The 40808-nt window shown below is 73.0% G+C and carries 35 protein-coding genes (1 of these 35 running past the window's edge); 23 read left to right on the top strand and 12 right to left on the bottom strand.

Annotated features, from left to right (window positions below):
* Positions 1-160: 160 nt before the first annotated feature.
* Positions 161-820, bottom strand: a complete 660-nt coding sequence (locus tag AB0C27_RS47565; protein ID WP_357859908.1) for a hypothetical protein — start codon at positions 818-820, stop codon at positions 161-163.
* Between the two features lie 108 nt (positions 821-928).
* On the opposite strand from AB0C27_RS47565, the gene AB0C27_RS47560 reads away from it, so the two are divergent.
* The 3 genes from AB0C27_RS47560 to AB0C27_RS47550 all read left to right on the top strand — a co-directional run bounded on the left by AB0C27_RS47560 (position 929) and on the right by AB0C27_RS47550 (position 4666).
* On the top strand, positions 929-1420 hold the full coding sequence (locus AB0C27_RS47560) for a MarR family winged helix-turn-helix transcriptional regulator (protein WP_346112990.1): 492 nt from the start codon (positions 929-931) through the stop codon (positions 1418-1420).
* 142 nt (positions 1421-1562) lie between these two features.
* Positions 1563-2489, top strand: coding sequence for an LLM class flavin-dependent oxidoreductase (locus AB0C27_RS47555; protein ID WP_357859905.1), 927 nt, complete (start codon positions 1563-1565; stop codon positions 2487-2489).
* Positions 2486-4666 carry an LLM class flavin-dependent oxidoreductase gene (locus tag AB0C27_RS47550; protein ID WP_357859902.1) on the top strand — a complete coding sequence of 727 codons (2181 nt, stop codon included), beginning with the start codon at positions 2486-2488 and terminating at the stop codon, positions 4664-4666. Before AB0C27_RS47555 ends, AB0C27_RS47550 begins: the two co-directional genes overlap by 4 nt.
* Here the strand turns inward: AB0C27_RS47550 and AB0C27_RS47545 are convergent.
* Positions 4639-5451: an aminoglycoside 3'-phosphotransferase gene (locus AB0C27_RS47545; protein ID WP_357859899.1), complete on the bottom strand. Its 813-nt coding sequence runs from the start codon at positions 5449-5451 to the stop codon at positions 4639-4641. The genes AB0C27_RS47550 and AB0C27_RS47545 overlap by 28 nt on opposite strands.
* Before the next feature lie 217 nt (positions 5452-5668).
* Positions 5669-6424: a class I SAM-dependent methyltransferase gene (locus tag AB0C27_RS47540; RefSeq protein ID WP_357859896.1), complete on the bottom strand. Its 756-nt coding sequence runs from the start codon at positions 6422-6424 to the stop codon at positions 5669-5671.
* A gap of 143 nt (positions 6425-6567) precedes the next feature.
* Here AB0C27_RS47540 and AB0C27_RS47535 point away from each other — a divergent pair, with 143 nt between their 5' ends.
* On the top strand, positions 6568-7881 hold the full coding sequence (locus AB0C27_RS47535; RefSeq protein ID WP_357859893.1) for an FAD-binding oxidoreductase: 1314 nt from the start codon (positions 6568-6570) through the stop codon (positions 7879-7881).
* Positions 7882-7951: 70 nt separating this feature from the next.
* On the opposite strand, the gene AB0C27_RS47530 is transcribed toward AB0C27_RS47535, so the two are convergent.
* Positions 7952-8518: a TetR/AcrR family transcriptional regulator gene (locus AB0C27_RS47530; RefSeq protein ID WP_357859890.1), complete on the bottom strand. Its 567-nt coding sequence runs from the start codon at positions 8516-8518 to the stop codon at positions 7952-7954.
* Positions 8519-8602: 84 nt separating this feature from the next.
* Between AB0C27_RS47530 and AB0C27_RS47525 the strand changes: the two genes are divergently transcribed.
* From AB0C27_RS47525 to AB0C27_RS47510, 4 genes are all read left to right on the top strand, one after another.
* Complete coding sequence (locus AB0C27_RS47525) at positions 8603-9421, top strand: NAD(P)H-binding protein (protein ID WP_357859887.1); 819 nt, start codon at positions 8603-8605, stop codon at positions 9419-9421.
* Between the two features lie 23 nt (positions 9422-9444).
* Complete coding sequence (locus AB0C27_RS47520; protein ID WP_357859884.1) at positions 9445-10350, top strand: haloalkane dehalogenase; 906 nt, start codon at positions 9445-9447, stop codon at positions 10348-10350.
* Between the two features lie 43 nt (positions 10351-10393).
* Complete coding sequence (locus AB0C27_RS47515) at positions 10394-10978, top strand: TetR family transcriptional regulator (RefSeq protein WP_357859881.1); 585 nt, start codon at positions 10394-10396, stop codon at positions 10976-10978.
* Positions 10979-11233: 255 nt separating this feature from the next.
* A complete protein-coding gene (locus AB0C27_RS47510) occupies positions 11234-12001 on the top strand; it encodes a hypothetical protein (protein ID WP_357859878.1) in 768 nt (255 codons plus the stop codon).
* Positions 12002-12152: 151 nt separating this feature from the next.
* On the opposite strand, the gene AB0C27_RS47505 is transcribed toward AB0C27_RS47510, so the two are convergent.
* The 4 genes from AB0C27_RS47505 to AB0C27_RS47490 all read right to left on the bottom strand — a co-directional run bounded on the left by AB0C27_RS47505 (position 12153) and on the right by AB0C27_RS47490 (position 17656).
* On the bottom strand, positions 12153-12371 hold the full coding sequence (locus AB0C27_RS47505) for a hypothetical protein (protein ID WP_357859875.1): 219 nt from the start codon (positions 12369-12371) through the stop codon (positions 12153-12155).
* A 324-nt stretch (positions 12372-12695) separates the two neighbouring features.
* A complete protein-coding gene (locus AB0C27_RS47500) occupies positions 12696-13709 on the bottom strand; it encodes an aminotransferase class V-fold PLP-dependent enzyme (protein WP_357859872.1) in 1014 nt (337 codons plus the stop codon).
* Between the two features lie 85 nt (positions 13710-13794).
* Positions 13795-16845 (bottom strand): hypothetical protein, encoded by a 3051-nt coding sequence (locus AB0C27_RS47495; RefSeq protein WP_357859869.1) that lies wholly within the window; start codon positions 16843-16845, stop codon positions 13795-13797.
* 52 nt (positions 16846-16897) lie between these two features.
* The gene (locus AB0C27_RS47490; protein ID WP_357859866.1) at positions 16898-17656 is read right to left on the bottom strand and encodes an ABC transporter ATP-binding protein; all 759 of its coding nucleotides are present in this window, start codon (positions 17654-17656) and stop codon (positions 16898-16900) included.
* 164 nt (positions 17657-17820) lie between these two features.
* On the opposite strand from AB0C27_RS47490, the gene AB0C27_RS47485 reads away from it, so the two are divergent.
* From AB0C27_RS47485 to AB0C27_RS47445, 9 genes are all read left to right on the top strand, one after another.
* Entirely contained in the window at positions 17821-18840 is a 1020-nt protein-coding gene (locus tag AB0C27_RS47485) for an ABC transporter substrate-binding protein (protein WP_357859863.1), read from the top strand.
* Between the two features lie 52 nt (positions 18841-18892).
* A complete protein-coding gene (locus AB0C27_RS47480; RefSeq protein ID WP_357859860.1) occupies positions 18893-19681 on the top strand; it encodes an ABC transporter permease in 789 nt (262 codons plus the stop codon).
* 87 nt (positions 19682-19768) lie between these two features.
* Positions 19769-20506 (top strand): GntR family transcriptional regulator, encoded by a 738-nt coding sequence (locus AB0C27_RS47475; RefSeq protein ID WP_357859858.1) that lies wholly within the window; start codon positions 19769-19771, stop codon positions 20504-20506.
* Positions 20507-20639: 133 nt separating this feature from the next.
* Positions 20640-21755, top strand: coding sequence for an N-methyl-L-tryptophan oxidase (solA, locus tag AB0C27_RS47470; RefSeq protein WP_357859855.1), 1116 nt, complete (start codon positions 20640-20642; stop codon positions 21753-21755).
* Complete coding sequence (locus AB0C27_RS47465; protein WP_357859853.1) at positions 21752-22801, top strand: ABC transporter substrate-binding protein; 1050 nt, start codon at positions 21752-21754, stop codon at positions 22799-22801. The genes solA and AB0C27_RS47465 overlap by 4 nt, the downstream gene beginning before the upstream one ends.
* Positions 22798-23892, top strand: a complete 1095-nt coding sequence (locus AB0C27_RS47460; RefSeq protein WP_357859850.1) for an ABC transporter ATP-binding protein — start codon at positions 22798-22800, stop codon at positions 23890-23892. The genes AB0C27_RS47465 and AB0C27_RS47460 overlap by 4 nt, the downstream gene beginning before the upstream one ends.
* Positions 23856-24740 (top strand): ABC transporter permease, encoded by an 885-nt coding sequence (locus AB0C27_RS47455; protein WP_357859847.1) that lies wholly within the window; start codon positions 23856-23858, stop codon positions 24738-24740. The genes AB0C27_RS47460 and AB0C27_RS47455 overlap by 37 nt, the downstream gene beginning before the upstream one ends.
* A complete protein-coding gene (locus AB0C27_RS47450) occupies positions 24737-25543 on the top strand; it encodes an ABC transporter permease (RefSeq protein WP_357859843.1) in 807 nt (268 codons plus the stop codon). Before AB0C27_RS47455 ends, AB0C27_RS47450 begins: the two co-directional genes overlap by 4 nt.
* A gap of 2 nt (positions 25544-25545) precedes the next feature.
* Positions 25546-26688, top strand: coding sequence for an FAD-binding oxidoreductase (locus AB0C27_RS47445; protein ID WP_357859840.1), 1143 nt, complete (start codon positions 25546-25548; stop codon positions 26686-26688).
* A 19-nt stretch (positions 26689-26707) separates the two neighbouring features.
* Here AB0C27_RS47445 and AB0C27_RS47440 read toward each other — a convergent pair whose 3' ends face one another.
* Positions 26708-27904 (bottom strand): cytochrome P450, encoded by a 1197-nt coding sequence (locus AB0C27_RS47440; protein ID WP_357859837.1) that lies wholly within the window; start codon positions 27902-27904, stop codon positions 26708-26710.
* A 64-nt stretch (positions 27905-27968) separates the two neighbouring features.
* Positions 27969-28895, bottom strand: a complete 927-nt coding sequence (locus AB0C27_RS47435) for an RNA polymerase sigma-70 factor (protein WP_357859834.1) — start codon at positions 28893-28895, stop codon at positions 27969-27971.
* A 195-nt stretch (positions 28896-29090) separates the two neighbouring features.
* Here AB0C27_RS47435 and AB0C27_RS47430 point away from each other — a divergent pair, with 195 nt between their 5' ends.
* The 4 genes from AB0C27_RS47430 to AB0C27_RS47415 all read left to right on the top strand — a co-directional run bounded on the left by AB0C27_RS47430 (position 29091) and on the right by AB0C27_RS47415 (position 34365).
* Positions 29091-30338, top strand: coding sequence for an FAD-dependent oxidoreductase (locus AB0C27_RS47430; protein WP_357859831.1), 1248 nt, complete (start codon positions 29091-29093; stop codon positions 30336-30338).
* A 124-nt stretch (positions 30339-30462) separates the two neighbouring features.
* Entirely contained in the window at positions 30463-30657 is a 195-nt protein-coding gene (locus AB0C27_RS47425; protein ID WP_346101828.1) for an MbtH family protein, read from the top strand.
* A gap of 43 nt (positions 30658-30700) precedes the next feature.
* Complete coding sequence (locus AB0C27_RS47420) at positions 30701-31525, top strand: siderophore-interacting protein (protein WP_357859828.1); 825 nt, start codon at positions 30701-30703, stop codon at positions 31523-31525.
* 284 nt (positions 31526-31809) lie between these two features.
* Positions 31810-34365 (top strand): DUF6493 family protein, encoded by a 2556-nt coding sequence (locus AB0C27_RS47415; RefSeq protein WP_357859825.1) that lies wholly within the window; start codon positions 31810-31812, stop codon positions 34363-34365.
* 262 nt (positions 34366-34627) lie between these two features.
* On the opposite strand, the gene AB0C27_RS47410 is transcribed toward AB0C27_RS47415, so the two are convergent.
* Both AB0C27_RS47410 and AB0C27_RS47405 read right to left on the bottom strand, forming a co-directional pair.
* Positions 34628-35467 (bottom strand): class I SAM-dependent methyltransferase, encoded by an 840-nt coding sequence (locus AB0C27_RS47410; RefSeq protein ID WP_357859822.1) that lies wholly within the window; start codon positions 35465-35467, stop codon positions 34628-34630.
* A 184-nt stretch (positions 35468-35651) separates the two neighbouring features.
* Complete coding sequence (locus AB0C27_RS47405) at positions 35652-37208, bottom strand: AlkA N-terminal domain-containing protein (protein WP_357859819.1); 1557 nt, start codon at positions 37206-37208, stop codon at positions 35652-35654.
* On the opposite strand from AB0C27_RS47405, the gene AB0C27_RS47400 reads away from it, so the two are divergent.
* Together AB0C27_RS47400 and dnaE are read left to right on the top strand one after the other, a co-directional pair.
* On the top strand, positions 37207-38562 hold the full coding sequence (locus AB0C27_RS47400) for an MFS transporter (RefSeq protein WP_357859816.1): 1356 nt from the start codon (positions 37207-37209) through the stop codon (positions 38560-38562). The two genes, AB0C27_RS47405 and AB0C27_RS47400, sit on opposite strands and share 2 nt — an antisense overlap.
* Positions 38563-38742: 180 nt before the next feature.
* On the top strand, positions 38743-40808 hold the 5' portion of the coding sequence (gene dnaE, locus AB0C27_RS47395) for a DNA polymerase III subunit alpha (RefSeq protein ID WP_357859813.1). 1480 nt of this gene lie beyond the right edge of the window; the window shows 2066 of its 3546 coding nt (coding positions 1-2066); it begins with the start codon at positions 38743-38745; its stop codon lies beyond the right edge, outside the window.

The raw sequence follows: 40808 nt of genomic DNA, 5'->3' as shown, positions 1-40808 counted from the left end.
GCCGTGCCCCCACCCCTCCCCCCAGCCCCTGCCCCCCACCCTCCCCCCTACTTAGCCGCACCGCCCCCCCACCCACCCCCCCCCCCCCCGCGCCGCCCACGCCGCTCGATGAAGGCCACGCGGGGCGAGACGGCGCCGCGCGGCCTTCATCGAGCGGCGCTCAGACGAGCCCGATCATGAACCCTTCGTCCTTGACCCCCAGGTACGCCCCCGGCCGGTACTGCCGCATGGCGCCCTCGATGACCGGAATGTACTTGGGGTTCGACCCGAGCGGCAGCCGGTAACCGTTCTTGACCGTGTGGAACTCCCACAGGTGCTCCATCTCCGGATGACGCGAGCGGAACCCCTGGTCGGCGGGGAACAGGTCCATCCGGACCATCGTCTTGCGGAAGATGTAGTCGGCGAGCTTGACCCGGCGCTGCCGCGTACGCGAGATGCCCACCCCCGACAGCTCCGCCCACGCCACCGCCCACGGCGTGCCCTTCGGATCGTCCCAGCGCACGCCGAACCCGTCGAACACCAGCTTGCGCGGCCGGCTGAGCTTCTTCCACGCGAACACCGGCAGCAGGCCGATGCCCAGGAAGATTAGCCCCAGCAGTCCGGCCACGACCGCCGTGCCCGCCCCGCCCGTGGTCTGCCCGGTCAGCGTCGAGACGATCACGAAGAGCCCGATCACGCCCGAGACGGCGCCGCCGATCATCGCCTTCACCTTGGCGTCGCCGCCGACGTCGATCACCACGGGAGGCGGGCCGAAGGACCTCGGGGGCTGCTGCGGGGGATAGGGCGCGGGATGAGGGGGCTGGTGAGGGCCGTACGTCATGGGAGGCCACGTTAGCGGCGTCCGGAATCCCCTTCGTCACGCTTCACGGTTTTCTGAAACGTCTTCCGAAGCGTTCCCGGGGATCGGCCACTGGCTATGCTGGGCCGCATGAGCAGCCAGCGGTCCGGTGAGGACAATCTCGGCTGGACGCTCGGCGTGCTGCTGCGGGCGTACCAGAGCTCGGTCGTCACCGTGATCGGCGACCTGCCGCACGGCCCGCGCGGCTACCAGACCCTCGCCGCCGTGGTGGCCGGGGATCATCCGACCCAGCTCGCCCTGGCCGCGCATCTGGGCATCGACAGGACCGTGATGACGTACCTCGTCGACGACCTCGTCCGGGCGGGCCTGGTCGAGCGGCGGCTCAACCCGGCCGACCGCCGCCAGCGCAGGATCGTGGCCACGTCGGACGGCGTGCGCGCGTTCGAGAAGCTGGAGCGGCGCGTCCGCGAGGCCGAGGACGGCCTGCTCGGCGCGCTCGACGCGGCCGAACGGGAGACGTTCAGGGGCCTGCTGCGGCGGGTGGCCTGTGACGTGCGCGACATCGAGCCCGCCACCGACCCGTGCGAGGTGGCCGAACAGGTGCTCGCGGACGGCGCCTGAGCAGCGCTGGCCCACCGTCGGCTAAGTAGTTGCATGCGCGAGGAATTGCCGCGTGCAACTTGCTGTTGTGCCACTCGTCTGGCATCTAGATATTCTTTGTGACAACACATCTGCCCTGTCGGAGGGCGCAAGGGGAGGGCACATGCCTGACTACGGCCACGAGCTCATGTTCGGATCCTTCATCACCCCCGCGAACGCCTCGCCCCAGGAGGTCGTCTCGCTCGTACAGGAGTCGGAGGCCGCGGGTCTGGACCTGGCCACCTTCCAGGACCACCCCTACCAGTCGGCCTTCCTCGACACCTGGACGCTGCTGTCGTACGCCGCCGCGCGGACCGAGCGCATCCGCCTGTCGGGCAACGTCATCAACCTCCCGCTCCGCCCGCCGGCCGTGCTCGCCAGGGCCGCGGCCAGCCTCGACCTGCTCAGCGGAGGCCGGTTCGAGCTGGGGCTCGGCTCGGGCGCCTTCTGGGACGCGATCGAGGCCATGGGCGGGCGGCGGCTCACCCCAGGGCAGGCCGTCGAGGCGCTGAGCGAGGCCATCGACGTCATCCGCGGCGTCTGGAACGTGGACGACCGGTCCCTGTTCCGCGTGGACGGGACGTACTACCAGGTCGACGGGGCCAAGCGCGGGCCCGCCCCGGCGCACGACATCGGCATCTGGCTGGGGGCGTACAAGCCGAAGATGCTCCGCCTGACCGGGGCCAAGGCCGACGGGTGGCTGCCGTCGCTGCAGTTCTTGAAGAGCCTGGACGAGATCGCCAAGGCCAACGAGATCATCGACGCGGCCGCCGTGGAGGCGGGGCGTGAGCCCGCCGCCGTCCGCCGGCTGCTCAACATCGGCGGGCGCTTCGGGCCGCGCAGTGACCGGCTCCTGTCCGGGCCGCCCGAGCAGTGGGCGGAACAGCTCGCCGCGCTGACCCTGGAGTACGGCCTGTCCGGCTACATCGTCATGGGCGACGACGCCGCCACCATCAGGACGTTCGGCGAGGAGGTGGCGCCGCTCGTGCGGGACCTGGTGGCCACCGAACGCGCGACGCGCGGCAGCGGCGTCGCCGGAGCGGGGCGATGAGCGTGGACTACCGGCATCCGCTGCGCCTCGGCCTCCTGCTCACCCCTGGGGATGACGGTCCTGAGGCGGCCGTGGAGCGTGCGCGGCTGGGGGAGGAGCTGGGCTACGACCTCGTGTCGTTCCGGCCGGGCTCCTCGGGGCTCGACCCGTGGACGCTGCTGAGCTGGACCGCCGCCCGCACCGCCCGCATCCACCTCGCCGCCGAGGCCGGCGCCACGGGCGGGACAGGGTTCAACCCCGCCGTCGTGGCGCGGGCGGCGGCCAGCCTCGACCTGCTCGCGGACGGGCGCGTCGAGCTGGTCCTGGGCGCGGGTCCCGGCCTGGACGAGGCGATCGACGTCGTACGGGGCATCTGGACGGCGCACGTCCGCTCACCCTTCAGCTTCGACGGCGAGCATCATCGGCTGGCGGGCGCCGAACGCGGGCCCGCCCCCGCGCACAACATCCCGATCCTGCTCACCGGCGCCCCGGATCCGGCCCTTCTGCACCTGGTCGGCACCAAGGCGGACGCCTGGCTCCAGACCACCGGCGACGGCTGGGCGGGGGTCAATGCCGTCATCGATCAGGCCGCCGTCGCGGCCGGGCGCGACCCGCGCGAGATCCACCGCCTGACCCACATCACGGGCCGCTTCACCGGCGCGCCGGAACGCTGGATCTCCGCCCTGCTCCCCCTGATCCTCGACCAGGGCGTCAGCACGCTCGTCCTCGCCACCGACGACCCCGCCGCCATCCACCGCTTCGCCACCGACGTCGCCCCGGCGTTGCGCGAAGCCCGGGGCGAGATCCCCAGGTCGGAGCGGGTCCCCAGCCTGAACGTCCGCCGCCACCGCCGCGACGGCATCGCCTACGACGCCGTCCCCGAGTCGCTGGCCGGCACCGCGATCGAGCCGGGTGACGCCGGTTACGCCCGGGTGCGCTCGACCTACCTGCGCGGCGGGTCACCCGGCCTGGTCCTGCGCCCCGGCACCCCGGGGGAGGTCGCCGAGGCCGTGCGCTTCGCTCGTACGCAGCCGGTGAAGCTGTCCGTGCGCAGCGGCGGCCACGGCATCAGCGGCCGTTCGACCAACAACGGCGGCATCGTCATCGACCTGTCCCGCCTGCACGCCGTCGAGATCCTCGACAAGGCCACCAGGCGCGTCCGCGTCGAGCCGGGCGCGCGCTGGCGCGACGTCGCCGCCGCGCTCGCCCCGCACGGCTGGGCGCTGAGCTCAGGCGATTACGGCGGCGTGGGCGTCGGAGGCCTGGCCACGTCGGGCGGCATCGGCTGGCTCGTCCGCGAGCACGGCCTCACCGTCGATCACCTGCGCGCCGTGGAGATGGTGCTGGCCGACGGCACCCGGGTGCGCGCCGACGAGGAGGAGAACGCCGAGCTGTTCTGGGGCGTACGCGGCGCCGGGGCGAACTTCGGCATCGTCACCTCGTTCGAGTTCGAGGCCGACGAGGTGAGCGAGGTGGGTTTCGGGCAGTTCGTGATGGACGCCTCCGATACGGCCGGGTTCCTCGAACGGTGGGGCGCCGTCATGGAGGCCGCCCCGCGTGACCTGACCAGCTTCCTCATCATCGGCCGGCCACGCCTGGGGCAGCCGACCGTGGCCCAGGTCATGGCCGTCGTCGACTCCCGTGACGCCGAGACGATCGTCGCCCGCCTGCAGCCCCTCGCCGACGTGGCCCCGGTGCTCGACTACTCCATCCAGGTGCTGCCGTACGAGGCGATCATGAACGCCCCGCAGGCTCCCCACGACGGCCAGGGCGAGCCGGTGACCAGGTCCGCGCTGGCCGACCACCTCACGCCCGCGCTGGCCGGCGACGTGGGCCGGCTGATCGCGGGCGGGCTGTCGTACTTCTTCTCGATCCGCGCGGTCGGCGGCGCCGTGGCCGACGTGCCCGCCGACGCGACCGCGTACGCCGGGCGCTCGGCGAACTTCCAGCTCGTCGCGTTCGGCGCGAACCGCCGCGCCCTGGACCGCGCCTGGGACGCGATGCTGTCCCACTTCTCCGGCCTCTACATCAACTTCGAGACCGACCTGCGCCCCGAGCGCCTGCACGACGCCTACCCGGACGCCCATCTGCGCCGGCTGCGGGCGCTCAAACGCCGCTACGACCCGGACAACGTCTTCCGCGACAACTTCAACGTCTCACCCGAACCGGATCAGGCCAGGTCCCAGAGCAGCCGGTAGTACGCGATGCGCTCGGCATCCGGCTCGATCCCGTAGCCCGCGTAGACGTGGGCGTCGTGGCCGGGCCCGTAGTCCTCCTCGGCGCTCCATGCGGCGACCGCGAGGTCGGCCCAGCGGTCCGCGACCCCGAGCGAGCCGAGATCGACGTGCGCGGAGACCGTGCCGTCGTCGAGCAGCAGCGTGTTCGGCACGCACGCGTCGCCGTGGCACACCACCAGCCGGTCGATCGACGGGGGCGCTTCGAGCCGCGCCCGCGCGTCGGCCAGGGTGAGCGCGCGGTGCTCGGGAGCCCAGTCGCCGGGCCCCTCGCCGTCGGCGATCCGCTCGGCCACCCGGGGCAGCCGCCGTTCGACACTCCAGTCGAACGGGCACTCCGCCATGGGCAGCGCGTCGTGCAGGATCCGCAGCCCCCGCCCGATGGCCGTCGCCGCGACGGCCGGGGCGTCGGCCCAGCGCGCGTCCACCGCGGACACGCCGGGCACGGCAGCGGTCACCAGCCACGCCCCGTCGGCGTCCGCGCCGTGGGTGAGCACCGGCGGCACCCGCACCCACCGCCCCGCCCAGGCCAGCCGCTCGGCCTCGGCCCCGAGATCGATCTCAGGGGTGCCGGCGGCGACCCACTTGGCGTAGCGGACGTCGCCGCGCGCACCGTCGAGCCGGAACGTCAGCCCGCCCAGCTCGTTGCGCCACACAGGGGTGATGACGTCGTCACCGGCCAGCTCGGCGATGACGGCGGGGACGGTGACAGGGCCGGTGGGGATCTCGGCGGCGGCGGAACGACTCACAGGAACGGGATCCTTCCAGCCGGACGGACCCGCTGACAACGCATTATCCCCGGGGTGCGGCGCGGAGGCACGGGCGGAGGCACGGGCGGAGGCACGGGCGGCGGGTGGCACGCGGGCGGAAGCGTGGACGGCACGTGGGCGGAGGTGGCGCGGGCCATGCGCCGGTCCGGCGGCCGAGCAGGCCGCCGAACCGGCGAAGCGGAGGGCCTGGTGGAGGTCAGCCGGTGGGTGGTGCCTGGTGGAGGAGGAGTGTGACGAAGCCCAGGATGCCGCGGTAGCCGCGCAGCCACATCTCGCGGTGCTCCCGCGCCGCCGCCAGGGCCGCGTCACCGTCGGGACCCGGATGGGCGAGCGCCCAGCGGGTGAGCGTGCCGGTCCACGACCATTCGTACTCGTCCCACTCGTCGAGCGTGCTCGTGTGGCCGTGGATCACGGCGTACCCGGCGGCCTCCATGCGCTCCACCGTGCCGGCCAGGTCCGCGTACTCGTCCGGCTCGGCCCCCAGCACGGTGAGCAGCGGAGCGGTCGGCGGGCGCTCCCAGAAGCCCTCGCCGACCAGCGTCAGCCCCGACGACGGCCGCAGGTGGTCGCGGACGGCGGCCAGCGTCGGCGCGAGCCCGCCGAAGGCGTGCGTGGCCCCCACCGACAGCACCAGGTCGTACGGCTCCGCGCTCGCATAGTCGGCGGCGGGCGTGCGGTGCAGCCGCAGCCGGTCGGACACGCCGCGCCGGCCCGCCTCCTCGGCCGCCGCGGCCAGGCCGGACTCGGAGAGGTCCACCCCGTCGGCCGTCGCGTCCGGGTAGAGCGTCAGCGCCCTCGTCAGCCACGTACCCTCACCGCAGCCCAGGTCCAGGATGCGGGCCCGGGGCGGCAGGGCGGCCCTGGTGAGCAGGCGGACGAGCTCACCCTCGGAGACGGGCGCGGCGATGGGGTGGTCGCCGTGGGCGAGGTGGCTGATCAGTTCGCGTTCCATGGACAGGCAATATGCCGGACGGCGCCGCCACGCCCCAAAGCCTTTTCCGCCGGACTCCGGCGTTCGCCGTCACATCTCCTGCGCGGCCTCCGTCATAGCGATGCCTCCGGACGACCGGAGGCCGATGACGACTGGAGGAGAACATGACGAACGCGGACCTGCGCGGCACGGTGACGGGGCGGGTGCTGCTGCCCGGCGACGACGGTTTCGAGCAGGCGGCCAGGGCGTGGAACCTGTCGGTTGAGCAGCGCGTGGCCGCCGTGGTGGAGGCCGCGCACGCCGACGACGTCGCCGCCGTCGTCCGGTACGCGGCCAGGGCCGGGCTGGCGGTGAGCGCGCAGCCCAGCGGGCACGGCGCCTCCGGCGACGCCGACGGGGTCGTGCTGCTGCGCACCCGGCGGCTCGGCGGTGTCGAGGTGCGCGCGGAGGAGCGGGTGGCCCGGGTCGGTGCCGGGGTGACGTGGGGGGAGACGCTGGCCGCGGCCGGGCCGCTCGGCCTGACCGGGCTGGCGGGCAGCAACCCCGTCGTGAGCGTGACCGGCTACACGCTGGGCGGCGGCCTCAGCTGGTTCGGTCGCCGGTACGGGTTCGCCGCCGACAGCGTACGCGCCTTCGAGGTGGTGCGGGCCGGCGGGGAGTCCGCCACCGTGACCGCCTCCTCCGACCCCGACCTGTTCTGGGCGCTGCGCGGCGGCGGTGGCGACTTCGCGCTGGTCACGGCGGTCGAGTTCGACCTGCACCCCGCTCCCGCCCTGTACGGGGGGCGAGTCGTCTGGTCAGGCGATCGGGCCGGGGAGGTGTTCGAGGTCTTCCGCGAGATCACCTTCGACGCGCCTGACGAGCTGAGCGTCTGGTTCAACCGGGTAAGCCTGCCCCAGGCGCCGCCCCTCGTCACCCTGGACGTCACCTACCTCGGTGAGGAGGGCGACGGCAAGGCGCTGCTCGCCCGGCTCGACAAGATCGGCGACGCGCTCTCCGACAGCCGGGGGCCGGTCGCCGTGGCCGAGCTCGGCGCCGTCACCGCCGAGCCGACCGAGCCGGCGCCCGCGCGCTCCCGCGCCGAGCTGCTGACCGGCCTGGACGACGCGGTGGCGGAGATCCTGCTGGACACGCCCGCGGAACCGGTGGTCGGGATCCAGCTCAGGCACCTGGGCGGGGCGCTGGCCGCCGCCCGGCCGGACGGAGGGCCGAGCGGTCCCATGACCGAGCCGTACCTGCTGTCCACCTTCGGCCTCGCGTTCAACCCGGAGGTGGGCGCGGCCGTGGGGGCCAGGCAGCGGCGCTTCGCCGAGGAGCTGGGGGAGCGGGTCAGCGGGCGCAAGCCGTACACGATGCTGGCGGGCGGAGAACGGGCCGCGGCGGCCTTCACCGGGCCTGACCTGGAACGGCTGCGGGCGATCAAGCGGGCCCGCGACCCGCACGGCGTGATCCGCGCCAACTTCCCCGTCCTGGGCTGACCGAAGAACGGCGGGTACCCGACCCCTCGCCTGGCCGCCCCCCGCCCCGCCCGTCCGGGCGCGGGCGGGCTCAGGTCAGGGAGTCGATCCAGCGCTCCAGGCGGGCCCCTTCCGTGGCCATCAGGTCCGGGTCCCGGAAGGTGTTGGTCAGCAGGGCCGCCCCCTGGTACGAGGCGAACAGCGCCACCGCCAGCTCCTTGGCGTCCGCGCGTCCCATGGCCGCGAACTGCTCCTCCACCCACGCGAGCAGCCGGGCCATCACCGTGGCGATGGCCCGGTCCAGGCCGTCGTCGCGTTTGTCCAGCTCGGAGGCGAGGGTGCCGGTCGGGCAGCCGTACTGGGCGGTGAGGTCGCGCTCGCCGATCCAGCCCCGCAGCAGGGCCTTGAGCCGATCCCGGGGCTCGGCGAGCCGGCCCAGCTCGCCGAGCATCGTCTCCAGGTGGTGGCCGTGCGCCTCGATGGCCGCCTCGATGAGCTGGTCCTTCGTCTTGAAGTAGTAGTAGACGTTGCCCACGGGGACGTCGGCCGCGCGCGCGATGTCGGCCAGGGTCGTCTTCTCGACCCCCTGCTCGTGCAGCACACGCACGGCGGCGCCCGCGAGCCGTTCCCGCTTCCCCGCCCGGGTTGAGTTAGTCACCTGACTCACTATAGACAAGCGCCCCCGTGACTCGCTATGGTCTCGATCTAAGTCAGTCAACTAACTAACTCGCAGGAGCAGTTCATGATCGTAGTGACAGGTGCCACCGGCAACGTCGGCGGCGAGCTCGTCCGTCAGCTCGTCGCGGCCGGCGAGCGGGTGACCGCGCTCTCCCGCCGGCCCGCGACGTTCCCCGAGGGTGTCCGGCGCAGCGCCGGCGACCTGGAGGACCCGGCGACGCTGAAGGACGCCTTCGACGGCGCCGACGCGCTGTTCCTGCTCGTCGCCGGCCCCGACCCGCGCGCCGTCCTCGACGCCGCCAAGGCGGGCGGCATCAGGCGCGTCGTCCTGCTCTCCTCCCAGGGGGCGGGGACGAGGCCGCAGGCGTACGAGCATCCGGCCGCCTTCGAGCGGGCGGTGCGCGAGTCCGGGCTGGAGTGGACGATCCTGCGGCCGGGCGGCTTCGCCTCCAACGCCCTGGCCTGGGCCGAGCCGATCCGGGCGCACCGCACCGCCGCCGCGCCGTTCGCCGGGGTGGGGCTGCCGGTCGTCGATCCGGCCGACATCGCCGAGGTCGCGGCCGTGGTGCTGCGGCAGGACGGGCACGGCGGGCGTACGTACGAGCTGACCGGACCCGCGCCCGTCACCCCGCGCGACAGGGCCGCCGCGATCGGGCAGGCCATCGGCGCGCCGGTGAGCTTCGTCGAGCAGACGCCGGAGCAGGCCCGCGCGGAGATGCTGCGGTTCATGCCGGAGCCGGTCGTCGAGGGCACCCTGGCCATCCTCGGCACGCCGCTCGCCGCCGAGCAGCGGGTCAGCCTCGACGTGGAGCGCCTCCTGGGCCGCGCCCCGCGCTCCTTCGCCGACTGGGCCGTCCGCAACGCCGCCGCCTTCCGCCCATGACCACCGACAACGCCGGGAGCACCATGAGCACCACAAGTACCGCGGGCGTCCCCGCATATGGGGCCGGCCCCGCCATGCGCAGCCTGCCGGTCCTGGACTCCACGATCGCCTATCGGGAGCTCGGCGAAGGCGACCCGATCGTCTTCCTGCACGGCAATCCCACCTCCTCGCACCTGTGGCGGCACGTCATGCCCGCCGTCGGCCGCGGACGGCGGCTGGCGCCCGACCTGATCGGCATGGGGGAGTCGGGCAAGCCCGCGATCGGCTACACCTTCGCCGATCACGCCCGCTACCTGGACGCCTGGTTCGATGCCCTCGGCCTCGACGGTGTCGTGCTCGTCGGGCACGACTGGGGCGGCGCCCTGGCGTTCGACTGGGCCGCCCGCCATCCGGGACGGGTCCGCGGGATCGCCTTCACCGAGGCCATCGTCAAGCCGATGACCTGGGAGGAGTTCCCGGAAGGCGGGCGCGAGCTGTTCCGGGCGATCAAGACCGACGGCGTCGGGGAGACCATGATGCTGGACGACAACGCCTTCCTCCGCCAGGGCCTGCCCGTCACCGTGCCCACGCTGTCGGAGCAGGACCGGGCCGCCTACCTGCGGCCGTACCCGACCAGGGAGAGCCGGCTGCCGCTGCTGCGGTGGGCCCGCTCGATGCCGCTGGGCGGCGAGCCGGCCGACGTGGTGGCCAGGGTGGAGGCGTTCGACCGGTGGCTGGCCGCCAGCCCGGAGGTGCCGAAACTGCTGATCGGCTTCCGTCCGGGACCTGGCACGATGTGGACGGAGGAAACCCTCGCCTGGTGCGCGGAGAACATCGCCGCGCTGGAGATCCTGCGGCGCGAGGAGGCCGCCGGTCACCACACCCCCGAGGACCGTCCGGAGGTCATCGCGGCGGTCGTCGGCGAGTGGATGTCCAAGCGGGGATGGTGAGCGGCGGACAAAACCCAACAGTTGTTGGCCTACACTTGTTGTCATGGCCTTCACCGAACGCTCGGCGGCGACCAGGACCGCCATCCTGGCCGCCGCCAGGAAACTGCTCATCGAACGCGGCTACGAGGCCATGACGATCCGGGCGGTCGCCACCATGGTCGGCGTGGACCCGTCCATGGTCATGCGCTACTACGGCAGCAAGGCCGGGCTCTTCAGCGCCGCCGTGGACGTGGACCTGCGGCTCGGCATGGTCGAGCGGCCGCCGAGGGAACGGCTCGGCGAGCTGCTCGTCCGGCACTTCCTGGCCCGGTGGGAAGGCGATCTGGCCGACGACCTGCTCATCATGCTGCTGCGCTCGGCCAGCACGAACCCCATGGCCGCCGAACGCATGCGCGAGGTGTTCGAGACGCAGATCGCCGCGTTCGTGGCCGCCGCCACCGGGGCCGACGACGCCGCGCACCGGGCGGGGCTCGTCAGCAGCCAGGTGCTCGGCCTGGCCCTGACCCGGTACGTGCTGCGCTTCCCCCCGATGGCCGACGCCGACGTCGAGACCCTGGTACGCGACGTCGGGCCGGTGGTGCAGCACTACCTCGTGGGCGACCCTGTGCCGGCCCGCGCGCCGTCCTGAAAGTTTCACCGAAGTTCCGCAGGTGAGCGGGGCGTCGCCGGGCGCGCGGTTTGACGCCCGTCCCCGTGCGATCAAAGCTCGCACGGGGACGCCCCGGGGGGACTTCGCCGGGACCCACGGATGTTAGCGCTACCAGGATCGGAGGAGCGGCGTGAAGACACGTACGGGACGCCTGGCCATCCTGCCCGTCCTGCTCATCTGCGGGTTCCTGTTACCCGCCCCGCCCTGGCCGACACCAACCTGGCCGGGAACGCTATGCCGACGGCCTCGTACACCTCCCCCTGGGAGGGTGTCGCCGCCGTCAGCGACGGCATCGACCCGCCGAGCTCGAACGACACCGTCAACCGCCGCCGGGGCACCTGGCCGAACACCGGCAGCCAGTGGGCCGAGCTCGCCTGGGCCTCCGCGCAGACGATCAAGTCGGCCGAGGTGTACTTCTTCGACGACGGCGGCGGCGTGCGCGTCCCGGCCTCGTGGAAGCTGCAGCGCTGGACGGGCAGCGCGTACGCCGACGTTCCCGGCACGTACCCGATCGCCGCGGACGCCTACAACACGATCACCTTCGCCACGGCGGTGAGCACCACCCGGCTGCGCGTCGTCCTGCAGAGCGGGCAGGGGTCGGTCGGCCTGCTGGAGATCAAGGCGTGGGCCGCCGACCCGCCCGGCGGCGGCACCGGCTGGAACCCGCCGGCCGGCCTGGTCACCCCGCTGAACGCGGTCTGGCAGCACGTCGAGAGCACCTACCCCAACCTGTACGGCTTCCGGAACTACGGCTGGGGCCAGGTCATGGCCAACGGCGGCTCGCTCAACTACTGCGTACGGTGGGACACCGGCGCCACGGTGACGGCCGCGCAGCGTGACCAGATCCACGTCACGCTGGCCCGCCAGGTCAAGAAGTGGATGGACCTGATGAGAACGCCCCGCAGTGCGCCGAACGTTGTGGCCGCTTCTTCAACCAGAGCGGCAACTATCCCAACTGCCCGGGCGGCCCGTCGCACCACTACGACATGTCACTCTGGCTGACCGCCGGCTTTGGCGGCGGCGCGGGCGGCGACTGGGGGCAGCGGATCGGCAGCGAGTACTACCTGTCCAACCTCGACGCCGGTCGAAAAGGGGGGCCTGAGGCGCGTCGCCCCGGGGGAGCGGGCCGCGCGCCTCAGGCCCCCTCAGACCGTCAGCTCTGTGAACAGGCCGAGGTCTGCGGGGAGGCGATGGGTATCTCCACGCCCACGCCCGCGGCCTTGAGCCCCGGTGCGCAGACCTTGGTGTCGTTCAGCGCGTTGACGGTGCCGTCGACGGAGACGGGGCCGAACGCGGCCGCCGGAGCCGCGAGCGCGGACAGCGCTAGGGCGGCGGCGAGGGTTACGGTGCCGATACGGGTTGACTGGCGCATTCTGAAGTGCCCTTCTGTGTGACGGAGGGGGCCGATGATTTCCAAGGGTTCTTTTGCCGCTCGGGGTGACTACGGAACGTGACTGTTGGTTACGTTCCGCTTCCGGACACGCCAAGCGCAGATCCCCTTGACGGCTCGCCCGGGATCCGTCGGGGGCGGCCTGCGCCCGAATGCTTCGAAATTTCGTGAAATATAGCCTCTGACGTGGGCGCCCTCGGAGGCTAGGTCGGGTCAGGCCGGGCCAGATCGGTCAGGCCAGGTTGGGTCGGGTCGGCTCAGGCCAGTCGCGTCAGGTCGGGGTCGGGCCAGGTCAAGCCAGTCGCATCAGGTCAGGACGTCGAGCGCGCGGTCCACGTCGGCCTCGGTCGTGTAGACGTGGAAGCTGGCACGCACCCGGCCGGCCCGTACCGCAGCCCTGATCCCCGCCGCCTCCAGCCGCTCGCCCGGGGCGTCCACCGAGACGATGGCCGTGTCGGACGGCTCCAGGCCGAGGCCCGCGCGGAAACGGTTGGCCAGGGCCACGTCGTGCTCGTGCACCCGCTCGACGCCCAGCTCGTTCAGCAGCTCGATGGCCGGGGCGGCGCCGACGAAGCTGAACCACGCGGGCGACAGATCGAACGCCCGCGCGTCGCCGGCCAGGCGCAGAGGAGGTCCGTAGTAGGAGCCGCCGTCGTCGGCGCCGGCGTACCAGTTGGCGGCCAGCGGGCGCATGCGCTCCCGCAGTTGCGGCGACAGATAGGCGAACGCGGCCCCGCGCGGCGCCATCAGCCACTTGTACGCCGTGCACACCAGCGCGTCCACGCCCGCCACGTCCACCGGCAGCCAGCCGCACGCCTGCGAGGCGTCGGCGATGACGAGCGCGTCATGGGCCCGCGCGGCCGCCACGATGTCGGCCATCGGCGCGACATAGCCGCTCGCCGACTGCACCACGCTGAACGCCACGGCCGCGGTGTCACGCGTGATCGCGTCGGCCACCCGGTCGGCCGGGACTGTCACGATGTCGGCGGCCACCGCCCACGGGAACAGGTTGCTGGTGAACTCGACCTCGGGCACGACCACCTTGGCCCGGGGCGGCAGCGCCGTGGCCACGATCGACATGATCTGCGACACGTTCGACCCGACGCTCACATCGGCGGCGGGGGCACCGACGAGACGCGCGAAGGCCTCACGCGATCGGCCGACGGAGGCGTCCCACGGCTGCCAGTCGGTGCCGTGCCGCCACTCGGTCAGCACGGCCTGCAGATCGTCGAAGGCCCGGCGGGGAGGCAGGCCGTAGGAGGCGGTGTTCAGCCAGCCCGGGTGAGCGTCCCAGAGCTTGGCGGCAGAGGCGATGTCCATGAGATCAGCCTAAATCGGGCAGACTCGGCGGCCTCTGGTTGCGGTGTCGTTCGGGATCAGCGCAAAGCGAGGCGCGCTGGTGGGGTCAGCGTGCGGCGCGTTGCCATAGTGCGGGCCAGCCGCCGCGGCCCAGCCAGGCGGACGGGACCCGGAGGCCGTCCGTGGCGATCCGTTCGTTGAAGACGGCGAGGTCGGCGCCCAGTTCGACGGCCGCGGGGAACGCCCGCCGCCACGGCCCGTCCGGGTCGTCCAGGTCCGTACGGGGAAAGCCCGGCACGGCCGTCTCGCCCGGCCGCGTCACCGCGACAGTCGGCGGCCCGGCGTCCGGCCAGGAGGTGACCGCGATGACAAGCGCGCACAGCAGCGCCGTGTCGGCGCGGCGGGCCACATGGTCGGCGAGCACCGGGTCCCCGGCCCGCACCAGGCGGCCGAGCGCGGCGCGGATCCGGCGGGCCACCAGCTCCATCGAGCGGGCGGGGGCGATCGCCTCGTGCCTGGCCAGCCGGCGCAGCGAGCCGGGGAGCGGGGCGTCGGCGAGCAGCAGGGGGAGCCGGTCGTACTGGTCGCGCAGGCGCGGATCGAGGGCGGCGGCCAGGGCGCGCTCCAGAGGACGCACACCGGTGGCCCGCCACAGCGCGACCAGACCGGTCGCGGGGAGGCCGTGCCGGCAGGCCCGCTCGATCCGATCGGAGGACAGCCGCCGCAGCGCCGCCAGCCCTGCCGACGTCTGGGCCTCGGGGACGGCGACGGCGAGTTCCCGGGGTCCAGTGGCGGCGCCCGTGGGTACCTGACGTCCGGTAGCGGCGTTCGTGGGCGCCTGGGACCCGTGTGCGGCGCTTGCGGGTGCCTGGGCTCTCGGGGCGGCGTCGGCCGGTGCCCGGGAACCGTAGGTGGTGCTTGCGGGTGCCTGGGATCCGTGGGCGGTGCTTGTGGACGCTCGGGATCCAGGGGCGGCGTTCGTGGGCGTGCCGTCGCGGGCGGCGTACAGGCGGTCGAGGGTGTTCAGGGCCGCCACCACGTCAGGGGCCGTCATGACGTCCGCGACGAGCGCCGCCAGAGGGCCGCTCACCTCAAGAGACGCCCGCTCCGGCCGTCGCCGGGACGCCGGGCGCGGCCCCGGGAGCCGGTCGGGCGGTTCGGGTGCGGCGGGCGCGGGCACCGGCAGGCCGGCCACCCAGGCCAGCACGCGCTGCCGCAGCGCAAGCTCCGGGTCGCCGTTGAACCTGGCCCGGAACTCGTCGATCCGCCACCCGCGCGTGTGCTGGACGAGTTCGATGTTCGCGGCGATCGAGCCGTTCTCGTGGCGCAGCGCCAGCAGCACACACTTGCCCTGCGCCGCCGCTTCGGCGTAGTGCGGGGAGCCGATGCAATTCCCCATGTACGCCGACCACTGGGTAAGCATGCGGGCGTTGCGCGCGCACTCCACCCGCAACCGTGTACCGGGCAGGATCGTGCCGTCGCGCGCCGCCAGCGGCTCGGGCAGCGCGAAGTCGCGCGTGAACGCCTCCGTGAACCGGAGATCGGCGACCAGCCCCGTCACCAGCTCCTCCCACGTACGGCAGTGCCGGGGCGGCCGGCCGCCGAACGAGATCAGCTGCGCCGCCCCGGCCAGCGCCGCCGGGATCGACTCGACCGGCGGCGTGAGCTGCTCGTCGGGGCGGGGGAAGGGGTCCCAGTGGAGGTAGGGGTAGTTGGGGCCGGCGTCGACCTCCGCCCGTTCGTGGCCGTTGAGCTGGGCGAGCGCGTCGGCGAGCTCGGCGTACCAGAGGAGGTCCCCGGCCGTCTCCTCCTCTTCGGCCGCCGTGCCGGGCGGCCGGGCCGCCAGCCGTTCGCTCAGCGACGCCCGCGACTCCTCCTGGTGCGGCTGCGACCACGAGGCGGGGTCGCGCTGCGGGGTGTAGCCGGCGACGGCCCGCCACTCGCGCATCCCCGCGCCCGCCCAGGCGCCCGCCTGCGGGCGGGCCTCAAGGACGCGGTCGGTGACGGCCTCGATGACGACCTCCGCGTACTCGGTCGCCCTGGCCAGGCGCTGCCTGACGTACGGTTCGCGCGGGTCGTGCCGTTTGGCGGCCAGGTCCCTGACGTAGCAGCCGGGCCTGGCGGGCAGGCCGGCGAGCCCGGGCACCCGGCGGGCGGCCCGCCCCGCCTCGTCCGGCTTCATGAGCGCGGCGGCGGCGACGAGCTGGTCCGCGCACCGGGCGATGCCCTCGCGTACGCCGTGATCGGCCACCGCCACGGCGGTGCGCACCAGCACCGTGGCGGCCAGGGCGTCGGCCAGGACGCGCCGCATCAGCGCCGCCCGCTCCCACGGCTCCGGGAACCAGCGGGCCGCGTCCGCCAGCGACGGCTCGTGGCCCAGCTGCTGGGTGATGTGCGCGATCAGCAGCTCTTCCTCGTGGGCCTCGTAGCGGGCGGTCAGCTCCTCCAGCCTGGTCTGCCTGCCCTGAGTGGCCCGCAGCCGCTGCTTACGCCTGACCCGCTCCTGCTCGGCCGCCACCCGTCCCCACAGGTCGAGCAGCAGATCGAGACGGCGCCTGCGGGGGAACGGGGTGAGAACGCGCTCCAGATGACCGGCCATGGTGGACGCGGCGGCCTCCAAAGCCGGCTCCACGACGGCGGCCTCCGGAGCGGGCAGGCCGAGGCGCAGGACGCGTTCGAGTTGCTCGGCGCCGAGCACCCCGCTGGCGGCCGAGGCGAGCTGGAGGGCGGCCCAGCGGCCGTCGGCGATGGCCTGGCTCGCGGCGGCGGCCACCGGTTTGGTCGCCTCCGTCCCGAACAGCGCCACCAGCAGCCCCGCCCGCTCACCCAGCCGGTGCAGGCCGTCCAATCCCAGCACCCGTACGGCCGCCAGCACCGCGTCCCGGCGGTCGCCGCGCGCGCCGTCCAGCCGGGCCGAGACGAAACCCGGGCACAGCTCCACCCCCGCCCCGGCCGCCGTGGGATCGGCGGCGAGGAGCCGGCCGAGCTCGGCGACCGCGGGTGCCGGATCGGCCCCGGCGGGACCCACCACGACCGGTGCGCCCTCCGTGCCGTCCTCCGTGCCGCCCCCAGCGCCGTCCGCCGCCACCGGCCGCCCCCGCGCGTCCCAGACGTGCTGATCGCGTCCCGTCACCACCCCGAATGCCAGCCGCACCACACCCACATCATTCGGGCAAGAACGCCCAACCGGCAACCGCATTCCCGAGGAGTCAGGCCCGCCGGGCGCCGAGCACCTCGTGCAACTCGGCCGAGCAGCGGGCCAGCTCCTCGGCGTGCGTGCCCCGGCCCAGCGTGCGCGGACGGGGCACGTTCACCTCCACGACCGTGTGGACGCGCCCCGGACGCGGCGTCAGCACCACGACCCGGTCGGCGAGCAGCACCGCCTCCTCGATCGAGTGCGTCACCAGAACGACCGTGGCCGCGTGCTCCATGTGGATCTGCTGCAGCTCGATCGACAGCTCCTCCCTGGTCAGCGCGTCGAGGGCGGAGAACGGCTCGTCCATCAGCAGCACGCGCGGCCGCTGGATGAGCGCCCGGCACAGCGCCACCCGCTGCTGCATCCCGCCCGACAGCTCGTGCGGCAGCCGCCGGTGGAACGCCTCCAGCCCCACCATGTCCAGCAGCTCGCCCGCCCGCCGCCGGTGCTCGTCGCCGCGCCACCCGAACACCTCGACCGGCAGCAGCACGTTGCCCAGCACGGAACGCCACGGCAGCAGCGCGGGACGCTGGAACATGATGGCCACGTCACGGCGCGGCCTGACCACCGGGTCGCCGTCCACCAGCACCTCGCCCGAGCTGGCCGTCAGCAGGCCCGCGATCAGCCGCAGCAGGGTGGACTTGCCGCAGCCCGACCGGCCCACGACCGCCACGAACTCCCCGCCGGCCACGTCGAGATCGACCTCGCTCAGCGCCTCCACCGCACCCCGGCGCCCGCCGAACACCTGGGACACCTTGCTCAGCCGGATCACCTGGCGACCTCCTCGGCCCGAGCCGGACAGATCTCGCGCACGGACAGATCTCGCGCATCGATCAAGCCGGATCGATCTCGATCGTAAACGACGAATACCGCTTTCACCTGACGGAATCCCCCCGCGATATTGACCGGAGCCGTCAGGCCGTCATGATCGGTGTCATGAGGCGACTGCCGCGTGTCATCATGATCACCGCCATCGTCGCGACGCTCTCCCTCCCCGCCGGCTGCGGCTCGGGAGGCGAGGAGCCGTCGCCCGCCCGGCCCGCGGCCGACCGGGTCACCTACGTGACCGGTTTCGGCACCTTCGGCCGTGAGGCGTACGTCTACGTCGCCATGGACAAGGGCTACTTCCGCGAGGCCGGCATCGAGGTCAGCGTGCAGCCGGGCACGGGCAGCGGCGAGAACATGGCCGCGCTCGCCGGCGGCCGGGCCCACTTCTCGCCCATCGACTTCACCGCGATGCTGCTCACCGCCGGCGGCGGCAAGCCGACCGGGACGGTCGCGGTCGCCGCCGTCCACCAGCGCACGCTGGCGGCGCTCATGGCGCTCGGCGACAGCGGTATCAGCGAGCCCAAGGACCTGGAGGGCAAGACCGTCGGCGACACGGCCACGTCGGTGATCGCCATGATGTTCCCCACCTACGCCAAGCTCACCGGAGTGGACAGGACCAAGGTCAAATGGGTCAGCCTGCAGCCCGCGCAGCTGGCCGCCAACCTGGCTTCGGGCAAGGTGGACGCGATCGGCCAGTACGTGGTCGGCCAGCCCACCGTGCGCAACGCCGCCCGGGGCAAGGAGGTCAAGGTCCTGCCGTTCGGCGACGTCATCACCGACATGTACGGCTCGGCGCTGAGCACCTCCGCCACCCTCGCGGCCCAGAACCCCGACCTGGTCAGGCGGTTCACCGGCGCCCTGTTCAAGGGGCTCGCGTACGCGGTGGACAACCCCAAGGAGGCGGCCCAGATCCTGCTCGCGCACCAGCCGGCGCAGAACGCGGAGGCCGCGGCCGCCGAGCTGACCCTGATCGCCCCCTACGTGCGCCCGGACGGCGGCGCGCCGATGGGGGCGATGAGCCGCGAACGTGTCGAACGCGCGATCAGCGTCCTGCGCGAGGCCGGGGCCTTCACGGGCGAGGTGGCGCCGGAGTCGGTGGTGTCGTTCGACCTCGTCCCCAAGGGCTGAGCGTGGAGGACGGCGGGTGGCGCCCGCACGCGGTGATGCCGGAGGCCGGGTGATGGCGGAGGAGGACAGGCGGCGCAGGGACGCGGTGACGGCGGCGGGCTGGTCCGCGCTGGGCGTGGCGGCCGCGATCGGCGGATGGGCGCTGACGGCCGCGGCGTTCGCGATCCCGGAGATCATCCTGCCCTCGCCCGCCGCCGTGGTCACCGCCTTCCTGCGCCTGCCCGGCTACCTGCTGGAACAGGCCGCGATCACCCTGACGGAGACCGTGCTCGGCTTCGCGCTCTCGGTGGTCTGCGGGCTGGCGATCGGGCTGCTGATCGCGGCCTGGCGGGTGGCGGAGCTGATGTTCGCGCCGCTGCTGGTCGCCTTCAACGCCGTGCCCAAGGTGGCGCTGGCGCCGCTGCTGGTGGTGTGGATGGGCTTCGGGCAGCAGCCCAAGGTGGTCATGGCGCTGCTGGTGTGCTTCTTCCCCGTCGTGCTGTCGGTGGCCTCGGGGCTGACGTCCACGCCGCCCGAGCTGGTCGAGCTGGCCAGGTCGCTGGACACGCCGCGCGGGCAGACGTTCGTGCGGATCCGCCTGCCCGCGGCGCTGCCGCAGATCTTCGTCGGGCTGAAGGTGGCCATGCCGCTGGCCTCGGTCGGCGCGGTGATCGGCGAGTTCAGCGCGGGCGACGCGGGGCTCGGCTTCGTCATCGTCCAGGCCGGCGGCAGCGCGGACACGGCGCTCGCGTTCGCGGCCATCGCGCTGCTGGGCGTCATGAGCCTGGCGCTGTTCTACGCGCTGGTGCTGGCCGAGCGGCTGCTGCTGCCGTGGGTCAGGGAGACGTCCGCGGCGCGCTGACCGGGCGGGCGCTCACCTCGACGTACGCCGATAAGTTATAGCTAAACACCTATTGACATAACTAAAAGCTACAACGAGTATTTTGGCATGTCAGAACGTGACCTCTTGCTCCATGTGCGGATCCGCAAGGCGCTTGAGGCACGCATCCGTGACGGACAATGGGGGCCGGGCACCCGGATCCCCACCGAGGTCGAGCTCTGCGAGGAGTTCGGGGTCTCGCGCATCACCGTGCAACGGGCCCTGCGCGACCTCGCCGACGCCGGGCTCATCGTGCGCTTCCGCAAGCGCGGCAGCTTCGTGGCCCAGGCCGTCGGCCGGCACAACCTGCTGCGTTACACCGGCCTGCTGATCCAGGGCCCGGAGATGCCGGGCGACCACCGGGTCGTCTCCGCGCAGGTGCTGCCCGCCCAGGCGGCGCGGCTGCGGCTGCCGGGTGTGCCCGCCGATGAGGCGGTCGTCCAGATGGAACGGCACAAGCTGCGGTCCGACGGCACCGCGGCCAACATCGAACTGCACGTCCTGCCGTTCCGGCTGGCTCCCGACCTGCTGGACCAGCCGTTAGAACCGTTGACCACCCACGCCTACCTGCGCGATCGCGGGGTCGAGCTGGTGCGGGCCAGGCTCTACGTGGAGCCGCACGCCCTCACCGGGCCCCAGGCGGAGCTGTTCGCCCTGCCGGCGGGCGCGCCCGTCTTCCGCTGGACCCGCGAGACCTGGACCCGCCGCGGCGAGATCGCCGAGCTGGTCGAGATCGTCATCCCGGCCGGGTCCGAGCGCTTCTACGTCGAGACCGACCTGAGCGGCTCCTCCGACCACCACAGCTGAATCCCCTTTTCCCCAGCCGATCGGCCCATTTCCGTGCGCCGGGCCCGTGGCGTTCCCCGCCAGGCCCCCGGTGCCACGGTCCCCAGCCATGCCCCGACCCCCAGCCCAGCCATGCCCGAGAAGGAGCGGATCCATGATCTCTGTCGCCGTCGTCGGAGTCGGCGCCGTGGGCTCCATGGCCCTGTGGCGGCTGTCCGAGCGCGGCATCCCCGCCGTCGGATTCGACGCCTACGCGCCCGGCCACGACCGCGGCGCGGCCGGCGGCGAGTCACGGATCTTCCGCACCGCCTACAAGGAGGGGTCCGCGTACGTGCCACTGCTGCGCCAGGCCCGCGACCTGTGGGAGGAGCTGGAACGCCGCTGCGGCCGCCGCCTGCTCACCCCCGTCGGCGGCGTCACCGTCGGCCCGCGCGAGCACCCCTCGATCCGCGCCGTGCTGGACTCCGCCCGCGCCTTCGACCTGCCCGTCGAGGTCCTGACCGGCCAAGATGCCCGCGACCAGGTACCCGAGCACCCACTGCGCGACGGCGAGGTCATGGTGGCCGACCCCGAAGCCGGCCACCTGCGCCCCGAGCCCGCCGTGGTGGCCGCCGCCGCGGCGGCCGAACAGGCCGGCGCCCGCATCGCCCGCTACACCCCCGTCACGGAGGTACGCGAGGACGAGGCGGGCGTCACCGTCGTCACCGCGGAAGGAGAGCGACGCTTCACCCACGCCGTCGTGGCCCCCGGCCCGTGGGCGCGCACCCTGCTCCCGCACGAGCCGATCGTGGCCAAGGCGATCACCTCGACCTGGTTCCCGCGCCGCGACGAGAGCCTGTTCGACCCCGGCCGGTGCCCGATCGCGATCCGCGTCGGGGAGCCCGCCTACTCCTGCTTCCCCTCCGTGGACGGCGCCGGCGTCAAGGTCAACCTGCACGTGCCGTGGCGGGAGATCGGCTCGCCGGAATCGCTGGCCCGCAGCGTCCCCGCCGCGTACGTCAGGCAGGTTGCGCGGGCGGTCGCCGCCACGCTGCCCGGCCTGCGGCCCGACCCGGTGCGCGTGGCCACGTACGCCGACGCCTTCACCCCCGACGGCCACGGCCTGCTCGGCCGGCGGGGCCGCACCGTCGTCGCCGCCGCCTTCAGCGGGCACGGCTTCAAGCTCGCCCCCGTCTTCGGCGACATCGTCGCCGACCTGGTCGAGAGCGGCGCGACCGCGCGCGGCATCGGCCACCTAGCCCCGGACCGCCCCCTACGGAGGTCGCCATGAAACCCGTGACGCCGATCGCCGGCCTCATGCTCGCCACCCTCGCCCTGTCCGCCTGCGCCGCGCCCAACCCGTCCGCCGCCCCCGGCACGCTGATCGTCGCCGGATACGGCGGCTCGTACGAGGAGGCGTTCAAGCAGTCCGTCATCCCCGGCTTCGAGAAGTCCTGCTCCTGCCGCGTCACCTACATCTCCGGCAGCTCCACCGACACGGTCGCCAAGCTCAAGGCCCAGCAGGCCGCCCCGCAGATCGACGTCGCCCTCATCGACGACGGCGTGCAGAACCAGGCCGTGCAGGCGGGTCTGCTGGCCAAGCTCGACCCCAAGACCGTCACGAACCTGGCGAACGTCATCGACCTGGCCCGCCTGCCCGGCGACGTCGGCGTCGGCTTCTCCCTGAACGCCACCGGCATCGCCTACAACACCGACTACTACGCCAAGAACGGCCTGCCCGCCCCCAAGCGGCTGTCCGACCTGGCGCACGCAGGCCTCAAGGGCAAGCTTGTGATGCCGTCCATCACGCAGACGTACGGACTGGGCGCCCTGCTCATGGCGGCCAAGGTCGGCGGCGGATCCGAGCGCGAGGTCGACCCCGGCTTCGCCGGCATCAAGAAGGTCGCGGCCAACGCCGTCACGTTCGACACCACCGCCGACGTCTCCAACTACTTCCTGCAAGGCCAGGCCGTGGCCAGCGTCTGGGGCAACTCGCGGGTGCAGATGCTGGCCAAGAAGGGCTTCCCGGTCGAATTCGTCTACCCGGAGGAGGGCGCCCTGCCGCTGATCGCCACGGTGAACGTGGTGAACAAGGCACCCCACCCCGACCTGGCCCAGAAGTTCGTCAACACGCTGCTCGAACCGGCGGCCCAGAAGACCATGGCCGAGTCCAACTTCAACGGCCCCACCGTCAAGGGCGTCCAGCTCGACCCCGCCCTGGCGGCGAAGGTGGTCGGCCAGGACCGGGCCACCGAGCTGCGCAAGCTCGACTGGGCCGTGATCAACGAGAACCGCGCCGCCTGGACCGACCGATGGACGAAGGAGGTCGAACAGTGACGAGCACCCCCTTGACGAGCGCGAAGACGCCGCCAGGGACGGACGCCCCGCGCGGGCGGCTGCGCCTGGACGGCGTGCGCAAGGTCCTGGGCGGCAAGGAGGTCGTCTCGGCAGTGGACCTGGAGACCGAGCCGGGCGAGTTCCTCACCCTGCTCGGCCCGTCCGGCTGCGGCAAGACGACCACCCTGAACATGATCGCCGGCCACCTGACCGCCGACGGCGGCCTGATCGAGGTGGACGGCCGCGACATCACCACGGTCGCGCCGCACCGCCGCTCCATGGGCATGGTCTTCCAGTCCTACGCCCTGTTCCCGCACATGACCGTCGCCGACAACGTCGCGTTCGGCCTGCGCATGCGCAAGGTCACCGCCGCCCGGCGCGGAAAACAGGTCGCCGAGGTGCTGGAGCTGGTCGGCCTGGACGGCATGGCCGAGCGGCATCCACGCCAGCTGTCCGGCGGCCAGCAGCAGCGTGCCGCGCTGGCCAGGGCCCTGGTCATCCAGCCCGACCTGCTCCTGCTCGACGAGCCGTTCTCCAACCTCGACGCCCAGCTGCGGGTACGCCTGCGCGACGAGGTCTCCTCGCTGCAACGCAGGATCGGCACCACCACCATCCTCGTCACCCACGACCAGGAGGAGGCGCTGGCGGTCTCCGACCGGATCGCGGTCATGGCCGACGGCGTCATCCACCAGCTCGACCGGCCCCAGGAGGTCTACCTGCGCCCGGCCACGGACTTCGTGGCCCAGTTCATCGGCGAGGTCAACGCCCTCGACGGCACCGCCGCCGGCGGCGGGACCTGCGTGGTCGCGGGCAGGAAGGTGTCCGCCACCCCCGTGGGGCGGGCCCCGGCCGAGGGCGCCGCCGTGCGCGTGTACGTACGGCCGGAGGTCATCCGCGTCGGCGACGATGGGGAGGGGCTGCGCGGGACCGTACGCGACACCCGGTTCCTCGGCTCACGCATCCGCTGCGTCGTGTCCACCCCGGCCGGAGAGGTGACGGCGGCGCTGCCGTTCGACGCCCGCGTGCCCGAGCCGGGGGAGGAGGTGACCTGCTCATGGCGGCCGTCGGACGCGTCGCTGGCGGCCCGGTGACCGCAGGGGCGGGCCGCCCGAGCCGGCGCACGGGACTGCTGCTGGCGCTGCCCGCCCTCGTGATCTTCGCGCTGCTGTTCGTGGCGCCGCTGTTCACGCTGGTGGCCAACAGCTTCAGGACGCAGACCGGGGCGTTCACGCTCGGCAACTACGCGCGCTTCCTCGGCGACCCGTTCTACCGGGACGTGCTGGGGAACACGCTGAAGGTCGCCGGCCTCACCACGCTCGGCTGCCTGCTCGTCGGCTACCCGTTCGCGCTCTATCTGCGCGGGCGCTCGCCCAGGGTGCGCAACTGGCTGGCGCTGCTCCTGCTGTCGCCGCTGCTGATCAGCATGGTCATCCGCGCGTACGGATGGCTGGTGGTGCTCGGGCCCAACGGGCCCGTGGCCTCGGCGATCAAGTGGTTCGGGCTCACGCCGCCGCAGCTGCTCTACAACGACACCGCCGTGCTCATCGGCATGGTGCACGTGATGCTGGCGTACATGGTGCTGCCGCTCATGGGCAGTCTCGACCGGATCGACCCGACGCTCGTACCAGCCGCCAAGGGGCTCGGCGCGCCCGGCTGGACCTGCTTCTGGCGGATCACGCTGCCGCTGTCGGCGCCCGGCATGCTGGCCGGGGCGATGATCGTGTTCAGCTTGACGGCCTCCAGCTTCGTCACGCCGGCCATCCTCGGCGGCCCCAAGGTGAAGCTCATGCCGTACTTCGTCTACACCCAGGCCACGACCACGCTCGACTGGCCGTACGCGGCCGCGATCGGTTTCGTGCTGGTGGTCGTCACGACCGGGCTGCTGCTCGGCTACTCGCGGCTGCTGCGGCGGGGCAAGGGGGAGGTGGTGTTCGGATGACCCGGGTGTTCGGCGGTCTGTTCGCCGCGCTGGTGGTGGCGTTCCTCATCGCGCCCGTCGCGGTCACCGTGGCCTCCTCGCTGACCACGACGCCGTACGTGACGTTCCCGCCGCAGGGCATCACGCTGCGCTGGTACGCCGAGGTGCTGGGCAAGCCCGAGTTCCTGTCGTCGTTCGCGCTCAGCGCGGGGGTGGCGCTGGCCGCGGCGGCGATCTCGGCCGTGGTGGGGCTGGCCGGCGGGCTGGCCATCCACCGCTACCGCTTCCCTGGCCGGGCGGCGCTGGAGACGGTGCTGTCCAGCGCGTTCGCGGTGCCCACGATCGTGCTCGGCATCGGGCTGCTGCAGTGGTTCGCGCAGATGGGGCTGGCTTCCAGCCCGTTCACGCTGCTGCTGGCGCACCTGGTGCTGACCGTCCCGTACGCGGTGCGGCTGGTCCTGGCCGGGCTGTCCGGGCTGGACCGCGCGGCGGAGAAGGCCGCGGCCGGGCTGGGGGCGCCGCCGTTCCTGGTGTTCTGGCACGTCACCCTGCCTGCCGTGCGCGGGGCGCTGATCGGAGGGGCGTTCTTCGCCTTCATCACCTCCTTCGACGACCTGACGGTGGCGCTGTTCGTGGTCACCACCGATCTGCAGACGCTGCCGGTGCGCATCTTCAACTACATGCAGTACGACTACGACCCCACCGTCACCGCCATCGGCACCCTGATGGTGCTGTTCGCGCTGGTCGCGGTCGTCGTCATCGAACGATTCGTCGGCGTCGCCAAACTCTTCGGCGCCGATGAGGAGCACAAGGGAAAGGAATGAGCGTGCGAGTCGTCGTCATCGGCGCGGGGGTGCTCGGAGCCGCGGTCGCGGCCGGGCTGACCCGGCGCGGCGCGCGGGTCACGGTGCTGGAGGCGCGGACCCCGGGGGCCGGCACGTCGTCCACCTCCGTCGCGTGGGTCAACGCCAACAACAAGACGCCGAAGGAGTACTTCGACCTCAACCACGCCGCCGTCTGGGCCCACCACCAGCTGCCCGGCGACTGGTTCTTCCCCACCGGCAACCTCGAATGCGCGGTCTCCGACGAGCACAAGGAGCAGCTCGAAGCCCGCGTCGGCCGGCTGATCACCATGGGTTACCCGGTCGAGCGGGTGACCGCCCGGCGCGCCCTGGCCCTGGAGCCGGACCTGGTGCCCCTTCCGCCCGGCACCGAGTACGTGTTCTTCCCCGGCGAGGCGTACGTCCAGCCGCTGCGCCTGCTGGGCCGCCTGCTCGGCGAGGCCCGCGACGGCGGCGCCACGGTCGAGTGCGGTGCCGAGGTGACCGCGATCGACGCGTCCGGCTCGGGCGCGAAGGTGACGATCGCCGACGGGCGCACGTTCGCCGGCGACGTGGTCGTCACCTGCGCCGGCCGCTGGACCGAGAGGGTCGCCGCCCTGGCCGGGGCCACCGTCCCGATGCTGGACCCGGCCGTGTCCGGCACGGTCACCAACGGCTTTCTCGTCACCACCGCCGCGCTGCCCGCCCGGCTGTCGCGCGTCCTCACCACCGCCGCGCTCAACCTGCGCCCCGACGGCGGCGGGCGGCTGCTGCTGCAGTCGCTGCTCCTGGACGGCCTGGCCCGCCCGGACGCGCCCGTGCCCGGCGAGGTGATCAGCGAGATCCTGACGCTGCTGCCCGGCGTCCTGCGCGGCACGGAGGGCGCCAGGGCCGAGCGGGCGGTGGTGGGCCGGCGGGCCATGCCCGGCGACGGGCTCACCGTGGCCGGCTTCGCCGACGCCGGCCGGCGGGTCTACACGGTGGCCACGCACAGCGGGGTCACGCTGGCGCCGCTGCTGATGGAGGAGGTCGCGGGGGAGGTGTTCGGGCGGGAGTCGGCGCTGCTGGCGCCGTTCCGTCCGTCCCGCTTCGCCGACGGCACGGCCGGCCCGGCCCCCGCTCCGGCCCGCCGCCCCGGCCAGCAGTGACGGCGGGCCGCCTGTTCGCTCACCAGGTGACCGGGAGTTCGCGCACGCCGTAGACGACGGCCTCGGCCTTGTACGGCAGTTCCTCGGCCGGCACGGCCAGCCGCAGGCCGGGGACGCGGCGGAACAGGGTGCCGAAGACGATCTCCAGTTCCATCCTGGCCAGGTTCTGGCCGAGGCACTGGTGCGGGCCGAAGCCGAAGGCGAGGTGATGGCGGGCCCCGCGCTCGACGTCCAGTTCGCCCGGTTCCGTGAACACGGCGGGGTCCCAGTTGGCCGACAGGGTCGAGACGACGACACCCTCACCGGCCCTGATGCTCACCCCGCCGATCCGCACGTCCTCGGTGGCCACCCGCGTGGTGACCCCGTCGGCGACGGCGAAGTAACGCAGCAGCTCCTCCACGGCCATGGGCGTCCTGGCCGGATCGTCCTTGATCACGGCCAGTTGTTCCGGACGGGAGAGCAGCCCGACCACACCGAGCGAGATCATGTTCGCCGTGGTCTCGTGCCCGGCGGTCAGCAGCAGGAAGGCCAGGCTCACCAGGCTCCCGTGGTCGACGGCGCCCTCCTGCCGCTGCCGGGCGATCTGCCGGCCGAGCAGGTCGTCGCCGGGCGCCGACTCCTTGCGGGTGACCAGGTCGTCCAGGTAGGCGCGTAGTTCGGCGAACGCTCGCTGCCGGTCTTCGAGCGAGGTCCTGCTCACCATCATGGCGGCGCGGCTCTGGAAGAAGTCGTGGTCGGCGTACGGGACGCCGAGCAGCTCGCAGATCACCAGGGAGGGCACCGGCAGGGACAGCGCCCGTACCAGGTCGGCCGGGCGCTCGCCGGCGAGCAGGTCGTCGATGAAGTGGTCGGCGATGCTCTGGATCCGCGGGCGCAGCGCGGCCAGCCGCCGCACGGTGAACTCGCCGATCACCGGCCGGCGGGCCGCGGCGTGCTCCGCGCCGTCCATGCCGAGCAGCAACGGCGGCTGCTCGCGGAGCTGCCGCAGGGTCGCGGGATCGAGGGAGTAGAGCGGGAAACCGTCCTTGCGCTTGTCGGAGGAGAAGCGGGGGTCGGCGAGGACGGCGCGGCCCTCCTCATGCCCGGACACCCACCACGCCTCACCACCGGAGGTCAGGCGGACCTTGCTGATCGGCGCCCGCTCGCGCAGCCGCTCGTAGGCGGGGGGCGTGGCGAACGGGCAGCCACGCTCGACCGGCAGCTTGAGATTCGTCATGAAAGACCTCCCAGTAGTGGATCTTCGTTTCGTGCTCGTGGCGGCCCCGTCTCGGCGCCGGGGTTCAGCGCAGGGTGAGCGGGGTCTCGGACGCGATGCGGGTCAGCTTGTGCGGGTTGCGGACGTAGTAGAGGCCGGTGATGCGGGCGTCCTCGACCCGGACCGCGATGACGCCGTCGATCTCGCCGTCCAGGCGGAGCAGGAGCGCCGGATTGCCGTTGACCACGGCGGGCTCACTGGTGAGCGCGAAACGGGCCTTGCCGAGACCACTGACGATCATGCGGGCCACCCTGCCGGCGCCGGTGACCGGCTGCGGCGCGGCCTGTTTGACGCCGCCGCCGTCGCTCAGCAGGACGACGTGCGGGGCGAGCACGTCGAGCAGGCCCTGGAGATCCCTGGTCTCCAGCGCGCGCTGGAACGACTCCAGCACCACCCGGGTCTGACCCGGGGAGACCACCTCGCGCGAGTGGCGGGACTCGACATGCCGGCGGGCGCGGTGCGCGATCTGCCGGACGGCCGCCGAGCTCTTGCCGACGGCGGCGGCGATCTCCTCGTGACTGATGCCGAAGACCTCACGCAGGACGAAGACGGCGCGTTCCGTGGGGGAGAGCGTCTCGAGGACGAGCATGAGCGCCATCGACACACTCTCGGCGAGCTCCACGTCCTCGGCCACATCCGGTGTGGTGAGCAGCGGCTCGGGCAACCAGGGGCCGACGTAGTCCTCCTTGCGGCGCCTGATGGCGCGCAGCCGGTCGAGCGCGCGCCGGGTGGCGATCCGCACCAGGTAGGCGCGCTGGTCGTGCACCTGCGCGAGGTCGACCTTGACCCACCGCAACCAGGTCTCCTGCAAGGCGTCCTCGGCGTCGGCCGCTGAACCGAGCATCTCGTAGGCGACGGTGAACAGCAGGTTGCGATGGGCTAGGAACGCCTCGGTCGCCGGATCCGTCCGGTTACCTGCCGTGCCCTTTGCCGCGTCGCCGCGCTCGTTCATGCCTGGCTCCTGCCTGTCCACCCGTCGCTGCTCTGTGCACAAGGCGTTGGAGCCCGCCGTTGTGTGACACCCGTGCTCAGTGACACGCGTCACATGGCGGCGCTGTCACAGAGCGCCGGGCGCCGGCGCCGCATGGTCAGGACGCCGCGTTCACGACGAGCGCGGCAGACGCAGACGAACCGACAGGAGCCGCACATGAAGCACCGCATCGTCGTCCTCGGCGCCGGTTACGCCGGGGCCTACGTGGCCGGGAACCTGGCCCGCCGGCTGTCCCCGGAGGACGCCGAGATCACCGTCGTCAACGCTGTGCCGCACTTCGTCCAGCGCATGCGGCTGCCCCAGGTCGCGGCCGGGCGAGAGGTCGAGGTGCCCGAGCTCGCCGACGTCTTCGCGGGTACGGGGATACGACTGCGCCTGGCCCGCGTCACCGCCATCGATCCCGAGCGCCAGGTCGTCACCGCCTCCGCCTCCGCCAGCGGCGGCGAACTCGGCTACGACACACTTGTCTACGCGCTCGGCAGCCACGTCGCCGACCATGGCGTCCCCGGCGTGGCCGAGCACGCCTTCGATGTCACCGGCCGGCCCTCGGCGCTGCGCCTGCGCGAACGCCTGGACAGGCTGGACATGCGGGGAGAGGGCAGGAATGTGGTGGTCGTCGGCGACGGGCTGACCGGCATCGAGACCGCCACCGAGATCGCCGAGTCGCGGCCCGGCCTGTCGGTGACGCTCATCGCCCGCGGCGAGCTGGGCGCCCGGCTGTCCATCGGAGCCCGCACCCATCTGCGCCGGGCCTGCGACCGGCTGGGCGTCACCGTCCTGGAGCACACCAGCGTCGCGGCCGTCGAGCCGGCGCGAGTGCTGTGCGCCGACGGCACCGCCCTGGTGTCCGGCGCGACCGTGTGGGCGGCCGGGTTCGCCGTCACCCCCATCGCCGCCGTCGCCGGGCTGGAGGTCACCGGGCACGGTCAGATCGTCGTCGATCGCACCATGCGGTCGGTCTCACACCCGAACGTCTACGCCATCGGTGACAGCGTCCACGCCATCGGCGACAACGGCCGGCCGCTGCCGATGTCCTGCGCGTCGGCCGGCCACACCGGGCGGCAGGCCATCGAGGCGATCGTGGGCCGCCTGACCGGGCGCACCGTCGCGACCACCGAACTGACTCACACGTACAACCTAGTCAGCCTCGGGCGGCGGGACGGGATCCTGCAGACGTTCGACGAAGAAGGACAGGCGAAACCGCACCACAACGGCGGCCGGATGAGCGCGCACCTCAAGGCGGGCGTGCTCACGATGGCGCTGTGGGCCACCCGGCACCCCACCTACGCCTTGCCCAGACGCAGGCACCGCCTGGCCGGTGAGTTCGCCGGCGCCGCTCAGCCGTCGTACCACTCGGGCGCGGCGCCCGTGAACGAACCCGGGGCCGGACCGGGCTTGACGTAACCCCGTGCGTCAGTGTCCGGCACCCCCGGCGGGTGTCGCACCCCTCAGGGCCCGGTTCCTTCTTGACAGATCGGGACTTTCCGATCAAATTAGGCAAGGCTTACCTAACTGAGGAGCGGAGCCCATGAATCCCTTCGACGACCCGGACGGCGAGTTCCTGGTCCTGGTCAACCACGAGGACCAGCACTCCATCTGGCCCTCCTTCGCGGCCGTGCCCGACGGCTGGGAGGTCCGTTTCGGGCCCGACGCGCGGGCGGCCTGTCTCGCGTACGTGGCCGGCAACTGGTCCGACCTGCGCCCCCGCAGCCTCCGCCGGTGAATCTACAACGTAAAGGCGCCCGTTCGCGAAAGAGGATCCCCGCGTGGCCCGCAGCAACCTGAACAGCGCCAGGATCAAGCCCAGGACGTCGGAACTCCTCGTCCTGCGGGTCCTGCGCCGCGAGCGCCTGTCGCCGCACTTCGCCCGCGTCACGCTCGGGGGCGGCGATATCGAGCGGTTCACGCCCATGGGGTACGACCAGTGGTTCCGCCTCTTCCTGCCCGTCTCGGCGAACTCGCTGACCCGCCTCCCGCCCAGGCTCACCACGCTCAGCTACGCCCGGTTCCTGACGATCTCGAAGACCGACCGCCCGGTGCTGCGCAACTACTCCGTACGCGCCTACCGCCCCTCCGGCCCTGAGGGTCCCGAGATCGACGTGGACTTCGTGCTGCACGGCTCCGCCGCCGACGGCACGGCCGGTCCGGCCGCCACGTGGGCGGAGACCTGCGCGCCCGGCGACAGCGTGGCGCTCATCGACGAGGGCATCGGCTTCAACCCGCCGCCCGGGACGCGGCGGGTCGTCCTGGCGGCCGACGAAAGCGGACTGCCCGCGCTCGCCGGCATCCTGGCCTCCCTGCCCGCCGACGCCCGAGGGCACGCGCTGGCCGAGATCCCCTCAGCGCAGGACCGGCAGCCACTCGACCACCCCGAGGGGGTCGAGGTGAGCTGGATCGTCCGCGACGACCCCGGCGCGGTGCCCGGCGCCGCGGCGCTGGCGGCGGCGCAGGCCCTGCCCGTGCCCGAGGAGCCGTGCTACGGCTGGGTGGTGGGGGAGTCGGAGCTGCCCGTACGACTGCGGCGGCACTGGGTACGGGCCGGGATGCCGAAGGAGCACATCATGTTCTGCGGCTACTGGCGCCACCACTGACCCCTGGGCTGAGCGGCGCGCTGTCACCGGCGGCCGGAACGCGGCAGGGGGCCGGCCGTGACCCCGCCAGGGGCGGGCGGAGGCCCGTCGAGACCGCGCCGGGGCAGGCCGGGGAGCCGTCGTGATCTCGCCGGGGATGCCGAAGACCGTCGTGACCGACCCCGGAATTGTCGTCCCCGCTCGCTAGTGTCCCGATCATGGTCGGCGCGTGGCCATGATCACGCCGCGTCCGGCCGTCCCCGTACAGTACGGAGGCGTCGGCGCCTCCATCAGGAGGTGCAGGCGTGGACGCGTGGGTGGACGTGCGCAAGCTGGTACGCGCGGGCGACGTGACAGGCACGATCAGGACCGTCACCGAGCTGGACGCGGCCGGCCGGAAGGCGGTCGCGGCCGAGCTGCCCGCCTACGTCACCGGCGAGTCCCGCGTCGCGGGATGGGAGTCGTGGAACCGGCAGCTGACGCCGCTCGTGCTGGCCGGCGTGGTGTGCCTGGGCGGCCCGGCGGCGGTGACGTCGTGGCTGTTCAGGCGCGAGTTCCGGTGGTGGCGCGAGGCAGAGGCCGCCGAGCGGGTGCTCGGCCTGCTCGGCGACCGGCCGGTGGCCTGGCGGGCCGACCTGGCCCGGCGGATGTGCGCGCGGCTGCGGGTGCCTGAGCTGCTGCGCTGGGGGCTGGCGGCGCGGCTCGTGCGCGAGACGGGCGTCGAGCCGCCCGGCGACGACGCGTTCATGGTCGGCTGGCTGCGCGAGCTGTGCTCGGCGCCGGTCGCGGACGATCCGCTGTTCGCCGCCTACGCCGGGCGGATCTTCGAGATCGACGCGCTGGCGGAGACCGACCTGTGGCAGGTCGTCGAGACGGTCGTGCGGCTCGTGGACGCAGGCCGGCTGGACCGCGTGGCCGTCCTCGACGCGGTCGTGGGGCGGCTGCTGCGCGACGGCCCCGGCGCCCTCGTACCGCTGGCGGGCCTGCACGATCGGCTCGACCCCGACATCGACGAGGCGTACGCGCGGGCCGATGACTACGTCCGGCTGCTGCCCGCGGGGCCGGTCGCGGTGGCCGACCTGGCACTCGCGCAGCTGCGCCGGCTGGAGGAGGCGGGGCGGCTGGAGGAGGAGCTGTTCGCCGAGACGATGCGGGCGCTGGCGTTCCGGCCGGAGAAGAAGCTGCTGCGGGCGGCCATGTCGTGGGCGGGCGACGCGGTGCTGCGTGACGCCGGCAGGACCGGCACGGTGCTGGAGGCGCTGGCGCTGATCTTCGCCCAGGACACCCTCGCTCTGCAGGACCGCGCCGTACGGCTGGCCGTCAAGCTCGCGCCGGGGGCGGGGCAGGAGGCGCGCGAAGCGGTGCGCGAGGCCGCCGCCGAGCTGCCCGACGAGCTGCGGGAACGGGTCTCGGCGGCGTTCGGGGGCGGCATCGCCGCGGCCCAGGCGCCCGCCGCGCTCCCGCTCATCGTCCCCTCCGTGCCGTCGATGCCCCCGCCCATCGCCTCACCCGGCGAACTCGTCCAGGCCCTCACCGCTCTGCGCTGGGCCCAGGACGTCCACGTCTTCGAACGCCTGCTGGCGGGCCTGGCCGAGTGGTCGCACCGCGCGCCCGACGAGCTGCGCGAGGCGCTGCAACCCTGGTGGCACCCGTTGCACCCGGTCGCGTACGGCCACTACGGCAGCGAGATCCACGAAAACCTGATCGAAGCCGTCAACCGCACCTTCCTCGCCTTCGCCGCCCCCGAACACAGCAGGAGCCTCACCCTGGCCGCGTCCGGGATGCGGCGGCGCCCGGCGTCGCTCGGCCCGCTCGACCGCCTCTATCTGCGCCGCGCGATGGAGCTGCTGACGCCGTTCGAGGAGGGCACCGGCTACCCGGTCCTGCTGGCCACACCCACCGCCGGCACCGGCCACCTCGACCCGGCCACTCTGCTCGACCGGCTGGAACTGCTGGAGGCCGAGGGCGTGCACGCCCTGCCGGCCGACCTGGCCCAGGCCCTGCTCCGGCTGCCCCGCACGTTCACGGAACTGGAGGTGGAGCGGGCGGGCCGCCTGACGTCGGAGGCGGGCCGCGAGTGCGCGACGTGGATGCGGAACGGCGGTTTGACCGATCCGCCGGTGAACATGTCCGTACGGCGATGGCGCCGCTACTACCAGACGGGCTGGCACCTGCTCCAGGCGGAGCCCGAGACCCCCGACGGGCTGCCCGAGGAGATCCGCGCCGTGTTCGAGGTGCAGTCCGGCCACAGCTACACCCTCACCTGGTGGCCGCTCGCCCTGCCCGCCCACCGGGAGCTCGCGGCGGCACACCTGGCCGGCTACCTGCCGTCGTCCATGGGGTCCAGCGACGGCCAGACGCGGGCGCTCGCCGTCCTCGCGCACGGCGACGGCCCGCTCGGCCTCGCGACGGCCTACGCCCTGGCCTGCGGTATGAGCCACGAGAAGACCGGCGAACGAGTCGCCGCCACCGACGCCTTCCTCACCCTGGCCGCGCGCGGCGAGGTGCCGGCGCGGGAGCTGGGGAAGGCGGTGACGGACCTGGTCACGCAGGAGTTCATCCGCCTCAACCGGGTGGTGTCGGTCCTCGACGACGCCACCCAGGCCGGGGCGCACGAGGCGGTGTGGGCGGTGATCACCCACGTGCTGCCCGGCCTGCTGCCGAAGGAGGGGGAGCGCCCACGAGCCGGGGCAGCGGACCTGCTGGCGGCGGGGGCGCGAGCCGCCCGGATCGCGGGGGCCCGGGCGGACCTGCCGGAGGTGGCGGCGGTCGCGGCCCGCAAGGGGTCGTCCAGGCTCGTCCTGGAGGCGCGGCGGCTGATCGGGATCGCCGGCGCGTTACCGCAGAAATCTACAACGTAAAGGCGGTCGCCGTTTGCCGTCTACATGGAGAACAGACCCCCAACGGCAGCCGACGACGTGACCGGACGGCGGGGCCGCTGGGATCGCTTGGCGGAAGCAGGTCGCTCAAGCGGGGCCGGGCGAGTAGCGGAGGCGAACTGTTCAGGGGGCGGGGGCAGGGCGGTCAAGGGAGACGGTGAGCTCGGGCGAGTGGCAGAAGGGGAGCGGGAGCGCTCAGGGGAGGCGGTGAGCTCGGGTGAGCGACGGAAGGGGGTGGGAGTGCTCAGGGGAGGCGGGTCGCGGTGACGGTCATCGTGGCGTACGGCAGGGTGAAGCGGCCTCCGACGGCGTCGATGGCGGCACCGACGGCGTCCAGGATCGGTGCCAGCTCCTCGGGTGGGAGCCGGGTGAGGGTGCCCGAGGTGGGGAGTTGGTCGAGCCACTCGTCGCGGGTGTAGGTCCGCTCCCAGTCGTGCCGCCACTGCTCGGGCTCCGCGAAGCCGCCCGCCTCGCGGATGCCGTTCGCGGCCTTGGTGAGCAGCGGCTGGTAGGCGTCGAGTGACTGGCCGGGCGCCTGGCCGTTGACCGGCGAGCCGGGCATGGCACCCCGGAAGGCCGCGGTGAAGGCCTCGAACACCTCGGCAGGCAGTTGGTAGACGTGCCAGAAGGCCGCCAATCGGCCGCCAGGGCGCAGGACCCGTGCGGCCTGGGTGACGCCGGCGATCGGGTCGATCCAGTGCCAGGCCGTTCCGGCGGCGACGACGTCGAAGGTGCGGCCGTTGGGGTCCCACGTCTCGAACGTCGCCTCCTCGACGTCGAGCCCGCCCCGGCGAGTGAAGGCGGCCATGCGCGCGTCGGGCTCGACACCCAGCACGGTGCAGCCGGCGGACAGGAACTGGCGCGAGGCGGTGCCGGTGCCGCAGCCGACGTCGAGGACGTCGCGGCCCGGGCTGGTGGCGATGATCCGCTCGATCAGGGCGTCCGGGTAGGCGGGCCGGGTGCGGTCGTAACGTTCGGCATCGACCCCGAAGGACTCGGCCATCTCCCGCTGCCGGTGGGAGTGCGCGACGTGCTCGGGGGTGGACGTGGACGTACGGCCGGAGCCCGGCGTAGAAGTGGTCATGCGCCCACTATAAATGGGCAAGCGCCCACTATGTCAATCGGCACCTGGGTACGCATGACCACGGCAGGACTGATGTGCTGTCGGCTGGAGTGGGAAGGGAAGACCGGGGCGCTGTCAGTCGGAGGGTGGAAGGGGTCGGCCGGGGGTGCTGTCGGTGGAAGGGCGGAGGAGGCAGGCACGCGGGCTACGCATGCACGGCGCGGGCGTGTGGCGGGCGCGTTGGGGAGTCGGTTTCGGAGGCGTTGGATGTGGAGGGCATGAGTGCCAGGTACTGCATGGCGTACGAGCGCCAGGGGCGCCACCGGGCGGGATCGGCCGCGAGGCGGTGTACGGCGCGGCGTGTCGGCAGGCCGGGGAGGAGGACGTCAGGGTCGCCGAGGACGTTCATCCGGATGCGGGAGAGGGCCCACGCGCTCATTCCCGGGAGGTCGCGCAGTTGTTTGCGGGCCTGGGCGGGGTCGCAGCCGGGGTCCAGGCTGAGGGTGCCGTCGGCCAGGGCGCGGGCCAGGGCTCGTCCGGTGTGGCCGGTGGACGTGGCGTCTGCCAAGGTCGGCATGTCGGGAAACAGGTGGGTTATCGGGCCGAATGGGGTGGCGAGTGGGCGGCCGTACGTGGTGACCAGGTCGGCGAGCCGAGCCCGCGCCGTCGCGGCTCGCGTTCGGTGGCTGAGGATGGCCCGGATCGCCGGTTCCCCGGGGTGGGCGCAGCCTGGTACGCGGAGGCCGGGGTGGGCCGCCACCAGCGGCCCCAGTGCCGGGTCCGCGCCGAGGAAGGCGTCGATGGCCTGCTGGTCCGCGTCCAGGTCGAGCAGTCGCCGGCAGCGCTGCACCGCGGCGGCGAGGTCTCTGAGGTCCTCCAGTCGCAGCGCGCAGAGCACGTGACCGGTCCCGGGGCGCAGCGTGATCACGCCGGCGCCGTGCGGCAGCGACAGTGACCTGCTGTAGGCGTCGCCGTCGTAGTGCTCGATGCCGGGGACGGCCCGCGCGCCCAGGCAGGCCAGCATCGCCGGCACGTCCATGGGTGGCCGGTAGGCGAGCTGGACCGTGGTGGCCCCCGGCGGCTGGGCGACGTTCCCGGGGCCGCGCAGCCGGGTGGGCGTCGTCGCGTACACCTGCCTGATGGTGTCGTTGAACTGCCTGATGCTGGCGAACCCGGCGGCGAAGGCCACGTCGCTGATCGGCAGCGGGCCGGCCTCCAGCAACATCCGCGCGGTCTGCGCCCGCCGCGTCCTGGCCAGGGCCTGGGGTCCGGCGCCGACCTCGGCGACGAGCCGGCGGTGCACCTGGCGTGGGCTGTAGCCGAGGCGGGCGGCGAGTCCGGTGACGCCTTCGCGGTCGACGACCCCGTCGGCGATCAGCCGCATGGCCCGGCCGATCAGGTCGGTACGCGTGTTCCACTCCGGCGACCCGGGAGCCGCGTCTGGACGGCACCTCTTGCACGCCCGGAACCCGTTGACCTGCGCCGCCGCCGCGGTCGGGAACAGCCGCACGTTCTCCGGCTTCGGCATGACGGCCGGGCAGCTCGGGCGGCAGTAGACGCGGGTCGTGGTGACGGCGACGTAGAACCATCCGTCGAAGCGCGGGTCACGGCTCCGCATGGCCGCGTACGCCACCTCGTCCTCGATCACCCCATCAAGCGTGCCACAGGGCCGGTAGCACGACTGGCGGGCATCGGACGCCGACCGTTGACGGCCGATGCCCGCCAGCGCCGGCGAGGAGCTGGACCCAGGGTTGGTCCGCATGATGGTGAACGATGTCGCCGGCGGCCGCCTGGCCGCATACCGGCGAGCGCTGTCGCGGCGTGACTTCCGCGTACTCTGGCTGGGTTCGTCCGTCTCGCTCGTGGGCGACGGGATGACGTTCGTCGCACTGACGTGGCTGGTGTTGTCCCAGCCTGACGGGGTGCGGCGGCTCGGGCTGCTGACCGTCTGTCACACGCTGCCGGTGTTCGTGGGCGGGCTGCTGGCCGGGCCGGTGCTGGACCGGTTCGACAAGCGGCATGTGCTGGCGGTCGACAGCGTGGTCCGGGGCGCGGCGATGGCGTCGATCCCGGTCGTGTCGCTGCTGGGCGAGGTGCCGCCGGCGATGCCGTTCGTGGTGGCGGCGGTGTACGGGTTGTTGAAGATGGTGCCGCTGGCCGGGTTCCCCGCGGCGATTCCCGACCTCGTGCCCGAGCAGGACCGGGACGCGGCCAACGCGCTGGAGAGCCTGAGTTTCAGCCTTTCGGGGATGATCGGGCCCGCTCTGGGCGGTGTTCTGATCGCCGGGTTCGGTGGTGAGGCCGTGCTGGCCTTCGACGCGATCTCCTACGTGGTGTTCGCGGTCGCCGCCCTAGCCGTCCGCCGCCCCCTCGGTGTCCCGCGCCCTCTCGGCGTTCCGCGTCCCCTCGCCGTCTCGCGCCCTCTCGGCGTCCCGCGTCGCCTTGCCGTCCGCCGGCCCTTCGCCACCTGCCGGCCCTTCGCCGAACGCCGCGCCGTCCGCCGTCCCCTCACCCCGCAGGCGGCCCAGGCGCCGGAGCCGGACGGGTCGCATGGCGCGCTCGTGACCCTGCTGCGTGACCGGGTCCTGGTCGCGACCACGCTCGCGTTCATGGCCTTCAACATCGCCGTCGGCATGCTCCTCGTCACCGGCCCCTGGCTGGCCAAGACCCAGCTCCAGGGCGGCCCGCAAGCCCTGGGCCTGTTGCTCGCCGCCCTGGCGGCGGGCGAGCTGGCCGGCGCGGCGGTCGCCGGCGCCAGGACTCCGCGGGCCCGCCCGCTCAGGGCCATCGCCGTGGTCCAGCTCGTCGCCGCGGCCGGCTTCCTGGCGCTGCTGACCGCCCCGCTCACGATCACCGTGGCCGCGGGCTTCCTCGTCATCGGGATGTTCAGCGCGCCCATGACCATCTGGGCGCAGTCGCTACGCATGGCGCGCATCCCCGCGCACCTGCGCGGCCGGGGCTTCGCGATCCTCAGGACGCTCATGCAGGCGACACCGCCGATCGGCGCCGCGATCGTCACGCCACTCCTGGCCGCGGGCCTGCTCGGCCCGGCCGCGCTCGTCATGGCCCTCGTCGCGGCCGTGCCCGCCGTCGTCCTGCTGAGCATGAGGCACTGAGGCACGGCCGTGCCCGCCGCAGCCCTGCCGGGCATGAGGCACTGAGGCACTGAGGCGGTACGCGGTCCGTTCCACAACCGATGGTTGTGAGTTCACGTCGTGTCGATTGTTGGACAACCCCTCCGGCTTGGGATCGAATACTCGCTCGCGGGACAGAGCCGACAACCGGAGGGCGTGGTCGTGGAGAGGTCGTTCGTGCACCTGCACGTGCACACCGAGTACAGCATGCTGGACGGCGCCGCCAAGGTGGGCCCGCTGATGGACGAGGTGGCGCGGCTGGGGATGCCGGCCGTGGCGATGAGCGACCACGGCAACGTGCACGGCGCGTACGAGTTCTACCACGCGGCGGGAAAGGCGGGGGTCAAGCCGGTCATCGGCATGGAGGCGTACGTCGCCCCCGCCTCGCGGCGCCATCGCGGGCCGGTCTACTTCAGCGACGACCTCACCCTGCGCAGATCTGACGACGAGACCGGCGCCGGCGGCGACGTGTCCGGGCGCGGGCTCTACACGCACATGACCATGTGGGCGGCCGACGCGCGGGGGTTGCGCAACCTGTTCCGGCTGCAGTCACGCGCCTGGCTGGAGGGGCATGTCCAGAAATATCCGCGCATGGATGATGAGCTGCTGGCCGAGCACGGCCAAGGCGTCATCGCCACCACCGGCTGTCCGTCCGGCGAGGTGCAGACCCGGCTCCGCCTCGGCCAGTACGACCAGGCCAGGGCCGCCGCCGCCCGCTACCGCGACATCTTCGGCGCCGGCGACTACTACCTCGAACTCATGGACCACGGCCTGCCCATCGAACGCCGCGTCCGCGAGGACCTGCTGCGCCTCGGCCGCGAGCTGAACCTGCCGCCGCTGGCCACCAACGACTCCCACTACGTCACCGAGGACCAGGCCCGCGCCCACGACGTGCTGCTGTGCGTCGGCACCGGCAAGCGGCTCGACGACGCCGGCCGCTTCCGCTTCAGCGGCAGCGGCTACTACGTCAAGCCGGCCGAGCTGATGCGCGCGCAGTGGGACGCGGAGGTGCCCGGCGCCTGCGACAACACGCTGCTCGTCGCGGAGCGGATCGGCGAGTACGGGGAGGTGTTCGCCCACCGCGACCTGACGCCCCGCTTCCCCGTACCGGAAGGGGAGAGCGAGTCGAGCTGGCTGCGCAAGGAGAGCCTGGAGGGGGCGCGCCGCCGCTACGGCGCGAACCCGCCGCCCGAGGTGCTGGAGCGCATCGACTACGAGCTGTCGGTGATCGACGCGATGGGCTTCCCCGGCTACTTCCTGGTCGTCGCCGACATCTGCCGGTACGCCCGCGAGCAGGGCATCGGCCTGGGCCCGGGCCGTGGCTCGGCGACGGGGTCGATCGTCGCGTACTGCACGGGCATCACCCAGCTCGACCCGATCGAGCACAAGCTCATCTTCGAACGCTTCCTCAACCCCGAGCGCATCTCGATGCCGGACGTCGACCTCGACTTCGACGACCGCCGCCGCGACGAGATGATCGAGTACGTCACCCGCAGGTACGGCAACGACCGCGTCTGCCAGATCGTCACCTTCGGCACGATCAAGGCCAAGGCCGCCATCAAGGACTCCTGCCGTGTGCTCGGCCTGCCGTACGCGCTGGGCGACCGCATCACCAAGGCGTTCCCCGCGGCCGCCGGCGGCAAGGAGATCCCTCTGGCCGCCATCCACGACGAACGCCACCCCCGCCACGGCGAGGCGGCCGAGCTGCGCCAGCTGTATGAGCAGGACCCCGACGTCAGGCGGATCGTCGACACGGCGGCCGGCATCGAGGGCCTGACCCGCGGCACCGGCGTCCACGCCGCCGGGGTGATCCTGTCCAGCGAGCCGCTGCTGGACGTGATCCCCCTGGCCAGGCCGAAGGGCGACGGTCCGGTGGTCACCGGGTTCCCCTTCACCCAGGCCGAGGAGATGGGCCTGCTGAAGATGGACTTCCTCGGCCTGCGCAACCTCACCGTGATCGGGGACGCCATCGCCGGCGTGCGCGCCAACAAGGGCATCGACATCGACATCCTCGGCGTCCCGCTCGACGACCCCGCCACGTACGAACTGCTCGCCCGCGGCGACACGCTCGGGGTGTTCCAGCTCGACAGCGGCGGCATGCGGGTGCTGCTCAAGCTCATGCAGCCGACGACGTTCACCGACATCGCGGCGGTCAACGCGCTCTACCGGCCGGGCCCGATGGAGATGAACGCCCACACCAACTACGCCCTGCGCAAGACGGGCAAACA

Origin of the sequence: Nonomuraea sp. NPDC048882, from assembly GCF_040649755.1 — a bacterium.
GTDB classification, from domain to species: domain Bacteria; phylum Actinomycetota; class Actinomycetes; order Streptosporangiales; family Streptosporangiaceae; genus Nonomuraea; species Nonomuraea maheshkhaliensis.
The sequence above is the reverse complement of the archived record's forward strand: the minus strand, read 5'-3'. Positions and strand labels throughout refer to the sequence as shown.

Excerpts from the sequence above, each read along its gene's own strand:
- AB0C27_RS47540 (WP_357859896.1), bottom strand. The coding sequence starts at position 6,424 with ATGGAACGCGAACTGATCAGCCACCTCGCCCACGGCGACCACCCCATC.
- AB0C27_RS47520 (WP_357859884.1), top strand. The coding sequence starts at position 9,445 with ATGAGCACCACAAGTACCGCGGGCGTCCCCGCATATGGGGCCGGCCCC.
- AB0C27_RS47515 (WP_357859881.1), top strand. The coding sequence starts at position 10,394 with ATGGCCTTCACCGAACGCTCGGCGGCGACCAGGACCGCCATCCTGGCC.
- AB0C27_RS47440 (WP_357859837.1), bottom strand. The coding sequence starts at position 27,904 with ATGACGAATCTCAAGCTGCCGGTCGAGCGTGGCTGCCCGTTCGCCACG.
- AB0C27_RS47475 (WP_357859858.1), top strand. The coding sequence starts at position 19,769 with ATGTCAGAACGTGACCTCTTGCTCCATGTGCGGATCCGCAAGGCGCTT.
- AB0C27_RS47525 (WP_357859887.1), top strand. The coding sequence starts at position 8,603 with ATGATCGTAGTGACAGGTGCCACCGGCAACGTCGGCGGCGAGCTCGTC.
- AB0C27_RS47435 (WP_357859834.1), bottom strand. The coding sequence starts at position 28,895 with ATGAACGAGCGCGGCGACGCGGCAAAGGGCACGGCAGGTAACCGGACG.
- AB0C27_RS47565 (WP_357859908.1), bottom strand. The coding sequence starts at position 820 with ATGACGTACGGCCCTCACCAGCCCCCTCATCCCGCGCCCTATCCCCCG.
- AB0C27_RS47505 (WP_357859875.1), bottom strand. The coding sequence starts at position 12,371 with ATGCGCCAGTCAACCCGTATCGGCACCGTAACCCTCGCCGCCGCCCTA.
- AB0C27_RS47485 (WP_357859863.1), top strand. The coding sequence starts at position 17,821 with ATGAGGCGACTGCCGCGTGTCATCATGATCACCGCCATCGTCGCGACG.
- AB0C27_RS47450 (WP_357859843.1), top strand. The coding sequence starts at position 24,737 with ATGACCCGGGTGTTCGGCGGTCTGTTCGCCGCGCTGGTGGTGGCGTTC.
- AB0C27_RS47405 (WP_357859819.1), bottom strand. The coding sequence starts at position 37,208 with ATGCGGACCAACCCTGGGTCCAGCTCCTCGCCGGCGCTGGCGGGCATC.
- AB0C27_RS47500 (WP_357859872.1), bottom strand. The coding sequence starts at position 13,709 with ATGGACATCGCCTCTGCCGCCAAGCTCTGGGACGCTCACCCGGGCTGG.
- AB0C27_RS47535 (WP_357859893.1), top strand. The coding sequence starts at position 6,568 with ATGACGAACGCGGACCTGCGCGGCACGGTGACGGGGCGGGTGCTGCTG.
- AB0C27_RS47425 (WP_346101828.1), top strand. The coding sequence starts at position 30,463 with ATGAATCCCTTCGACGACCCGGACGGCGAGTTCCTGGTCCTGGTCAAC.
- AB0C27_RS47510 (WP_357859878.1), top strand. The coding sequence starts at position 11,234 with ATGCCGACGGCCTCGTACACCTCCCCCTGGGAGGGTGTCGCCGCCGTC.
- AB0C27_RS47430 (WP_357859831.1), top strand. The coding sequence starts at position 29,091 with ATGAAGCACCGCATCGTCGTCCTCGGCGCCGGTTACGCCGGGGCCTAC.
- AB0C27_RS47455 (WP_357859847.1), top strand. The coding sequence starts at position 23,856 with ATGGCGGCCGTCGGACGCGTCGCTGGCGGCCCGGTGACCGCAGGGGCG.
- AB0C27_RS47410 (WP_357859822.1), bottom strand. The coding sequence starts at position 35,467 with ATGACCACTTCTACGCCGGGCTCCGGCCGTACGTCCACGTCCACCCCC.
- AB0C27_RS47555 (WP_357859905.1), top strand. The coding sequence starts at position 1,563 with ATGCCTGACTACGGCCACGAGCTCATGTTCGGATCCTTCATCACCCCC.
- solA (WP_357859855.1), top strand. The coding sequence starts at position 20,640 with ATGATCTCTGTCGCCGTCGTCGGAGTCGGCGCCGTGGGCTCCATGGCC.
- AB0C27_RS47400 (WP_357859816.1), top strand. The coding sequence starts at position 37,207 with ATGATGGTGAACGATGTCGCCGGCGGCCGCCTGGCCGCATACCGGCGA.
- AB0C27_RS47560 (WP_346112990.1), top strand. The coding sequence starts at position 929 with ATGAGCAGCCAGCGGTCCGGTGAGGACAATCTCGGCTGGACGCTCGGC.
- AB0C27_RS47480 (WP_357859860.1), top strand. The coding sequence starts at position 18,893 with ATGGCGGAGGAGGACAGGCGGCGCAGGGACGCGGTGACGGCGGCGGGC.
- AB0C27_RS47465 (WP_357859853.1), top strand. The coding sequence starts at position 21,752 with ATGAAACCCGTGACGCCGATCGCCGGCCTCATGCTCGCCACCCTCGCC.
- AB0C27_RS47550 (WP_357859902.1), top strand. The coding sequence starts at position 2,486 with ATGAGCGTGGACTACCGGCATCCGCTGCGCCTCGGCCTCCTGCTCACC.